The sequence below is a fragment of the Pseudomonas sp. ML2-2023-3 genome (genome assembly GCF_037055275.1).
Lineage (GTDB): Bacteria > Pseudomonadota > Gammaproteobacteria > Pseudomonadales > Pseudomonadaceae > Aquipseudomonas.
This window is the reverse complement of sequence record NZ_CP146343.1, coordinates 5115001-5172671: the sequence shown is the minus strand read 5'-3', so window position 1 is coordinate 5172671 and position 57671 is coordinate 5115001. Positions and strand designations below refer to the sequence as shown.

The following is a 57671-nucleotide window of genomic DNA, read 5'->3' as shown; positions in this document are numbered from 1 at the left end:
GCCCGGACACCGGCCGTATGGTTGTGATCGAGATGAACCCGCGTGTATCGCGTTCCTCGGCCCTGGCATCGAAAGCGACCGGTTTCCCGATTGCACGTATCGCTGCCAAGTTGGCGATCGGCTACACCCTGGACGAACTGCAAAACGAAATCACCGGCGGCGCTACTCCTGCGTCCTTCGAGCCGTCCATCGACTACGTTGTGACCAAGCTGCCGCGCTTTGCTTTCGAGAAGTTCGCCAAGGCTGACGCTCGTTTGACCACGCAGATGAAATCTGTGGGTGAAGTCATGGCTATCGGCCGGACTTTCCAGGAATCCCTGCAAAAGGCCCTTCGCGGTCTGGAAGTGGGTGTAAGCGGTCTTGATCCAAAGCTGGACCTGAGCAACCCGGAAAGCATGGCCGTGCTCAAGCGCGAACTGACCGTGCCGGGCGCCGAGCGTATCTGGTACGTGGCTGACGCGTTCCGCGCAGGCATGACCGTCGAAGATATCTTCGGCATGAACATGATTGACCCTTGGTTCCTGGTGCAGATCGAAGATCTGATCAAGGACGAAGAAAAGATCAAGACCATGGCGCTGTCCTCGATTGACCGTGATGCCATGTATCGCCTCAAGCGCAAGGGCTTCTCCGATGCGCGCCTGGCCGTACTGCTGGGTGTCACCGAGAAAAACCTGCGTCGTCACCGTCACAAGCTGGAAGTGTTCCCGGTCTACAAGCGCGTTGACACCTGCGCCGCCGAGTTCGCCACCGACACCGCTTACATGTACTCCACCTACGAGGAAGAGTGCGAAGCCAACCCTTCGGATCGTGACAAGATCATGATCCTGGGCGGTGGCCCGAACCGTATCGGCCAAGGTATCGAGTTCGACTATTGCTGCGTTCACGCCGCTCTGGCGCTGCGTGCAGACGGTTACGAGACCATCATGGTCAACTGCAACCCGGAAACCGTTTCCACCGACTACGACACTTCGGATCGTCTGTACTTTGAATCCGTAACCCTCGAAGACGTCCTGGAAATCGTGCGGGTCGAGAAGCCAAAAGGCGTGATCGTCCAGTACGGCGGCCAAACCCCGCTGAAACTGGCCCGCGCCCTGGAAGAAGCCGGCGTACCGATCATCGGTACCAGCCCTGACGCCATCGACCGTGCTGAAGACCGCGAGCGTTTCCAGCAGATGGTTGAGCGCCTGAACCTGCGTCAGCCGCCAAACGCCACTGTGCGCAGCGAAGACGAAGCGATTCGCGCCGCTGGCAAGATCGGTTACCCGCTGGTTGTTCGTCCGTCCTACGTTTTGGGCGGCCGTGCGATGGAAATCGTTTACGAAGAAGAAGAGCTCAAGCGCTACCTGCGCGACGCGGTGAAAGTGTCCAACGACAGCCCTGTGCTGCTGGATCACTTCCTCAACTGTGCCATCGAAATGGACGTGGATGCTGTCTGCGACGGTACTGATGTAGTGATCGGCGCGATCATGCAGCACATCGAGCAGGCGGGTGTTCACTCTGGTGACTCTGCATGTTCGCTGCCGCCGTACTCGCTGCCGCTGCACATCCAGGACGAGATGCGCGAGCAGGTCAAGAAGATGGCTCTGGAATTGGGCGTTGTCGGCCTGATGAACGTGCAGTTGGCTCTGCAGGGCGAAGATATCTACGTGATCGAAGTGAACCCGCGTGCTTCGCGTACCGTTCCTTTCGTGTCCAAGTGCATCGGTGTTTCCCTGGCGATGATCGCAGCTCGCGTGATGGCCGGTAAAACCCTGAAAGAAATCGGCTTCACCAAAGAAATCATTCCTAACTTCTACAGCGTGAAAGAGGCGGTCTTCCCGTTCGCCAAATTCCCGGGTGTTGACCCGATTCTCGGCCCTGAGATGAAGTCCACCGGTGAAGTGATGGGTGTGGGCGATACCTTCGGCGAAGCTTTTGCCAAGGCCCAGATGGGTGCAAGCGAAGTGCTGCCGACTGGCGGTACTGCCTTCATCAGCGTTCGTGACGACGACAAGCCCCTGGTGGCTGGCGTTGCTCGCGACCTGATCAGCCTGGGCTTCGAGATCGTTTCAACGGCGGGCACAGCCAAGTTCATCGAAGCTGCCAGCTTGAAAGTACGTCGCGTGAACAAGGTGACCGAAGGTCGTCCGCACGTTGTCGACATGATCAAGAATGACGAAGTTACCTTGATCATCAACACTACCGAGGGTCGTCAGTCGATTGCTGACTCCTACTCCATTCGCCGCAACGCGCTGCAGCACAAGATCTACTGCACCACGACCATTGCTGCTGGCGAAGCGATCTGCGAAGCGCTCAAGTTCGGTCCTGAAAAAACCGTGCGCCGCTTGCAGGATCTACACGCAGGATTGAAGTCATGATCAAGTATCCAATGACCGTCCAGGGCCACAAGGCCCTGGAGGAAGAACTCGCACACCTGACCAAGGTTGTTCGGCCGAAGCTGAGCAAGGAAATCGGTACGGCGCGTGAGTTGGGCGATTTGAAAGAAAATGCTGAATACCATGCAGCTCGTGAGCTCCAGGGTATGTCTGAGGCTCGTATCCGTGACATCGAAGGCCGTCTGCAAAACGCAGTGGTTATTGATGTGGCAGCGATTCCTCACACCGGCAAGGTGATTTTCGGCACCACGGTTGAGATCGCGAACGTTGAAACTGACGAGCGCGTTGTCTATCAGATCGTTGGTGAAGATGAAGCTGACTTCAAGCTCGGAAAAATCTCCGTGGGTTCGCCACTTGCTCGTGCCTTGATTGCCAAGGAAGAGGGTGACGTAGTCGCGGTGAAAACACCTGGCGGTGTTATTGAATACGAGATCATTGAGGTGCGTCACATCTAAGAATGGCGCCCGCCTTGTGCGGGCGCACTTCTTTGGCGGCTGGCCCGGGTGTTCCGGGTCGGCAGCTTGTGGTTGTTGCACACAGAATTTTTAGCGGTGCTGGCCTGAACCCGGTTGGCAGCGTTGCAAGTTGAAAGGCGAGTAGCAGGTGCGGGAAGGGTTGCGTTGGGCGTCTCTGGCTGCCTGATGCGTTGCGCGGGCAGTTCTTGCATGGCTCTCGGGTTTATCCCTGGAAGAGTTTCAGGGCGCGCCAGGCGCACCCTTGACCCTTGTCGACATCACTTGAAGCGATGGATGTTCGACAGTTGCTTGTTTACATTGACGTTCTTGCGGTACAGAAGCGCCATTTTGCCGATAACCTGTACCAGTTCCGCTTTGCCGGCCTTGCACATTTGTGCGACGGCTTCCAGGCGGGATTCACGATCCAGAATGTTGACTTTGATTTTAATCAGCTCGTGATCGCCCAATGCGCGTTCGAGTTCGGCTAAAACACCTTCAGTCAAACCATTATCAGCCACAGTCAAAACTGGTTTCAGATGGTGGCCAATGGATTTGTACTGTTTCTTCTGCTCTTGAGTGAGCGGCATAATCTGACCCCTGTGTCTGATCTTGTAAAAAGCGGCGGCCAGTTTACCCGAGCGAGTCCCAGACCGCCCAGTTAATCACGACCCGTTTAAAATTTTTGAGGTGGCCCGTGGCCCGTTCCAAGACTAGCCTTAACTGGCTGAAAGAGCATTTCAACGACCCGTACGTCAAAATGGCGCAAAAAGACGGGTATCGCTCGCGCGCCAGCTACAAATTGCTGGAGATTCAAGAGCGCGATCGACTCATTCGTCCCGGCATGACAGTGATTGACCTGGGTGCTGCCCCGGGTGGCTGGTCACAGGTGACCAGTCGTCTGATCGGTGGTCAGGGGCGTTTGATTGCTTCCGACATCCTGGACATGGACAGCATTCCTGATGTGACCTTCATCAAGGGCGACTTTACCGAGGACGCCGTACTGGCACAGATCCTCGAAGCAGTAGGAAATACGCAAGTAGACCTTGTGATTTCTGATATGGCCCCCAATATGAGTGGATTGGCCGCTGTGGATATGCCCCGGGCGATGTTCCTGTGCGAATTGGCACTGGACCTTGCTGGTCGCGTCCTACGTCCTGGTGGTGATTTTCTGATTAAAGTTTTCCAAGGCGAAGGCTTCGATCAGTACCACAAAGACATTCGCAAGCTGTTCGACAAGGTGCAGATGCGCAAGCCGTCGTCGTCTCGAGACAGGTCCCGCGAGCAGTATTTGCTGGGGCGCGGCTTCCGCGGTATCGATGGTTCCGCCAGTGATGAGCGTCTCTGACAAGGGCGATAGTTTTTTTTGAATCGCTTTACAGATCTGGCATAACGAATATTGTGTAGTCAAAGTTTCACAAAGGGTTACAGACGGAGCCTGCAAGGGTTGTAGGCAATGTAGTAAGTTATGCCGGTGAATATCATGCGAAGCACGCTTCAGTAGCGGGGCTTGCTTCAGAGGGTAGCTAATTGAACGATATGGCAAAGAATCTGATCCTGTGGTTGATCATCGCCGCTGTCCTGGTGACAGTGATGAACAACTTCTCCAGTCCAAACGAGCCACAAACCCTCAACTATTCCGACTTCATCCAGCAAGTTAAGGATGGCAAGGTCGAGCGCGTTGCCGTGGATGGCTACGTGATTACCGGCAAACGCAGCGATGGCGATTCCTTCAAAACCATCCGTCCGGCTATTCAGGACAACGGTTTGATCGGTGACCTGGTGGATAACCATGTGACCGTTGAGGGCAAACTGCCAGAGCAACAAAGCATCTGGACTCAGCTGCTGGTTGCAAGCTTCCCGATTCTGGTGATCATCGCTGTCTTCATGTTCATGATGCGCCAGATGCAGGGCGGTGCCGGCGGCAAAGGCGGCCCGATGAGCTTTGGCAAGAGCAAGGCGCGGCTGCTGTCGGAAGACCAGGTCAAAACGACTCTGGCTGACGTAGCGGGTTGTGATGAGGCGAAGGAAGAAGTCGGCGAACTGGTCGAATTCCTGCGAGATCCGGGCAAGTTCCAGCGCCTGGGTGGTCGTATTCCTCGTGGTGTGCTGATGGTTGGCCCACCGGGTACCGGTAAAACCCTGATTGCCAAGGCAATCGCGGGCGAAGCCAAGGTGCCGTTCTTCACGATTTCCGGTTCCGACTTTGTTGAAATGTTCGTGGGCGTCGGCGCAAGCCGTGTTCGTGACATGTTTGAACAAGCCAAGAAACACGCACCCTGCATCATCTTTATCGATGAAATCGATGCGGTCGGCCGTCACCGTGGTAACGGCATGGGCGGCGGTCATGATGAGCGCGAGCAGACGCTTAACCAGTTGCTGGTTGAGATGGACGGCTTTGAGATGAATGACGGCATCATTGTGATTGCTGCCACCAACCGTCCTGATGTGCTCGATCCTGCGCTGTTGCGTCCAGGTCGTTTTGACCGTCAGGTTGTGGTTGGCTTGCCGGACATTCGTGGTCGCGAGCAGATCCTCAAGGTGCACATGCGTAAAGTGCCGATGGGCGATGATGTCCAGCCGGGCGTGATTGCACGTGGTACTCCGGGCTTCTCGGGTGCCGATCTGGCAAACCTGGTGAACGAAGCTTCCCTGTTCGCAGCGCGCACCGGTAAGCGTGTTGTTGAAATGAAAGAGTTTGAGCTGGCTAAAGACAAGATCATGATGGGCGCCGAGCGCAAATCGATGGTCATGTCGGACAAAGAAAAGCGCAACACGGCTTATCACGAGGCGGGTCACGCTATCGTCGGTCGCGTAGTGCCTGAGCATGATCCGGTCTACAAGGTTTCGATCATCCCTCGTGGTCGCGCCTTGGGCGTAACCATGTTCCTGCCGGAAGAAGATCGTTACAGCCTGTCCAAGCGTGCGCTGATCAGCCAGATCTGCTCGCTATATGGTGGCCGTATCGCTGAAGAGATGACCCTGGGTTTCGACGGTGTTACCACCGGCGCTTCCAACGACATCATGCGTGCCAGCCAGATTGCGCGGAACATGGTGACCAAGTGGGGCTTGTCCGAGAAGCTTGGCCCTCTGATGTATGCCGAGGACGAAGAGTCTTATCTGGGTCGTGGTGGTGGTCAGTCTGCAAGCGTGTCGGGCGAAACAGCCAAGCTGATCGACTCCGAAGTACGCAGCATCATTGATCAGTGCTACAACACGGCCAAGCAGATCCTGACCGAAAACCGTGACAAGCTCGATGCTATGGCTGACGCGTTGATGAAGTACGAAACGATCGATGCCGATCAGATCGACGACATCATGGCGGGTCGTCCGCCGCGCGAGCCGCGTGACTGGGAAGACGGTAGTTCGGGTACCCCGACTGCCCCGACGCTGGATAAAACCGAGCGCCCGGAAACACCTATCGGCGGCCCTGCTGCTGATCAATAAGGCTTGAAATGACTTCTGTTCAGTCCTCGACCCGGTTGCCTTGCGGCAACCGGGTTCTTGATTTGGCCCATACGCATATTATGGGCATTCTCAATGTCACCCCTGATTCCTTTTCCGACGGCGGCCGCTTTGCTGCTGTGGATGCTGCTCTGCGCCATGCGCAGGCGATGGTTGAGGCGGGTGCAACTCTGATTGATGTTGGCGGTGAGTCAACTCGCCCCGGAGCGCCTGCCGTTTCGTCTCAGGAAGAGCTCGATCGGGTTGCTCCTGTTGTCGAGCGTATAAGCCGGGAACTGGATGTCATTATTTCGGTCGATACCTCCGCGCCAATCGTCATGACTGAGGTTGCGCGTCTCGGGGCGGGGCTTATCAATGATGTGCGTTCGCTGCGTCGTGAGGGTGCCTTGCAGGCCGCTGCGGCCACCGGTTTGCCGGTGTGTCTGATGCATATGCTCGGTGAGCCCGGCGACATGCAGGACAATCCGCACTACGAAGATCTGGTGGGCGAGGTGTCGGCGTTTCTGGCTGACAGCATGGCGCGCTGTGCGGCGGCAGGTATCGGGCCTGAGAGCATCGTGCTGGACCCGGGTTTTGGTTTTGCCAAAACCTTGCAGCACAATTTGAGCCTGTTCAAGCATATGGAGGCCCTGCATGCGCTGGGTCGACCTTTGCTGGTGGGCGTGTCACGTAAAAGTATGGTCGGGCAAACACTGAACCGGCCGGTTGCAGAGAGGCTCTATGGCAGCCTGGCTCTTGCGGCATTGGCGATGACCAAGGGCGCGCGCATTCTGCGTGTCCATGACGTTGCCGAAACAGTTGATGTGGTACGGATGATCGCAGCGGTAGATTCCGCCGACTAAGAATGATGGAGCGCTTATGACAAAGAAGTATTTTGGCACCGACGGTATTCGTGGTCGGGTCGGCGTTTACCCGATTACCCCTGACTTTATGCTCAAGTTGGGCTGGGCGGCGGGCATGGCGTTTCGTAGCAAGGGTGCTTGCCGGATCCTGGTAGGCAAGGACACTCGCATATCGGGTTATATGTTCGAATCCGCGCTGGAGGCAGGCCTGTCTGCTGCCGGGGCTGATGTGATGCTGCTGGGCCCTATGCCCACGCCGGCTATTGCCTACCTGACGCGCACCTTCCATGCCGAAGCAGGCATCGTGATCAGCGCTTCGCACAATCCTCATGATGATAACGGCATCAAGTTCTTTTCCGGGGACGGCACCAAGCTCCCTGATGATGTTGAATTGATGATTGAAGAGTTGTTGGACGCACCCATGACGGTTGTCGAGTCTGACAAGCTGGGGAAAGTGTCGCGTATCAATGATGCTCCGGGTCGCTATATCGAGTTCTGCAAAAGCAGTGTGCCAAGCAGTACCAACTTCAGCGGCCTCAAGATTGTTCTCGATTGCGCCCACGGTGCCACCTACAAGGTTGCGCCTAGTGTTTTCAAAGAGCTGGGAGCCCAGGTCGTCGTGCTGTCGGCCCAGCCTGATGGACTGAACATCAACGAAAACTGCGGTTCGACCCATATGGGGCAGTTGCAGGCTGCCGTTGTGGCTGAAGGTGCAGACCTGGGCATCGCTTTTGATGGCGATGGTGATCGGGTTCTCATGGTCGATCATACGGGTGCCGTAGTTGATGGCGATGAATTGCTGTTCATCATCGCCCGTGATTTGCACGAGCGTGGCAAGTTGCAAGGTGGCGTCGTCGGCACGCTGATGAGCAACCTTGGGCTTGAACTGGCGCTGGCTGACCTGGGTATCCCGTTTGTGCGCGCCAATGTGGGAGACCGTTACGTCATCGCTGGCCTGCAAGAGCGCGATTGGCTGGTGGGTGGCGAGAACTCCGGGCACATCGTCTGCTTCCAGCACACCACGACGGGTGACGCGATCATCGCAGCGCTTCAGGTGTTGCTGTCATTGCGTCGTCGCGATGAAAGTCTTGCCCAGTCGCGTCAGGCTTTGCGCAAGTGCCCGCAGATTCTGGTGAACGTGCGTTTTGCTGGCGGCGTGAATCCTGTTGAGCACCCGGCGGTCAAGGAAGCGTGCGCGCGTGTGACTGAGGCCATGAAGGGTCGTGGTCGCGTGCTGCTGCGCAAGTCGGGAACAGAGCCTTTGGTGCGTGTAATGGTCGAAGGCGATGACGAAAACATGGTTCGCGGCTACGCCGACGAGCTGGCAAAGCTGGTAAGTGAAGTTTGTGCCTGAATTCGGCTTGCCAGCGCGGATTTGGTTGGGTAACATCTGCGCCCACTTTGACCGACGAGGTAAAGCATGCGTCGCACTATGGTAGCTGGTAACTGGAAGATGCACGGTACCCGCGCCAGCGTCGCTGAGCTGATCGACGGTCTGCGTGGTCTGGTCTTGCCAAACGATGTTGATGTTGCAGTATTCCCGCCTCAGCTGTTTATTGATCGAGTGATCAATGGCTTGCAAGGCGCACCGATTTCGGTCGGTGCACAGGATGCTGCGGTGGAGTCGGGGCAGGGCGCACTGACTGGCGAGATTTCATCGAGCCAGTTAGTGGACGCAGGTTGCAAGCTGGTGCTTGTGGGTCACTCGGAGCGCCGCCTGATTTTGGGTGAGCAGGACGAGACGCTCAATCGCAAGTTTGCAGCGGCTCAAGCCTCTGGTTTGACGCCTGTGTTGTGCATAGGGGAAACCCTGGAGCAGCGCGAAGCGGGGCAAACGCTTGAAGTGGTAGCGCGTCAGCTGAATGTCGTGATTGACGAGTTTGGTATTGATGCATTTGTAAATGCTGTGATTGCATACGAGCCAGTTTGGGCCATTGGCACCGGACTGACCGCATCACCGCAGCAGGCGCAAGATGTGCATGCGGCCATTCGCGCACAGCTGGCGCAAAAGAATTCTGAAGTGGCACAAGGTGTGCGGCTTCTATACGGCGGCAGCGTGAAGGCGGCCAATGCGGTCGAACTGTTCAGCATGCCGGATATCGATGGGGGACTCATTGGCGGGGCTTCCCTGAATGCAGATGAGTTCGGTGCGATCATTCGTGCCGCAGGAAACTGAAAATGCTGGATAACGTCGTAACTGTGTTTCATCTGCTGACAGCATTGGGTGTAATTGCCCTGGTTTTGCTGCAACAGGGTAAGGGAGCGGATGCTGGAGCATCTTTTGGCGCAGGTGCATCAAATACTGTGTTCGGAAGCCAAGGTTCCTCTACCTTTCTTAGTAAGTTTACTGCTATACTTGCCGCAGGTTTTTTCATAACCAGCTTAGGGTTAGGTTACTTTGCTAAAGAGAAAGCTGAACAGCTGACTCAAGTAGGTTTGCCAAATCCAGCGGTGTTGGAAGTTCCAGTGCAAAAGCCGGCTTCAGATGATGTTCCGGTGCTTCAAGAGCAAAAGTCGGCAACTCCTGCGACTGACGTACCTCCAGCTCAAGAGCAAAAGTAAAACGGGTTTCATGATGTAACGTAGTATTGCCGAGGTGGTGGAATTGGTAGACACGCAACCTTGAGGTGGTTGTGCCCATAGGGTGTAGGGGTTCGAGTCCCCTTCTCGGTACCAATTATCAAGAATGCCCGCAGTAGCGGGCTTTCTTGTATGTGGAAGGTTAGATTGACCCTGAAAAGGATCAACCGTATACTTCCGCTCCAGCTTTGTCGCGGGATGGAGCAGTCTGGTAGCTCGTCGGGCTCATAACCCGAAGGTCGTCGGTTCAAATCCGGCTCCCGCAACCAGTTTTAGCGGAGCCCCTTATTAGGGGCTTTTTGTTAACTGGACACTTTATAGCGTCGGTATTCAACGACGTTTCAGAGATGGGCGCTTCGCCCATTTTTTCATTTTGCACAGCATGCACAAACATGCACTAGGGGGTTCAGGTGTCGAGCAAGCTAGAACAGTTGCAGGACTTGTTGGCCCCGGTGATCGTGGCCCTTGGCTATGAATGCTGGGGTATTGAATTTTCGGCTCAAGGCCGCCATTCAATGTTGCGTGTGTATATCGACAAGGAAGGCGGCGTACTGGTGGATGACTGCGCAATCGTGAGTCGTCAGATCAGCGGCGTTTTGGATGTCGAAGATCCTATCGCTGTTGAATACACCCTTGAAGTTTCTTCTCCTGGCATGGAACGCCCACTGTTCACCATTGAGCAGTTTGCGAAATTTGCCGGTGAGCAAGTGAGGATCAAGCTGCGCTCGCCTTTCGAAGGGCGACGTAACTTTCAGGGCCTTCTGCGCGGCGTAGAAGAGCAGGACATTGTGGTGCAAGTTGAAGACCATGAATTCCTGTTGCCGATCGATATGATCGACAAGGCCAACATTATTCCCAGTTTTGACTGAGACGCGGATCCCGCGGATCCAATGGCTTGCGAAAGGCGAGGCGTACGATGAGCAAAGAAGTACTGCTGGTTGTTGAGTCGGTGTCCAATGAAAAGGGCGTACCGGCAAACGTTATTTTTGAAGCGCTGGAGCTGGCTCTGGCCACCGCGACCAAAAAGCGTTTTGAGGACGAAGTCGAACTGCGTGTGGAAATCAATCGCCACACCGGTAACTACGAGACTTTCCGTCGCTGGACTGTGGTCGAAGACGAAGATCTGGATGATCCAGCATACGAGTTGGCGGTTGACCAGGCCCAGGCGAAACAGCCAGGCGCTGTAGCCGGCGATATTATCGAAGAGAAAATCGATTCTATCGAATTCGGTCGGATTGCTGCACAAACGGCCAAACAGGTCATCGTGCAAAAAGTCCGCGAAGCCGAGCGTGCTCAAGTAGTCGATGCTTATCGCGAGCGTCTGGGCGAGATCATTTCGGGTACCGTTAAAAAAGTGACACGTGACAACGTGATCGTTGATCTGGGCAATAACGCTGAAGCGTTGCTGGCCCGTGAAGACATCATTTCCCGTGAAACTTTCCGTGTTGGCGTACGCCTTCGCGCGCTGCTCAAGGAAATCCGCACAGAGAACCGCGGCCCTCAGCTGATCCTGTCGCGTACCGCGCCAGAGATGCTGATCGAGCTGTTCCGCATTGAAGTGCCAGAGATCTCCGAAGGCCTGATCGAAGTGATGGCGGCCTCCCGCGATCCTGGATCGCGCGCTAAAATAGCCGTTCGCTCCAAAGACAAACGCATTGATCCGCAAGGTGCCTGCATTGGTATGCGCGGTTCGCGTGTCCAGGCAGTGTCCGGCGAATTGGGCGGAGAGCGAGTGGATATCGTCCTTTGGGATGACAACCCGGCGCAGTTCGTGATCAACGCAATGTCGCCAGCAGAAGTGGCGGCAATTATCGTCGACGAAGATGCCCATGCAATGGACATCGCCGTTGGCGCAGACAATCTGGCCCAGGCGATTGGTCGCGGCGGTCAGAACGTACGTTTGGCCAGCCAGTTGACCGGCTGGACCTTGAACGTGATGACCGAATCGGACATCCAGGCTAAGCAGCAAGCAGAAACCGGCGACATCCTGCGCAACTTCATCGAAGAGCTGGAAGTCGATGAAGACCTGGCGCAGGTACTGGTTGATGAAGGCTTTACTAGCCTGGAAGAGATTGCCTACGTACCGGTGGAGGAAATGCTCAACATCGATGGCTTTGACGAAGATACCGTCAACGAGCTTCGCGCTCGGGCCAAGGATCGACTGTTGACTAAAGCCATCGCTACTGAGGAAAAGCTGGCAGACGCCCATCCGGCCGAAGACCTGCTCTCACTTGAGGGTATGGACAAGGATTTGGCGATGGAACTGGCGGTGCGCGGCGTAATTACCCGCGAAGACCTGGCCGAGCAGTCTATTGACGACCTGCTCGACATCGACGGCATTGACGATGATCGTGCCGGCAAGTTGATCATGGCCGCCCGAGCCCATTGGTTCGAGTAATTAGGCGCGGCCTGAGGAGAGAAATGCATGACGCAAGTCACGGTGAAACAACTGGCCGATGAGGTCAAAACACCGGTTGAGCGCCTGTTGCAGCAGATGCGTGAGGCAGGTCTGCCGCACAACGCCGCCGAGCAGAATGTGACCGACAGTGAGAAGCAAGCTCTGCTGACTCACCTGAAAAGCAGCCACAAGGCTAAAGTGGAAGAACCGCGCAAGATCACTTTGCAGCGTAAAACCACCAGTACCCTGCGTGTTGCTGGCAGCAAAAGCATTAGCGTTGAAGTACGCAAGAAGAAAGTCTTCGTACAGCAAAGCCCGGAAGAAATCGAAGCCGAGCGCAAACGTGAGATGGATGAACGTCGTGCAGTAGAAAGTGCCGCACGTCAGAAGGCTGAAGAAGAGTCCAAGCGTCGCGCCGAAGAAGAAGCGCGCCGTCAGCCTGCATCTACTCCTGCGCCAGCTCCAGCCGTAGCGGCACCTGCACCTGTGCAAACCGCACCGGCAGCAGCGCCTGCTCCGGCTGCTGATGCACGCAAGCGTGACGAACAGCGTCGCCCGGACAAACCACGTGCAGACGATAACAATCGTCGCGGTAGTGGTGACGGCGATCGTAAAAACGCTCCGCATCGTGCCTCGGTCAAAGAAAAAGCACCGACTCCACGTGTTGCTCCACGCACTTCCGACGAAGAAAGCGACAGCTTCCGTCGCGGTGGTCGTGGCAAGGGCAAGCTGAAGAAGCGTAACGCTCACGGTTTCCAGAGCCCAACCGGCCCTGTAGTTCGTGACGTGCAGATTGGCGAGACCATCACTGTCGGCGATTTGGCTGCACAGATGTCGGTCAAGGCTGCCGAAGTCATCAAGTTCATGTTCAAGCTGGGTACTCCAGCGACCATCAACCAGGTACTTGATCAGGAAACTGCTCAACTGGTAGCTGAAGAACTGGGCCACAAAGTGACTCTGGTAAGCGACAACGCCCTGGAAGATTCCCTGGCCGAATCCCTGAAATTCGAAGGCGAGTCGTTCTCCCGTGCTCCGGTTGTGACCGTAATGGGCCACGTTGACCACGGTAAAACTTCCCTGCTCGACTATATCCGTCGTGCCAAGGTAGCTGCTGGCGAAGCCGGTGGTATTACTCAGCACATCGGTGCGTACCACGTTGAAACCGAACGCGGCATGGTCACTTTCCTCGATACCCCGGGTCACGCTGCGTTTACCGCAATGCGTGCACGTGGTGCCAAGGCGACTGACATCGTGATTCTGGTTGTTGCTGCAGACGACGGCGTAATGCCGCAAACCATCGAAGCTGTTCAGCATGCGAAAGCCGCTGGCGTGCCTCTGGTTGTTGCAGTGAACAAGATCGACAAGCCAGGTGCTGATCTCGATCGCATCCGCAGCGAATTGTCCGTTCACGGCGTGACCTCGGAAGAGTGGGGTGGTGACACTCCGTTTGTTTCGGTCTCGGCGAAAATGGGTACCGGCGTTGACGAATTGCTCGAAGCCGTATTGCTGCAAGCTGAAGTTCTGGAACTCAAGGCCACTCCATCGGCTCCTGGCCGTGGTGTAGTTGTTGAGTCCCGCCTGGACAAAGGCCGTGGGCCTGTTGCAACTGTTCTGGTTCAAGACGGTACCCTGCGCCAAGGCGACATGGTTCTGGTCGGCTCCAACTACGGTCGCATCCGTGCCATGCTCGATGAGAACGGCAAGCCTATCAAGGAAGCCGGTCCATCCATCCCTGTCGAGATCCTCGGCCTGGACGGAACGCCAGATGCTGGCGACGAGATGAGCGTAATGACTGACGAGAAGAAGGCGCGTGAAGTTGCCCTGTTCCGTCAAGGCAAGTTCCGCGAAGTGAAACTGGCGCGTGCTCACGCAGGCAAGCTGGAAAACATCTTCGAGAACATGGGCCAGGAAGAGAAGAAGACGCTTAACATCGTCCTCAAATCTGACGTCCGTGGTTCCTTGGAAGCTCTGCAGGGCGCGTTGAGCGGCCTGGGTAACGACGAAGTGCAAGTGCGCGTAGTTGGCGGCGGTGTTGGTGGTATCACCGAGAGCGACGCTAACCTGGCACTGGCCTCCAACGCTGTTCTGTTTGGCTTCAACGTGCGTGCCGATGCCGGCGCTCGCAAGATTGTCGAGCAGGAAGGTCTGGACATGCGTTACTACAACGTCATCTACGACATCATCGAAGACGTCAAGAAAGCCCTTACCGGCATGCTTGGCAGCGACGTTCGGGAGAACATCCTGGGTATCGCTGAAGTCCGTGACGTGTTCCGTTCGCCTAAGTTTGGCGCGGTTGCAGGTTGCATGGTGCTTGAAGGTGTTGTTCACCGTAACCGTCCAATCCGCGTACTGCGTGAAGACATCGTTATCTACGAAGGCGAGCTGGAATCCCTGCGCCGCTTTAAAGATGACATGTCCGAAGTGCGTGCCGGCATGGAATGCGGTATCGGCGTCAAGAGCTACAACGACGTTAAAGTCGGTGACAAGATCGAAGTGTTCGAGAAGGTCCAGGTTGCTCGCAGCCTCTAACTCGCGAGCCTCAAGAGCGAGGACGAGCCCGCGCATGCAAATGCGCAGTGCTCGGCCTGGACTCTAAACGCAACGCCCGGTCCGGCTTCTGTCGTGCCGGGCGTTTGCCGCTTTCAGACCGCATGGGTTTCCCATGGGTGAGTAACAGGTAACAATACATGGCAAAAGAATATAGCCGTACCCAACGTATTGGCGATCAGATGCAGCGCGAGCTGGCACAGCTGATCCGTCGTGAAGTCAAAGACCCGCGCGTGGGTCTGGTCACCATTACTGCTGTTGAAGTCAGCCGTGACGTCGGTCACGCGAAGATCTTCATCACCGTGATGGGCGAGGACAGCGCTGAAGAGATCGCTCAAAGCATCAAGGTGCTGAACTCGGCAGCGGGTTTCCTGCGCATGCAACTGGCGCGTGAAATGAAACTGCGCAGCGTTCCTCAGCTGCACTTCCACTACGATGAAAGTGTCGTGCGTGGCGCTCACCTGTCCGCTTTGATCGAGCGTGCAGTGGCTGAAGACAATCAGCACCCTGAAGCCACTGCTCCCGAAGACACCAAGGAGTAACCGGTGGCTCAGGTCAAGCGTATCCGTCGTAACGTCAGCGGCATCATCCTGCTCGACAAGCCGCTTGGATTCACTTCCAACGCGGCCCTGCAGAAAGTTCGCTGGCTGCTCAATGCCGAGAAGGCAGGGCACACCGGTAGCCTAGATCCATTGGCCAGCGGTGTCTTGCCGTTGTGCTTTGGCGAAGCCACCAAGTTTTCGCAATACCTGCTCGATTCCGACAAGGGTTATGAAACCCTGATGCAATTGGGCAAGACCACCACGACTGCAGATGCTGAAGGCGATGTTTTGCTGACACGTCCAGTGACCGTTGGTCGCGCCGATATCGAAGCTGTTTTGCCTAGTTTTCGTGGGAAAATCAGTCAGATACCGCCGATGTACTCTGCACTCAAGCGAGACGGACAGCCGCTTTACAAGTTGGCCCGTGCAGGCGAAGTGGTGGAGCGTGAACCACGTTCTGTTACTATTACCCGCCTCGAATTGCTGGCCAGCGAAGGTGACACTGCGCGCTTGGCCGTCGACTGCACCAAAGGCACCTATATCCGTACCCTCGTGGAAGATATCGGTGAGCAACTGGGTTGCGGTGCATACGTTGCAGAGCTGCGTCGTACACACGCTGGACCTTTCAGCCTGGCCCAAACGGTGACGCTGGAAGAGTTGGAAGCTGTGCATGCCGAAGGCGGCAACGAAGCGGTTGATCGCTTCCTTATGCCATCGGACAGTGGCTTGCTGGACTGGCCATTACTGCACTTCTCGGAACACAGTGCGTTCTATTGGCTCAATGGCCAACCGGTTCGTGCTCCTGATGCCCCGAAGTTCGGTATGGTACGAGTACAAGATCACAACGGTCGCTTTATCGGTATCGGTGAAGTGAGCGAAGACGGGCGCATCGCGCCGCGTCGACTGATTCGGTCGGAATGACCGAAACCAGGCTGCATCGGGATGTAATACTCTTGGGGCAGACTGGAATGAGGGTGGCTGTTATTAGGCACGGTCACATCTCACTTTTAAATACGAGGATTTGTCCTCGGCCTATTGGATCTGTCTTGTTCGCAAGCAGGCCCTAATTGAAAGGAAAGCCAAATGGCACTTACAGTTGAACACAAAGCAGAAATCGTAGCTGACTACCAGCAAGCTCCAGGTGATACAGGTTCTCCAGAAGTGCAGGTTGCACTGCTGACCTTTAACATCAACACGCTGCAAGGTCACTTCAAGGCAAACATCAAGGATCACCACTCCCGTCGTGGTCTGATCCGCATGGTAAACCAGCGTCGTAAGCTGCTGGACTACCTCAAAGGCAAAAACGTTGAGCGTTACAAAACGCTGATCGCTCGCCTGGGTCTGCGTCGCTAATAGCGATGTTGCTAGAGGCTGGTTGTCTGTCGTGCGTTTGCGGATTTTCCGCAGGCGTACGGCAGGCTTCCAGCCTCAAGTTTTATCTGGACTAGCCGGATTCTTACGAAAGCTTGCCGCGCGGGCTGTTTTCGTAAGCATCTTGAGTCGGGTCAATACCCGATGTTGCGCATGACTTTCGCAAGAAACCCGTTCCCCAAGAGCCACAAAGAAGGTAGGACACCGTGAACCCGGTTATCAAAAAATTTCAGTTCGGTCAGTCGACCGTTACTCTAGAGACTGGCCGTATCGCCCGTCAGGCCTCCGGCGCAGTATTGGTCACCGTTGACGACGACGTCAGCGTGTTGGTGACTGTTGTCGGCTCCAAGCAAGCTGATCCAGGCAAGGGCTTCTTCCCTCTGTCTGTTCACTACCAAGAAAAAACCTACGCCGCGGGTAAAATCCCAGGCGGTTTCTTCAAACGTGAAGGTCGCCCTTCCGAGAAAGAAACCCTGACGTCGCGTCTGATCGACCGTCCGATCCGTCCGCTGTTCCCAGAAGGTTTCATGAACGAAGTGCAGGTTGTCTGCACCGTTCTGTCCACCAGCAAGAAAACCGATCCGGACGTCGCTGCGATGATCGGTACTTCGGCAGCCCTGGCTATCTCCGGTATTCCTTTTGATGGTCCGATCGGCGCTGCCCGCGTTGCTTACCACGAAAGCACCGGCTACCTGCTGAACCCGACTTACGAGCAACTGGCTGCTTCGAGCCTGGACATGGTCGTTGCCGGTACTTCGGAAGCCGTATTGATGGTTGAATCGGAAGCCAAAGAGCTGACCGAAGACCAGATGCTGGGCGCAGTACTGTTTGCCCACGACGAATTCCAGGTAGTGATCCAGGCTGTCAAAGAGCTGGCTGCCGAAGCTGCAAAACCAACGTGGGACTGGGCTGCTGCCCCGGAAGCTACCGCACTGCTGGGCGCTATCCGTGCCGAGTTCGGCGAAGCGATCTCCCAGGCTTACACCATCACCGTCAAGGCAGACCGTTACGCACGTCTGGGCGAGTTGAAGGATCAGGTTGTAGCCAAGCTGTCCGGTGAAGAAGGCCAGCCTTCTGCCAGCGAAGTCAAAGCTGCTTTCGGCGAAATCGAATACCGCACCGTTCGCGAAAACATCGTAAACGGCAAGCCGCGTATCGATGGCCGTGACACCAAGACTGTTCGTCCTCTGAACATCGAAGTAGGTGTTCTGCCGAAGACCCACGGTTCTGCTCTGTTCACCCGTGGTGAAACTCAGGCTCTGGTTGTTGCAACGCTGGGTACTGCCCGTGACGCACAACTGCTGGACACCCTGGAAGGCGAGAAAAAAGACCCGTTCATGCTGCACTACAACTTCCCTCCGTTCTCGGTAGGTGAGTGTGGTCGTATGGGTGGCGCCGGTCGTCGCGAAATCGGTCACGGCCGTCTGGCCCGCCGTTCGGTTCAGGCCATGCTGCCTGCTGCCGACGTGTTCCCGTACACCATCCGTGTTGTATCGGAAATCACCGAATCCAACGGTTCCAGCTCGATGGCATCGGTGTGTGGTGCTTCCCTGGCACTGATGGACGCTGGTGTTCCGATGAAGGCACCGGTTGCCGGTATCGCCATGGGTCTGGTTAAAGAAGGCGAGAAATTCGCTGTCCTGACCGACATCCTGGGTGACGAAGATCACTTGGGCGACATGGACTTCAAAGTAGCCGGTACCGCCAAAGGTGTTACCGCGCTGCAGATGGACATCAAGATCAAGGGCATCACCGAAGAAATCATGGAGATCGCACTGGGCCAAGCTCTGGACGCTCGCCTGAACATCTTGGGTCAGATGAACCAGATCATTGCCGTATCGCGCAACGAACTGTCGGCCAACGCTCCGACCATGATTGCGATGAAGATCGACACCGACAAAATCCGTGATGTCATCGGTAAAGGCGGCGCGACCATCCGTGCAATCTGTGAAGAAACCAAAGCTTCGATCGATATCGAAGACGACGGTTCGATCAAGATCTTCGGCGAAACCAAAGAAGCTGCAGAAGCAGCGCGTCAGCGCGTTCTGGGCATCACCGCTGAAGCCGAGATCGGCAAGATCTACGTGGGCAAGGTTGAGCGTATCGTCGACTTCGGCGCATTCGTAAACATCCTGCCTGGCAAGGACGGCCTGGTTCACATCTCCATGCTGAGCGACGCTCGCGTTGAGAAAGTGACTGACATTCTTAAAGAAGGTCAGGAAGTTGAAGTACTGGTACTGGACGTGGATAACCGCGGCCGTATCAAGCTGTCCATCAAGGACGTAGCTGCTGCCAAGGCATCGGAAGCGTAATAGCCCCCGATACCCGCGTTACAAAAAAGGATCCTTCGGGATCCTTTTTTTATGGGCGACGAAAAGTCAGCGCCAATGGGCGATAGGCCATGAGTGGAAACCCGCAACTTGCATGCAAATTTGCAGGGCGTCATGCATTCTGCACGATCGCCATTGTGGAGATAAATCGTAAGCCATTGATTTATAAGGATTAATTTATCTTAAAAAGTTGGCACAGGCCCTGCAATAGTAGAGATAACCCTGCTGCCATAAGACGGCGCAGATTTTAAAGAAGACAGGAGTTACTCGTATGAAGAAGTTCGCTATCGCTGCTGCAACTGCCACCGCTCTGACCCTGACCATGGCCAACGCTGCATTTGCTGCTCAAGCGACTACACAGGCACCGATGGTCGTCGCTGCTGGCGAAGTAACTAAAGCCAAGGAAGCCACTTCTGACACCTGGATCACCACCAAAGTGAAAGCTGACCTGGTGACTGAAAAAGGCATTCCGGGCACCGATATCAAAGTTGAGACAAACAAAGGTGTTGTTTCCCTTTCCTCGATGGTCCCAGTGACCGAAGCTCAAAAAGACATCGCTGTTGCCATCACCAAAAAGATCAAAGGCGTTAAAGCTGTCTCGGCTGATGGCCTGAAAGCCGAATAAACACCCCTCATTTCGTAGAACCGGGGGAAACAAAGCCGCAGCGGGTGATTTGAGCAGTACGCCCGCAGGCTTTGAAACAAGGTTCATGCGACGGCCATATGGATGTGGCCATTACAGCCCTCGGCGCTTGCGTCGGGGGCTGTTCTATTTCTGCTGAATATGTAGTCGCTGACGAGGCACGAGGCTGCGATGGGGTGCGTAGCAGCCCCGACCTTGTGGTGGTGCCCTTAATCGCAGCCTCTTGCCTCGTCAGCGACTACAGGTTTTGCCGGCACGCTTACTCGCTATCCAGATGCAGAGGCGAAATCACCCGGCCATCACTCTCTGCTTCACCCAACGTGGCATCGATAAAGTACACGCGCTCATCAGCCAACTGGCCTTTGTCCACCAGGAAGTCCTTGATGCTGCTTGCGCGGTCCTGGCCGAGTTGACGCAACAGCACTTCGCTTTTGCTCCAGAAGTCGATCAATGCATCGGTCATTTTGGCCGCGCGCTCGTCACGGCTCAGGTCTTTCCATTCTGCAGGCGGCTGCTGTTTGAGACGGGTGCGGTAGATGCCTTCGAGCAACGGTCCTTTCTCATCATCCGGCACGGTCAGCAAACCCGCCTTGGCCGGGACTTTGTCACCACGGCGCTGGAGGATCTTGTAGTAGTTGTACTGGAACTCGCGCTCAAGACGTTCTTTCGCAATGAAAGGGCCATCACTGCTCTGTGCTGCAGTCCCTTCGATCTCCAGGCGCAAGGCGGGGCGTTCTTTCAACGCCTGGGCCAGGGTGGTCAGCGCTTTTTGCGCCTCAGGGCTCAGCTCGCTTGATCCTGGCGCGAATGAAACCGTGCCCAGGTCTTCGGCGCCGCCACCATTGATCAGGCCGCCAATGAACTTGAAGGGGGCTTGGGCGGCACGCAGCACCAGATTGCGCACGGTCTGCCAGATAATGGGCATCACACTGAATTGCGGGTTGTTAAGGTCGCCGCTGATCGGCAGCTCGATGGAGATCTTGCCGTCCGTGTCTTTGAGCAAAGCAATTGCCAGTTTGATCGGCAGATCAACCGCATCGGGGCTGTCGACTTTCTCCCCGAGCTGCAATTGCTCGACCACCAGTTTGTTCTCGGCCTTGAGCTGACCCTTGGTGATCATGTAGTGCAGATCAAGGTTCAGCCGACCCTTGCGGATACGGTAGCCGGCAAATTTGCCGGAGTAGGGCGTCAATGTCGTCAGTTCGACACGCTTGAAGCTGGTGGCGATATCCAGGCTTGCCATCGGGTCAAACGGGTTGACGCTGCCCTTGATGGTCACCGGGGCATAACGGTCGACCTTACCCGCTATATTCACCGGGGCGGGCTTGGCATTGCGGCTATCGATGGTGCCGATCTGTCCGTTGAGCTGTTGAACGGCTGTCTGGAAGTTGGGTGTCAGGCTGAAGTCGGCGAAGTTGGCCGAGCCGTCGTTGATCGCAATCGCGCCTATGTGAATGCCCAGCGGCTTGTCCTTGCTGGCGGTGCTCTTGGCGGTGCTGCCTGCGGGTTGGGGGATCAGCAGGTCATCAATATTGGTGGTGCGGTCGTCGTTGATCATGAAGCGCACGTACGGCTTCTCGAAGTTGACCCTGGTCACCGACAAGCTATCGCCGTGCTGGTATTTCACGTCCTCCAGCACCAGTTTTTGCCACTTGAGGAAGTCGCGGTCTTTGAGTGTGTCCAGCGTGTGCAGTTGATCGACCTGTGCACGGCCCTCTACGGTAAAGGCCAGTGGCTCGGTGCTTTTGAGATCGACCGCCAGGTCGCTGCCGAGCATGGCGCTGCGCAGTTCAAGTCGTATGAACGGATCGATGTAGGCCTGGGCGATACGCAGGTCGATGTCCTTGGTTGTAACCTTGAGCCTGGCACTCACCGGGCTCAGGTTGACGTCGCCACTGGCGTCAAGCTTGCCTTGCTTGCCCACACCGGTATCCAGTTTGAGGGTGAAGGGCGAGCGGTTCAGGCTGTCGAAGTTCTGCAGGTTCAAGTTAAGCGGACCGATATCCAGCGCTACCGGGGTTTTGGGCTCTTTATCGGCGAGGTGTACGCGATAGTCGCGTAATTCAACATCCTTAAGCAGCACTTCCCACGGCTTGCCCGGTGCTACGGGTGCTGATTTTGGTGCTTCAACCGTGACGACTTGTTCTTTTTTGGACGGTGCCTTTGTGGCTGGAGTGGCAAACAGTTTTTGCCAATCAAGCTGGCCATCCTTCTCGCGGGTGGCCCAGGTTTCGAGGTTGCGGCTGTTGATCTTGCCGACGACGACTTGCTGCTTGGCCAGATCCACGCGGGTGTCACTGACATCCAGGCGCTCCAGTCGTACCAGGGGGCGCCCGTCTGGAGCGTTGATCTTGAACGGAGCAATGCTGGCCGAGGCATTGGTCAGCACCATCTCGGTTTCTTTGGACAGGTTCAGGCTGTAATCGGTGCTGAAATTCAGCACGCCATCTTCCAGTACCAGTGGCAGGGCATCGCGTACATAAGGCCACCAGACCTTCATCTGGCCATCGGTAACTTTCAGTTTGCCGGTGGAGGCTATAGGCACCAGGCTTAACGTGCCGCTCCAGTCAATACGCCCGCCCGCCGGGCCGACAGCCACCAGGGTCATGTCGGCGTTGTCATCGGGCAGGGTGCTGAGGTTTTTCAGCTCCAGGTCCATTGAGTCGTACAAAAATTCAATGGGTTCGCCGGGACGCATATCGGTGAAGTGCAGGTAGCCGTCAGCCAGCTTGATGCTGTCGAGGCGCACAGGGAACGGTTTGCTGTCGGGTTCGCTCGGGGCAGGTTCGCTGGCCGGCAACTTGAACAGTTGGGTCAGATTGAGTGAGCCATCCTTGTTGAACAGCACCTCGGTCTTGGGCTTGTCCAGTTGGACTTCAGCCAGGTGCAACGCTTTTGTCCACAGGCTATCGAGCTGAAGATTGACGTACAGCCGTTCAAAACCGATCTGTTCCTTGCCTGGTTCGCCGGTCCTGAACCCCCACAGTGTCAGCTCCAGGCTGAAAGGGTTGAATTCCAGCCGGTCGAGTTTGGCGGGCACCGTGGCGTAGTTGGCAAGCTGCTGGTTGATGATGCGCAGGCCAATGCCCGGCAAAATCAGGAAGCCAAGCACGCTGTACAGCGCGATAGCAATCAGCACGGTGCCGATGGCGCGGATCAATCCTTTGAGCATGTAGGGCGTCGTCTATAGCAGTCGGAGTGCCTTTGAGTATGGCACGCGTTTCTGGTTCCGAGACGAACGCTGTACTCAGAGGATGTTTTAAAACTGAAGGATCAAGGTTTTCAACGGTGGCTGCTGATCCTGGGACGGGAAGTCACTGGCCGGGGTCAATACTTGCCAGTCGCGAACCGGGCGGCCTGCCTTCTCGGCACAGCGCAAAACCTGTTCGCGCCAGTCGTCCATGCTGACCTTCGCCAGGTTGTTGCAACAAATCAGCACGCCGTCCGGGGCGGTAGTCAACACCGCAGGCTTGAGCAGGCTTTGGTAATCGCGCAGCAGATCGACTGTGCCGAATGCGCTTTTGGCCCATGCAGGGGGGTCAAGCAACACCAGATCATATTCACGTTGATCCAGTCGCGGGTAGGCGGGCAGCTTGTGGCGGCGTTGAATAATCGGCAAGCCGGCCAGTTGGCGGATGGCTGCAAAATAGTCGGACTGCACGAACTTCATCTTGGGCAATTGAGGGTTCAGCAGGCCGTTTTCCCGGCCCACCGCGAGGTTACCCTCGGCGAAATCGAGATTGCAGACTTCACGGGCGCCACCCGCAGCCGCACTCAGGCCCACGCCGCAAGTGTAGGAGAAGAGGTTGAGTACGCTTTTGCCGGCACTGTGTTGTTTGACCCAGCCGCGAGCGTTGCGCAGGTCGAGAAACAACAGAGGGTCTTGCCCGGCATGGCGCCCGCGCACGCGGTACTTCAGCCCCCATTCGTGGCCGACGGTGTCTTCGAGTGCGGCATCTTCAGCGCGGTACACGGTATCTTCGCGATCAATGCGTGAATTGCCCTGGGAGCGGTCGTTGTAAACCAGCAACAGGTCGAGGCCCAAGTGACGATTGATCGCGTCATGCAGTTGCAGCAAATCATCGCGCTCAAGACGCTGATGAAAGCTTTGCACCAGCAGTTGCGGGCCGTAGCGGTCGATGGTCAGTCCGCCAGCGCCTTCCTGGCTGCCGTGGAACAGGCGATAGCAGTCAGTGCCCTGAGCATGCAGCTCGGCCAACAGGTCGTGACGGTTATCGAGGGCGGCGCGCAGCGCCTGATTCAAGGAAGACATGCCATGCGCCTTGGGGGATAGATAAGGCGCGGCAGTTTAGCAGAATAGGGTGTACGAAACTTCAGTGTGGAAGCGGGCTTGCTCACGATCGTATCCGCGCGGCTTGACCGACAGACCGAGTAGTCTGCATCGCGAGCAAGCCCGCTCCCACAGGGTGTGCGGTTACTCCCGCTCGATCGCCAGCGCCACGCCCTGGCCACCGCCAATGCACAGGGTTGCCAGGCCTTTTTTCCCGTCGCGCTTGATCATTTCGTGGAGCAGGGTGACGAGGATACGGCAGCCCGACGCTCCAATCGGGTGGCCAATGGCAATAGCCCCTCCGTTGACGTTGACCTTGCTCGCGTCCCAGTTCAACTCTTTGCCCACTGCCAGCGCTTGTGCCGCGAACGCTTCGTTGGCTTCGATCAGGTCCAGTTGCTCAAGGCTCCAGCCTGCCTTGCTCAGGCAGCGCTGAGTGGCGCTCACAGGACCGATACCCATGATGGCCGGGTCTACGCCAGCGTTGGCGTAGGCGGCAATCCTGGCCAGCACCGGCAAGCCAAGGGCTTTGGCCTTGGTGGCACTCATCAGCATCACTGCGGCTGCGCCGTCATTGAGTGAGGATGCATTACCCGCGGTCACGGAGCCGTCCTTCTTGAAGGCTGGACGAAGCTTGGCCAACGACTCGGCAGTGGTGCCTGCGCGAGGCTGTTCGTCGGTGGCGAAAGCGATCGGATCGCCTTTGCGCTGCGGGATCAGGATGGGGGTGATCTCATCGACAAAGCGCCCGGCTTCAATAGCTGCCGTGGCTTTTTGTTGCGAGGCGGCGGCAAAGGCGTCTTGCGCTTCACGGCTGATGTCGTACTTATCCACAAGGTTCTCTGCAGTGATACCCATGTGGTAGTCGTTGAACGCATCCCACAGGCCATCGCTGATCATGGTGTCGACGATCTGGCCGTGGCCCATGCGCAGGCCGGTGCGGGCACCGGGCATGATGTAGTTGGACAGGCTCATGTTTTCCTGTCCGCCGGCAATGATCACCTCTGCATCGCCGCAACGAATCGCCTGGGCGGCCAGGTGCAGGGCCTTGAGCCCCGAGCCGCAGACTTTGTTGAGGGTCAAGGCAGGAACCGCGAAGGGTAGCCCGGCCTTGATTGCAGCCTGGCGAGCAGGGTTTTGCCCGGCCCCGGCGGTCAGTACCTGGCCCATGATCACTTCGTCGACCTGAGTGCCATCCAGCCCGGTTTGCACCAGTAACTGGCGGATGACCGCAGCGCCCAGTTCCACGGCGGGTACATGGGCCAGGGAGCCTTGAAAACTGCCAACGGCAGTGCGGGTAGCGGCAACGATTACGACATCTTGCATTGCTAGAGTCCTCTTTATTCTTGGAGTGTTGTGCTCGGAGTCAGGCGGGCATGGTGGCATGAAATTCACCCATGGGTGTAGTCGCTGCCGCAGGCTACGATTGCATCGGTACAGTCCGTCAGATTGGTCGTTGCAGTTGTATCGCAGCCTGCGTTCCTCGGCAGCGACTACAGGCTTTTGTTGCTCAGCCCCATGCGCCGCCGTGCTCGTTGCACGGAGCCATTGCGCACGGCCCAGCGAAGGATCGGCGCCGTACTGTTCACTTCGGCCCGCACCAGCTTGCGAATCAGAGGACGCTGGTGCAGTCCCAGTTGATCGCTGGCCCAGTCAGGCAGCAAATCAATCCCGGCCTTCATCATCAGCGCGCCAAAGGGTTTGGCCAGCAGGCTGGGGGAGGGAGCATTGAGCAGCAGGCGAATCACCTCGTGGCTACGCTCATCACACAGCAATTGTGGACGGATTGCCTCGAGGTAGTCGGTCACTTGCTGGCGTGAGCGCGGAACGTTTGTAGCGCCCAGGCGTTCAGCGATCATGGCTATTTCGTCGTAGTAACGATCCTGATCTGCACCGGATAAATGGGGGTTGCGATAGCGCAAGTGGGCGGCGAGGAAATTGCTGACCTCTGCCACATGCACCCAAGTCAACAATTCGGGGTCGCTGGCGGCATAGGGGCGACCATCGAGGCCGGTGCCGGTGACTTGCAGGTGGATGGTACGCACCTTGTCGATCAGCCAGTTGGCATCACCGGTGGCACCGAAAGTGGTTCCAGAAATGAACTGCCCGGTGCGGCGTAACCGACCCAGCATGTCCTGACGAAAATTGGAGTGGTCCCACACCCCGGCCAGGGCCAGTGGGTGCAAGGCTTGCAGCATCAAGGCGCTGATGCCGCCAATCAGCATGCTGGTGAAATCACCATGTACCTGCCAACTGATGGAGTCCGGGCCAAACAGGCCGGGATCGCCCTTGGGGTTTTCGAGGTCGAGCTGGCCGAGGGAGAGCCCGGTCAGGCTCATGATCTGGCGTTCGATGGGGCGGCGGATAAGTTCCATGATGCCTTTCTCGATGGTGCCAGCCAGTCGGTGAAGACTGGCTGGCTATCAATCAACCGCGATGGCGACCGCGGAAGTAGTTGATCAGACCTTGGGTCGAAGCATCGTCGGCCGGCTCTTCCTGGCTGCCGACCAGGCGGTTGTAAACGCCCTTGCCCAGTTCCTTGCCCAGCTCGACACCCCATTGGTCGAAGGCGTTGATGCCCCAGATCACGCTTTGCACAAAGACCTTGTGCTCGTACAGCGCAACCAGCGCGCCCAGACGACGCGGGCTGATGCGTTCAACCACCAGGGTATTGCTCGGACGGTTGCCTGGAATCACCTTGTGCGGTGCGAGTTTTTGCACCTCTTCTTCGGCCATGCCTTTGTCGCGCAATTCAGTTTCGGCTTCTTCGCGGGTTTTACCCAGCATCAGAGCCTGGCTTTGCGACAGGCAGTTGGCATACAGCCACTGATGGTGATCGGCCACAGGGTTGAAACTGACGATCGGCACGATGAAATCGGCCGGGATCAGCTGGGTGCCCTGATGCAGTAACTGGTGATACGCATGCTGACCGTTGCAGCCTACGCCGCCCCAGATGACAGGACCCGTGTCGGTGGACACCGGAGTGCCGTCCTGGCGCACGCTTTTGCCGTTGGACTCCATGTCCAGCTGTTGCAAGTGTTTGGTGATGTTGCGCAGGTAGTGGTCGTACGGCAGGATCGCGTGGCTTTGTGCGCCCCAGAAATTGCCATACCAGACACCCAGTGCGGCCATCAGCACAGGCATGTTCTGTTCAAACGGAGCGGTCTGGAAGTGCTGGTCCATGGTGTAGGCACCGGACAGAAGCTCCTTGAAGTTGGACATGCCGATTGCCAGGGCAATTGGCAAGCCGATGGCCGACCACAGCGAGTAACGCCCGCCGACCCAGTCCCACATCGGGAAGATGTTCTCTTCGCGAATACCGAAGGCCACAGCGGCCGCGTTGTTGCTCGATACGGCGATAAAGTGGCGATGCAGCTCTGCTTCCGAACCGCCCTGGGCCAGGTACCAGGCCCGGGCAGCCTGAGCGTTTTTCAGGGTTTCGAGGGTGTTGAAGGATTTGGACGAAACGATAAACAGCGTGGTTTCGGCGCGCAATTTGGCGGTCAGTTCATGGAATTCACTGCCGTCGATATTTGCCAGGTAGTGGCAACGCACCCCTTTTTGGGCGTAGGACAACAGCGCTTCAGAGACCAGCTCGGGGCCCAGGAAAGAGCCACCAATGCCAATGTTGACGATATCGGTGATCGGTTTTTCGGTGTAACCACGCCACAGACCGTCGTGAATCCTGCCGACCAGCTCGGTCATCTGGTTCAGGACTTTATGCACCTCGGGCATGATGTTCACGCCGTTCACCGACAGTTTGTCGGCAACCGGGCGGCGCAGCGCGGTGTGCAAGGCTGGACGGCCTTCAGAGGCGTTGACGATTTCGCCACCAAACAGCGACTTGATCGCGCCTTTGAGATCGACCTCGTTGGCGAGATTGACCAACAGGTCGCGGGTCTCGTTGGTGATCAGGTTTTTCGAGTAGTCCAGAAACAGCCCGCAGCTGCTCAGGGTGAATTCTTCAAAACGTTTGGGGTTGCTGTTAAACGCGTCGCGCATGCTGAAATTTTGCATGTCAGCGCGGTGGAGTTTCAACGCTTGCCAAGCGGGCAGAGCGGTAACGTCATGAGGGGTGCGGTAGTACGCCATCGCTGCGGATATCCTTTTTGCTTGAACTGCCTTTGGACACTGAAAACGCCTGCACCTTTTTATTATCGAGGTGCCCGGTCGGTCTGATTCTGCACGTCAGCTAGAAGCAGGGCGATTACAGTACCTCTCTCGCCTGCTTCTGTCTTGGCTTTGTCTGACAACAAACGGTAACTTTTGTCACCGCTGTGTCACACGAGCTGAATCGTTTCAGTGTTTCTTTATGGAGTGCGGGTCATTCCGCGGGTCCGCGCAGTCGGCTCTGTCAGAGCGCGCTGTCGAGGTTTAAGTGCACGTTGTCGATTAAACGGGTGGCACCCATAAAAGCCGCGACCAAAATCACCAGGTCACGATCAGTGGCCGTGGCCGGGAGCAAAGTCTGGCCGTGACGCACTTCCAGGTAGTCGGGGCGAAAGCCGATGGCTTCGATCTGCGCCAGATGCTGGCTGACCAATGCCGGGTAATCGCGCTCACCAGCTTCAATGGCGTGAGCCATCTCGCTCAAATGACGGTACAGCGCAGGTGCCAGGGCACGCTGCTCTTCGCTCAGGTAACCATTTCGCGAAGACAGGGCCAGGCCATCTTCGGCGCGTACGGTCGGTTCACTGATGATCTGGATCGGAAAGTTGAGGTCGTTGACCATTGCACGAATGACTGCCAGCTGCTGGTAGTCCTTTTGGCCAAAGATCGCCAGATCAGGCTGAACCATATTGAACAGTTTGCTGACCACCGTGGTCACGCCATCGAAATGCCCCGGGCGACGGCTGCCGCACAGTTCATTGCTCAACTTGGCGGCAGTAACACGGGTCAGGCCCTCCATGCCGTTGGGGTACATTTCCTCGACGGTTGGGGCAAACAGCAAATGGCAACCTGCCTGCAGGAGTCTTTCCTGATCGGCCGCCAGAGTGCGCGGATAGGTGGCGAGGTCTTCGTTGGCACCAAACTGCAGCGGGTTTACAAAAATGCTGGCCACTACAAAGTCAGCCTGTTGCGCGGCGGTGGTAACCAGGGCGCCATGACCGCTGTGCAGATTGCCCATGGTCGGAACCAGGGCTATTTGTTTGCCTTCGCGGCGTGCACGGGCGATAACGGCGCGCAATTCGCGAACGGTTTTAACTGTGTTCATGCAGAGAACCCGTGTTCGGTAGCAGGAAAGCTGACGGCTTTGACTTCAGTGACGTAGGCACTCAGGGCGGACTGGATGTCAGGCTGGCCGGTCATGAAATTCTTCACAAACTTGGGCACACGACCCGTCAGCGACAGGCCGAGCATGTCGTGCAGCACCAGGACCTGTCCGTCTGTGTCACTGCCGGCACCAATGCCGATCACCGGGATTTTCACTGCGTGGGTGATTTCTGCCGCCAGTTCGCTCGGTACGCACTCAAGCAGCAGCATGGCTGCGCCTGCTTGCTCCAGGGCAATGGCGTCGGCACGCATCTGGCGCGCCTGGTTTTCGTTGCGTCCCTGAACTTTGTAACCGCCCAGTACGTTCACCGTCTGCGGGGTCAGACCCATGTGCGCGCACACAGGGATACCTCGTTCGGTCATGGCGCGAATCGATTCGGCGAGCCACACGGCGCCTTCGACTTTGACCATGTGCGCGCCGGCTTTCATCAGCAGCGCGCTGTTGTTCAGGCTTTGTTCCAGGGTCGCATTCGCCATGAAGGCCATGTCTGCGAGAATCAGGGCGTCCTGGTTACCGCGTTTGACGCAAGCCACGTGGTAAGCCATGTCGGCGGTCGTCACAGGCAATGTGCTGTCATGCCCTTGTAGAACCATGCCCAGGGAGTCGCCTACCAGTAACACTTCAACACCGGCCTGATTGCAGGCATGGGCAAAGGTGGCGTCATAGCACGTCAGCATGGTGATTTTTTCACCTTTTTGCTTAAGGCTTTGCAGGGTGGTCAGGGTAATAGCTGGCATGAAAAGGATCCTCGTCAGGCAGTGTGATAACCACTGCGAGTAACGCGTGTGATTCATCGTTATGAACAGGCACACCTTTATAGAGGGCGCTTATAAAGCCTGCTTTTCACATTGCGCCATCCAGCGGATGGCAGCGGGATGCCTATAGTCGTGACGAGCTCACAGGAAGTCAATTCCGGGTGTTACCGCAAAGGTGTTACCCGGTTATTGATTCGTTTCAGCTTAAGCGGTGATGCGCTCAAGCCCGATGAATGGGCAGTCGGCCAGCAATTGCGACAGGCTACGGCCATCGGCGAGTTTCAGGGATGCTGGCGCCACTTCAGCCAGGGGGTAGAGCACAAAAGGTCGGGCGTGCATGTGGTAGTGGGGGACTTTGAGGCGGGGTTCGTCGATCAGGCGATCGCCAAACAGCAAAATGTCGAGATCCAGGGTGCGTGGGCCCCAGCGTTCGTGGCGTTCGCGACCTTGATCTAGCTCGATGGCTTGCAGTGCGTCGAGCAGGTCCAGAGGTGGCAGCGTGCTGTCGATGGCGGCCACGGCATTGGTGTAGCGCGGCTGACCGGGTAGCAATGAATCGCTTTGATAGAACGCCGACACCCCGACGAGTCGGGAGTCAGGCAATTGCGCCAGTGCCTGGACGGCACTGCGCAATTGCTCTTCAGGGGCGGCCAAGTTGCTGCCCATTCCAATGTAGACGCGCTCCATCGCTTACTCGTCCGCTGCGGCGCTGCGTTTGCGCTTGGCACCGCTGGTGCGGCGACGTTTACGCGGTGCAGGCCCGGTGCCGTCATCCTTGGCGTTGCTCAGGTCACGAATCATGTCGCGGCGACCGCTGTCATTGGCGTCCTGATAGTCCGTCCACCACTCGCCCAGGCCATTGGTCTGCTCGCCTGCGCTTTCACGCAGCAGCAAGAAGTCGTAGCCGGCACGGAAGCGCGGGTTGTCGAGCAACATGTCGGCACGTTTGCCGCTGCGCCGTGGCAGGCGCTCCTGCATGTCCCAGATCTCGCGAATCGGCATGGTGAAACGCTTGGGAATGGCAATGCGCTGGCACTGTTCGGCGATCAGTTCGTGCGCGGCTTCCTGCATGGCAGGAATGGGCGGCATGCCTTGATCTTGCAGACGCAGTACACGGGCCGGCAGGGCAGGCCAGAGCAGGGCAGCAAACAGGAAGGCCGGAGTTACCGGTTTGCCCTGTTTGATCCGCAGATCGGTGTTGCGCAAGGCTTCGCTGATCAGGGTGTGGGTGTATGTCGGATTGTGTTCCAGTGCTTCGGCGCTGGCCGGGAACAGTGGGTCGAACAACTCGAGGTCAACCAGCATTTCGAAGGTGTCTGAAGCGTTACCCGAGAGGAACAGCTTGAGGACTTCTTCGAACAACCGTGCCGAGGGGATTTCGCGCAGCATGGGGGCCAGTTCGCGAATCGGCTCGGCGGTGTGTTTTTCGATGCCAAAGTTGAGCTTGGCGGCAAAACGCACTGCGCGCAGCATGCGCACCGGATCCTCCTGGTAGCGCTGTTGCGGGTCACCAATCAGGCGCAGCAAGCGGTTACGTATGTCGTGTACGCCATTGGCGTAGTCGAGGATGCGTTCGCTGACCGGGTCGTAGTACAGGGCGTTGATCGTGAAGTCACGACGCTGGGCGTCTTCTTCAAGGGTGCCGTAAACGTTGTCGCGCAAGATGCGCCCGCTCTCGTTACGTGAGGACTGGTTGCTGTCTTCCTCTTCGTCGTTTTGCGGGTGATTGGCACGGAAGGTTGCGACTTCAATGATTTCGCGACCAAAGTGGATATGCACCAGTTTGAAACGTCGACCGATGATTCGCGCATTGCGAAACTCGGCGCGCACTTGTTCAGGCGTGGCGCTGGTAGCGACGTCAAAGTCTTTTGGCGTGATGTTGAGCAGCATGTCGCGTACGCAACCGCCTACCAGATAGGCCTGGTAACCGGCGTTCTGCAGGCGCTCGACGATGTTGACCGCGTAGCGGCTGAACTGGGCACGTTGCAGCGAGTGTTGGCTGCTGTTGAGCACTTCAGGGGTGCTGCGCAGTTGTTGCGTACGACGCTTGGGGGAACGGAATGACTGGAACAGCTTCTTCAGCATGGGATGCACTGTTTGAAGGAATGTTCGGCCAAAACGAAGAATGACCGCATGATGGGCGGGGATTCTAGCATTTAGTCAGGGGATGGTGTAGGACGCTGAGTCGCTCTTGTGAGCGAAGCTGCAGGTAACAGGCAAAAATAGCTGCGAGAACGTTGAGGTAGAGCCGTGGGAGTTTTTTCTGAATCGCAGCAAGCACAAGGGGAGCCAAAGCTCCCCCAGAATGAATTGCATGCTCTATTTTTATTATTGATTGCGGGCTTTTTGTTTTTGTTAATCGCCCTGGTTACAGAGGTCTTGCCTGAGTAACCCTCCCAATCGGGAGATAAGAGCAAACGGATTGCTTTGGTCGCTGTGTTGATGTGATCCATGATCCAACTAGTTCAGGCTCTGCTTTAAGTGCAGTTTTTGTTGTTCTCTGCCTAGTCGTGGGGCAAGCCCCATTTACAACGCCTCTCCAAAACAATCAGTTAGCTGCGCCTCCGCCGTGTTGTTCTTGTTATGCGTGAGCCGATACGTCTTATTTTTATTGTGTGTTGCTGTGATTCTTATTGTTCTTGTACGAATACATATAGCAGGGGTCGTGCCAACTTTTGCACGGGCCAGCAAAATAAGGGTTTTTAAGTGTTTTTGCTTTTTTCAGGGCAAAAAAAAGCCGGGTCATCGTTACCTTAAGACCCGGCTTTTGTTACGTGATTTGACTGAGGTAACAGTTTTTTTACATTTAAACGTGTTACCTAGCCCTCGCTTGGCACGCCGGTTTTGCGCCGAGGAATGCCCAGGCGTTGGCGCCGCTCCCACAAGCACTTGCGGCTGACCCCCAGTTTGCGGGCCAGTTCTGTCTCGGTCATGTGGTCCTGATGCTCAAGCACGAAGTGCTGGAAGTAGTCTTCCAGTGACAGATCTTCGGTCGGATCAAGGCTGGTGTTACCGTTGACGATGCTCTGCTGCGGGGCCAGGCCGATAAAATCATCGTCTTGCAGATCGCTCAGCTCAATATCGATACCCAGCAGTTCAGCCGAAATTTCCGGGCTTTCACACAGGATCACCGCTCGCTCTACTGCGTTTTCCAGTTCACGCACGTTACCCGGCCAGGAGTAATGACTGATTGCCCGCTCGGCATCGGGGGCGAATTTCAGGTCAGTGCGGCCAATGCGGGCACTTTGGCGTGCAAGAAAAGCGTTGGCGATTTCGTTCACGTCAGCGCCACGCTCGCGCAATGCGGGCAGCTTGAGTGCGATGACGTGCAGGCGGTAGTACAAGTCTTCGCGGAACTGACCGACCTTGGCCAGGCTTTTCAGGTCGCGGTGCGTCGCGGCAATCAGGCGTACATCGACCTTTTGCGACTGCACGGAACCTACGCGGCGAATCTCGCCCTCTTGCAGCACGCGAAGCAGACGGGCTTGGGCCTCAAGCGGCAGTTCGCCGATTTCATCAAGGAACAGTGTTCCGCCGTCGGCCGCTTCAACCAGGCCTGCACGGCCAGCGCTGGCGCCGGTAAACGCGCCTTTTTCGTGGCCGAACAGTTCGGACTCGATCAGAGATTCAGGAATGGCTGCGCAGTTCACCGAAATCATCGGTGCCTTGGCACGCCGGGAAAGATTGTGCAGGGCGCGTGCAACCAGCTCTTTGCCGGTACCGGATTCACCCTGGATCAAGACATTGGAATCGGTTGGCGCGACTTTGCGGATCTTGCTGTACATGTCCAGCATGGGTGGGCAGGAGCCGATGATGCCGATTTCACCGTTGCTGTTATCCACAGCACTTTTGTCGCTGACACCCGGTTTGGCAGGGCGCTCGACAGGTGCGCTCTGGACGTTTTGCCGGTCACGCAGAATACGCGCCACCGCTTGCAGCATTTCATCGTGATCAAAGGGTTTGGCGATGTAGTCGACAGCGCCCATTTTCATCGAGTCAACAGCCGAGCGCAGGCTGGCATAGCTGGTCATGATCAGCACCGGCTTGCCTTGGCCGAGCTTGATCAGCTCGGTGCCCGGAGCGCCTGGCAGGCGCAGGTCGCTGACAATCAAGTCGAACGAGGGGATGCTGAAACGCTCCTGTGCTTCTTGCACCGAGCCGGCCTCGCTGACCTGGTACTGGTTACGCTCCAGTAAACGGCGTAACGCGGAGCGGATGATGGTTTCATCTTCGACGATCAAAATATGCGGCATTGATTCGGTTCTCTCGACGGTCTCAGTTCACAGCGGACGTCGCTTCGACATGACGCGGTAGTGTCACCCGGATACGGGTTCCGCGTTGGCTGTGAATGTCAGCCGGGCTGTCGATGGTGATTTGTCCATAATGCTCTTCAACGATGGAATAGACCAGTGCAAGGCCCAGACCGGTGCCTTCGCCAGGGTCCTTGGTGGTGAAAAACGGTTCGAACAATCGATCCATGATGTTCTTGGGGATGCCTGTGCCTTCGTCTTCCACGATGAGGTCGACGGTGTGCTCGCTGGCTTCGCTCTTGACCCTCACTGCACTCCCGGCCGGTGAGGCGTCACGGGCGTTGGAGAGCAGGTTGATCAATACTTGGGCGAGTCGTTGCGGGTCTCCGTCGACCCAATGATCAGGGTCGCAGAGGTTATAGAACTGCACCTCGAAATTGCGTCGGTTCAGGGCCAGCAGGCCAATGGCATCCTGTGCCACTTCGGCCAGACAGACGGGCTCGTCATTGTGCTGGTGGCTGCCGGCATGGGCGAAGCTCATCAAGGACTGGACGATGCGCGAGATACGTTTGGTCTGTTCAAGAATCTGGCTGCTGATTTCAGTCAGCTCGCTGTCGTCTTCGCGTTCCTCGCGCAGGTTTTGCGCCAGGCAGGCGATCCCGGTGACAGGGTTGCCGATTTCGTGAGCGACACCCGCCGCCAGGCGTCCGATGCTGGCCAGTCGCTCGGAATGCACCAGCTTGTCTTCGAGCATCTGGGTTTCTGTAAGGTCTTCGACCAGTAACACCAGGCCGCTGTTTCCTGGGGCCAGAGGTTCATCGATCGCGGCTTTGTGCAGGTTGAGCCAGCGAGTCTGGCCATCCAGGGCCAGGTGCTGCTTGTGCAAGTGTTCGTCAGGCAGGTCGATAAAGCCTTGCAACAACTCTCGCCACGGATCTCCCAGGGTGCTAAGGCGCGAACCCACCACACGCTGGGCCGGGATACCGGTCAACTCTTCCATGGCCTTGTTCCACATCAGGATCTCTTGATCCTTGGCCAGCGAACAAACGCCCATGGGCAGCTCTTGCAAGGTTTGGCGGTGATAACGGCGCAAGGCGTCGAGTTCGGCTGCCAGCCCCGTCAGGCGTGAGTGGTAGTCCTCAAGCCGGCTTTCAATGAAGTGGATGTCTTCGGTGACGTAGTTTTCGCCGCCCGACTTGTAGGGCAAAAAGGTTTCGACCATGTCCTGGGCAACGCTGGGGCCCATCAAGCCTGAAAGGTTGGCTTCGATACGGTCGCGCAAACGGCGCAAGGCGTAGGGGCGGCGCTCGTCGAACGGTAAGAACAGGTCACGCAGTGCTTGCTCGACTTCTTTTTGTGCCGCCTTGGCGCCCAACGGTTTGGCCAGCTGGGTGGCGAATTCTTGCGGTGAGGCGGCGTGCAGCTCGCGCCGTTGTGGACGGCGTACGTTGTCGACGGCGCAAGCTTCGGCGGCACTGGCCTCTTCGGGGCTGGCATTGGTGAACAGCGAAATCAGGGTGAACATCAGGACGTTGGCTGCCAGTGAGGCGATTGCCGCCATGTGCCAGCTGGTGTCGTCCAGCACATAGATCATGTTCAGCCACGGGATGTAGAACCCCTGGAAGTTGCCGATCAGCGGGAACAGCATGCTCGCCATCCACACCAGAATCCCTGCCAGCAATCCGGCAATAAAGCCGCGTCGGTTGGCGGTCGGCCAGTACAGTACCGAGAGCACGCCCGGCAGGAACTGCAAGGTCGCGACGAATGCGACGATACCGAGGTTGGCCAGATCCTGTTCGGCGCCCAGCAGCAGGTAAAAGCCATAGCCAGCCATGATGATGGCTACGATCAGTGCCCGGCGGGTCCACTTCAGCCAGCGGTAGATGTTGCCCTCGGCGGGTGGCTGATAAAGCGGCAGCACCAGATGGTTCAGGGCCATGCCGGACAGTGCCAGGGTGGTGACGATAATCAGCCCGCTAGAGGCAGACAATCCGCCGACATAGGCCAGCAACGCAAGGGGTTTGCTGTTGGCGGCGATGCCGATACCGAGGGTGAAGTACTCGGGATTGGTGGTGGCGCCCAGCTTGAGGCCAGCCCATAGAATCAGCGGCACGGCCAGGCTCATCAGCAGCAGGAACAGCGGCAGGCCCCAGCTGGCGCTGACCAGTCCGCGCGGGTTGAGGTTCTCGGTGAAGGTCATGTGATACATGTGCGGCATCACGATGGCCGAGGCGAAAAACACCAGTAGCAAGGTACGCCACGGGCCTTCTTGCAATGGCGTGTGCAGAGCGGCGAGGGCGGTCTGGTTTTGCAGCAGCCAGACTTCAAGCTGTTGCGGGCCGTCGAACACACCATAAAGCGCGTAGAGGCCCACCCCGCCAATGGCGATCAGTTTGATTACCGACTCAAAGGCGATCGCGAAGACCAAACCTTCGTGTTTTTCACGGGTGGCGATGTGCCGCGAGCCGAAGAAGATCGTAAACAGGGTAATCAGCGCACAGAAGCTCAGGGCGACGCGGTGTTGCACGGGTTCGCGTGTGAGGATGCTGATGGAGTCGGCCACGGCCTGGATCTGCAGGGCCAGCAGCGGTAACACGCCTATGAGCATGAAAATCGTGGTCAGCGCACCGGCCCATGTGCTGCGAAAACGGAAAGCGAACAAGTCAGCCAGGGATGAAAGCTGATAAGTGCGGGTAATTTTCAGGATGGGGTAGAGCAGCACGGGCGCCAGCAAAAAGGCCCCGGAAACCCCCAGGTAGCTGGATAGAAATCCATAGCCGTATTCGTAGGCCAGGCCCACGGTGCCGTAAAACGCCCAGGCACTGGCATAGACGCCCAGCGACAGTGTGTAGGTCAGCGGGTGGCGAATGATTGCGCGCGGGATCATGCCGCGTTCACTGATCCAGGCCACACCAAACAGTACCCCCAGGTAGGCGGCGCTGATCAGGATCATCTGGGTCAGGCTAAAGCTCATCGGCATCTTTTTGGCTCTGAAGAATAAAGGTCACAACGATCAGAATCAGCCAGAGCAGATAGGGCCTGTACCAGGCACCTGTTGCATCGATCCACCAATCCATGATGGCGGGAGAAAACAGGTAGATCCCGACAACCAGCAACAGGACCAATCGATAGATATACATCCCGCCCTCACTTTTACAGGCCGCATGCCCAAAAACGTGCGGCGATGGTAACGGATGGCTGGCAACCTGCAAGGGTTGTCAGCGTAATTGCGCTTCGGGGAGGGTCAGTGTGCGCGGGATTTTGGCTGCGCTCCAGTGAACGATGCCCCAATCCAGGACTTCACGCGGGGTGGCGTCGTTCAAGCATTCGTCAGGCGTCTGACCCAGGGCGCGCAAGGCGCGAAGCAGCAATGGTGTTGCCTGCTCGGGTGTCAGGGGCGGCGAGCGGTACGATTTGCCGAGCTTGTGGCCATCGGGCTGCACGATCAGCGGCACATGCAGGTAGCGCGGTTGTGACAAGCCCAGCAGCTCCTGCAGGTAGAGCTGGCGCGGTGTGGAGTCCAGCAGGTCGGCGCCACGCACGATATCAGTCACACCCTGGGCGGCGTCATCGAGCACCACGGCCAGTTGGTAGGCATACAGGCCGTCCCGGCGCCGAATCACAAAGTCCCCCACATCCCGTCCCAGATGCTGACCAAACAAGCCCTGAACCCGATCCTCAAAACGGTATTCGAGCTCGGGGACGCGTATGCGGATAGCGGCGTTTTCCATCGAGTGGCCCGCATTGCGGCACAGCCCCGGATAAATGCCGTTATAGCCTTCAAGCTGTTTGCGCGAACAGGTGCAGGCGTAAGCCAGGCCCATGCTGAACAGTCGGTTCAGCACTTGGGCGTATGCCTCGTGACGGTCGCTTTGGCGAACCAGCTCGCCGTCCCATTCAAAACCGTAGCGTTCAAGGGCATCCAGAATGGCGGCTTGTGCACCGGGCATTTCGCGGGGAGGGTCGAGGTCTTCCATGCGCAGCAGCCAGCGGCCACCCACAGAGCGGGCATCCAGATAAGAAGCGAGGGCGGCGACCAGCGAGCCAAAGTGCAGGTGGCCACTGGGCGTTGGGGCGAAGCGCCCGATGTAGGAGGGAGCAGTCATGGACGTGGGCCGGTTTTGTGTGGGAGCGGGCGTGCTCGCGATGGGGCTACCCGGTTTAGAGCGATTGGCGCGGTGATGCTATCGCGAGCAAGCCCGCTCCCACGCAGGACACAGAAAGTCCAAAAACAAAAATGGGGCGTTCGCACGCCCCATTCAGTCAAGCCAGCGATTACTTGCCGACTTGTTTTTCCTTGATTTCAGCCAAGGTCTTGCAGTCTACGCACATGTCGGCAGTAGGACGGGCCTCGAGTCGACGAATACCGATCTCGACACCACAGGATTCGCACCAGCCGTATTCCTCGTCTTCGATCAGTTGGAGAGTCTTGTCGATTTTCTTGATCAGCTTGCGCTCGCGATCGCGGGCGCGCAGTTCCAGGCTGAACTCTTCTTCCTGGCTAGCGCGGTCGGATGGGTCAGGAAAGTTTGCCGCTTCGTCTTTCATGTGATCAACGGTGCGGTCGACTTCCTGCATCAAGTCCTGTTTCCACTTTTGCAGAATCTTGGTGAAGTGCTTGCGCATGGGCTCGCCCATGTACTCTTCGCCCTTCTTTTCAACGTAGGGTTCGAAGCCGCTAAGTTGAGTATTCTGTTGCTTGGTTTGTGTGGGCATGAAATGGACCGCCTCTCATTCTTCTAATCCATTGCGCAGGATTGCAACATCACCGACACCTGCCGGCCCTGCGGCTGCAAGCGGGCGAACTTACCAGATCAAATCGGGCTGCGCTACTCCCGCATGTCTAGCCCGTTGTCAGTGGTTGTGTACAGAGCCTGTGGTGCTTGAGATTAGTACCTGAATATTAATTTTAGTCGAGCTATGACCAAAGGCTGGGTTGTTTGGTTCTATAGGCCGCTTGCCTAAGACAGTAATTAGCTCTCCCTTGTGGCACTGCTTGGGTAGAATCAGGCTTTTGCTTACCCAGGAAGGCAGGCTCATGGCTCAGTCTTACAGTGCGCGCAGCCGCGCAATCGAACCGTTCCACGTGATGGCGTTGTTGGCGCGTGCCAACGAGCTTCAGGCTGCGGGGCACGATGTGATTCACCTGGAAATCGGGGAGCCGGATTTCACCACGGCTGAGCCGATCATTGCCGCGGGGCAGGCCGCCCTGGCTGCCGGAAAAACCCGCTACACCGCAGCACGTGGTCTGCCGGAGCTGCGCGAGGCGATCTCCGGGTTCTATCAGCAGCGTTATGGATTGAACATCGATCCTTCACGGATACTTGTCACTCCAGGTGGTTCTGGCGCCTTGTTGCTTGCATCCAGCCTGCTGGTCGATCCCGGAAAACACTGGCTGCTTGCAGATCCTGGCTACCCCTGTAATCGACATTTCCTACGTCTGGTAGAGGGAGCCGCGCAATTGGTGCCGGTTGGCCCGGAGGTGCGCTACCAACTGACGGCGGATCTGGTCGAGCGCTACTGGAATCAAGACAGTGTAGGTGCGCTGGTGGCATCCCCGGCCAACCCTACCGGTACGATCTTGAACCGTGATGAGCTGGCGGCACTGTCTACGGCGATCAAGGCCCGCAACGGGCATCTGGTGGTGGATGAGATTTACCATGGCCTGACCTATGGCTGCGATGCGACGAGCGTGCTTGAAGTCGATGACAGCGCGTTTGTGCTCAATAGCTTTTCCAAGTATTTCGGCATGACCGGGTGGCGTTTGGGCTGGCTGGTGGCACCGCCTGAAGCCGTGGCTGATCTGGAGAAGCTCGCGCAGAACCTCTATATCAGCGCGCCAAGCATGGCTCAATACGCAGCCCTGGCCTGTTTTGAACCGCAGACACTGGCCATTCTGGAAGAGCGTCGGGCCGAATTCGGGCGGCGTCGTGACTTTCTGTTGCCGGCCTTGCGTGAGCTTGGCTTTGGTATTGCGGTAGAGCCAGAGGGTGCGTTTTACCTGTACGCCGATATCAGCGCGTTTGGCGGCGATGCGTTTGCATTTTGCCAGCACTTTCTTGAAACCCAGCACATAGCCTTTACGCCGGGCCTGGATTTTGGGCGCTTCAAGTCAGGGCACCACGTACGGTTTGCCTACACTCAAAGTTTGCCGCGCCTGCAGGAGGCCGTTGAGCGGATCGCCCTTGGTCTCAAGAGCTGGAAAGGCTGATGCGTTTTTCACCTGAACTGGAAGAAGGGCGGCTGATCAAGCGCTACAAGCGCTTCCTGGCGGATATCGAAACCACCACTGGCGAGTTGATGACCATCCACTGCCCGAATACGGGCTCCATGCTCAATTGCATGGTCGAAGGTGGTCAGGTCTGGTTCAGCCGCTCCAATGATCCCAAGCGCAAATTGCCGGGCACTTGGGAAATCAGCCAAACCCCGCAAGGGCGGTTGGCGTGCGTGAATACCGCGCGAGCCAATCACTTGATCGAGGAGGCGTTGTTGGCAGGGGTGATTACTGAGCTTGATGGCTTCACTGCACTCAAGCGTGAAGTCCCTTACGGCCAGGAAAAAAGCCGGATTGATTTCCGTCTGGAATACCCCCAAGGCTTTGCCTTTGTAGAGGTCAAGAGTGTGACCCTGGGTTTTGACGACTCTCGTGTCGCTGCATTTCCGGATGCTGTTACGCAGCGTGGTGCCAAGCATCTGCGCGAGCTTGCCACCCTGGCGCGTGAAGGGGTGCGTGCCGTTCAGCTGTATTGCGTCAACCTTACGGGTATCGACGCGGTGCGTCCGGCCCAGGAGATCGACCCCGGTTACGCGGCAGCGTTGCGCGAGGCGGTCGCAGCCGGAGTGCAAGTGCTGGCGTATGGCGTAAGCCTGACGCCTGATGGAGTGGTGGTTGATCGCCGACTAGACGTCATCCTCTGACACTTGTGGCGTAATCCAGATCCCTTGACTGTCTTCACGGCAGTCAAGGGCTGTCAGAAACTGCCCGGCGCAAGGCCCGGCAACGCATTCACCGCTTTCGATCAGAAACAGTGCCGAGTGAGTCGCGCACTGGATCAGGCTGGCGCTTGAGTCGAGAAACTGATCCGGTTGCCATTCCAGTGTTACCCCGCGATGGGGGCAGCGGTTTTTGTAGGCATATACCTGGCCTTCACGACGAATGACGAGCAGGCTCAGCTCATCCAGCTCGAAGCCACGGCTGGCGCCTTCGCTTAGTGCCTGTGAGGGGCATAAAAACTTCATGGCAATCCTTAATAGCAGCCAAACGGCTGTGTGGTTGACGTGTTTCAGCGTGGGTTAAGAGGTTGACGTGCAAATGCAAACAATTATCAAATGGCGGCTTGCTCTGCGATGTGCTGTTTTCACGGCGTGACAATCCCCTTGTCCCGTTGAGCCCTCTTTTTCAAGGAATGCCCCTGTATGCGCCTGAGTACCCGCCTGATTTCGCTCTGTGCAGGCCTTATGATCAGTCATGCCAGCCTGGCTGGCGAGTTGCCACAACGCTGGGTCAGCGCGGGTGGAGCGCTTTCGGAGTGGGTAAGCGCGCTGGGCGCGGAGTCTAAATTGGTTGGGGTCGATACCACCAGCCAACATCCTGAATCACTCAAGTCGCTGCCCAGCATCGGTTATCAGCGCCAGCTTTCGGCAGAAGGGATCCTGAGCCTGAAACCGGATGTCCTGATCGGCACTGACGAGATGGGACCGCCGCCGGTTTTGGCGCAGATTCGCGGTGCAGGTGTCCCGGTAGAGATGTTTTCGGCCAAGGCCGATCTTGCAAGCCTTGAAGCCACCTTGAAGCATTTGGGGCGACTGCTGGGTAACGAGGCGCAAGCGGGGCAACTGTTCAATGACTACCAGCAACAACTTGTTCGTCATCAGCAGCAGGTAAAGGCGGCACAAGCCGATCACAAGAAGCCTGGGGTGCTGTTGTTATTGGGGCACGCGGGGGGCAAGCCGCTGATTGCCGGCAAGGATACGGCGGCAGACTGGCTGCTGACTCAAGCTGGCGGACATAACCTGGCCACCCACACCGGCTACAAGCCGTTTTCTGTGGAGGCGCTGGCAGGGCTCAATCCTGAAGTTTTGGTGTTTGCGGATCGCAGTTTGACAGGTGAGGCGGCTCGCACGGCACTGTTCAAGGAAAACCCGGTATTGGCGTCTATCCGTGCGGCTAAAAATGGCCGCGTGTACGAGCTGGACCCAACACTGCTGGTGGGTGGACTGGGGCCACGATTGCCAGCCAGCTTGAAGCAACTGACAGCAGACTTTTATCCCGCGGCCCCGGCTAACCCATGAGGACCCTGGTTAAACCCCGATCATTGTTTATTGGCCTGAGTGCCCTGTGCCTGTTGGCGACGTGGTTGTCGCTGGCGCTGGGGCCTGTGAGCTTGCCGTTGTTTGACACCCTGCGCGCGGCTCTGAGGTTGCTGGGCATACCGATACCGGGCGAAGGTCTGGAGCAGGCCGAGCTGATCCTGGGGCAGATTCGTTTGCCTCGGACATTGCTGGGGTTGGCAGTTGGCGGTGTGCTGGCGTTGTCAGGTGTAGCCATGCAGGGGTTGTTCCGTAACCCGTTGGCCGACCCCGGGTTGGTCGGTGTGTCCAGCGGCGCAGCCTTGGGTGCGGCGATTGCGATTGTGGGCGGATCTGCGTTTGGCGGGCTGCCAGATTTTATCGGACCCTATTTGCTGTCGCTGTGCGCGTTTCTCGGGGGGTTGGGTGTAACGGCACTGGTGTATCGGCTGGGGCGGCGCAACGGTCAGACCAATGTCGCCGTCATGTTGCTTGCGGGGATCGCGCTGACAGCTTTGGCCGGTTCGGCGGTCGGATTGTTTACCTATCTGGCAGATGACGCGACATTGCGTACCCTGACTTTCTGGAATCTGGGCAGTCTTAATGGCGCCAGTTACGCGCGGTTGTGGCCCTTGTTGATTGTTACTGTGGGTGTTGCCTTGTGGTTGCCTCGGCGAGCAAGTGCGCTCAATGCGCTGTTGTTGGGAGAGTCGGAGGCCAATCATCTGGGGATCGACGTCGAAGGCCTTAAGCGCGAGCTGGTGTTTTGCACTGCCTTGGGTGTGGGCGCTGCTGTGGCGGCGGCAGGCATGATTGGTTTTGTCGGGCTGGTGGTGCCGCATCTGGTACGGCTGCTGGCAGGGCCTGATCACCGCGTGCTGTTACCTGCTTCCGTGCTGGCAGGTGCCGCGTTACTGCTGTTTGCCGACTTGATTGCACGACTGGCCCTGGCACCTGCAGAGCTGCCCATCGGGATTGTTACCGCATTCCTTGGGGCGCCGTTCTTCCTCTACTTACTGTTGCGAGGTCGCCACTGATGCTGCGTGCGGAGAATCTGCAGATCCGTCGTGACCGGAAAATCGTGTTGGCGGATGTCACTCTTGATGTACGTCCGGGTGAAGTGCTGGGCGTGCTGGGTCCCAATGGCGCGGGTAAAAGCACACTGCTGGCCGCGTTGTGCGGGGACTTGGCTCCGAGTGGGGGGCAGGTCTGGCTGGACCAGCAAGTCCTGGGCAACTTCAAGGGCGCGCAACGGGCCCAGCGTCTTGCGGTCTTGCCGCAGACCTCTACCCTGGATTTCGCCTTTCGTGTTGAAGAAGTAGTGGGTATGGGGCGACTGCCACATCAGACAGGTCGGACCCGCGATTCAGAAATCATTCACGCCGCGTTGCAGGCGGCTGACGTTGAGCACTTGGCGGGGCGCAGCTATCTGGCGTTGTCGGGTGGTGAGCGGCAACGGGTGCATCTGGCGAGGGTGCTGGCGCAATTATGGCCAGGGCAAAGCGGGCAAACCCTGTTGCTTGATGAGCCGACCTCCATGCTCGACCCTTTGCATCAGCACACGACGCTCAAGGCCATTCGTGCGTTCGCGGACCGCGGAGCGGCGGTACTGATCATCCTCCATGACCTGAATCTTGCCGCGCGTTACTGCGATCGTCTGTTGTTGCTTGAGGAGGGACGTCCCCGTGCCCTGGATTGTCCGCAAAAGGTGCTGCAGCCGGACGCGCTAAAAGCCGTTTTTGGTCTGGACGTTTTAGTGCAGCCTCACCCGGAGCTGGGCTGCCCGATGGTGATTGCCCGCTGAGCAGGTAGCGTGAGTCATTTGGCTGGCGCTTTTCGGCAGGCAAAAAAAGACCCGGCAAGAGCCGGGTCAAATAACCGTGATTAGCCTGATGAGGAGATTTTCTGAGAGTCCGAACCAAGGGCCTTTCAGAAGATCGACTGGTCTCGCGACCAGATGGCGTAATCATAACAATTCTCATTACCATGTCAACAACTGTTTTTTACCGTTCATCGTGCGTGTTTGAAATGAGTCACTTCAGGCTTTTTTCAACGTGGCCAGGTGATCCACCTGCTGGTTCAGCTCTTCTTTGCGCTGCGCGGGGATATCGTTCCAGTGAACATCCAGCAAGGCTCCTTCAATCGCATACAGCAATACTTTAGAAGCCCTGAAGCCCCGGGCCTTTACTGCTCGATATGCATCAACAGCCCCCAGACGTCTCAAGTCCGAGGCGCTGTGAATACCAACAGCGTGAAGCCATTGCGCTGAGGTCTTCCCAAGATTTTTCAAATGCTGGAGTTCATCATTCATCAGCTCTCCTTGCGACGGCGTGAGCTCAGCGTTTATGGGGCATTTTGATTCTACGAAGTGTAGCGCTCAGTAGGAAAACCGCAGTCCGTTAGTCGGTTTTGGAACAAAGGATTGGCTCTAAACAACAAGGATTTTGTCAGAAGATGGCGGGGGCGTAGGGGATAGAGCGTCTGAGGCGGTGCAACCCTGCATGATCCATTGCACTGCATGTGTGCTGGATCGGGTGTCGTAATTGTATTACCGGCAGTGCTGGCGAGTACGAACACTAAAGGCCGCTCAATTTCACCGGTGCTCAATTGAGCCGTGAAACCATTGCGGTTTCACGGCTAGCGCGAATCCTTACAGGCCTGGCAAGCGCTGGCGAATATCAGCGATCAGAGTGTCGAGGCTTTTGCTGTTGTGGGTTTCAACACATTTGCTGCGCAGGATTTCATCGGCGCCCAGGGCTTCGCGACTGGCTTGCTGTGCCTTGACTACTTCCAGAGTGGCGTCAGAAGGGTCGGTGCCAATGGACTTGCGATGGGCCAGCCAGCCTTCGATCACGGCGTCTGGCGCTGTGCAGTCAAGGATCAGGCAAGGCACGCCGGTGGCTTCTGCTACTTGAGCGGCGGCATCGCGCTGTTCACGCTTGAGGTAGGTAGCGTCGATCACCACGGGGAAACCCGCACGCAGCACGATGCCAGCCAGTTCATGCAGCTTGTTGTAGGTAGCAGTACTGGAGTCGGCATTGTAAATGCCATCGCCTACCGCGTTTTCAGTGGTCTGCTGTCCGAACAACTGCTTGCGGATAACGTCTGAGCGCAGACGAATCGCCCCCAGTGCCTCGACAAGTCGCATGGCGACTGAGCTTTTGCCTACAGCCGAAACACCGTGGGTGATCGTCAGGAAGCGTGAAGGGATAGTGCTGTAGCTTTCCGCCAGATTGGCGTAATTGCGGTATTGGCGCAGTGTGGCCGCGCGCTGAACAGGGCTGGCTTCTGCAGGCATGCTGAACAGGCTGATTTTGGCGCGAACCAGTGCACGGTAGGCTTTGTAGAAGTTCAGCAGCTCCAGGCCCTGATAATCGCCTGTCAGTTCCAGGTACTGGCTGACAAACCGTCGAGCCAGCGACTTAAGGCCACGGTCTTCAAGGTCCATCGCCAGAAAAGCGGTGTCGGCATACACATCGGTAAAGCGGAAAGGCTCGTTGAATTCAATGCAGTCGAAAATCACTACCTTGCCATCAATGATGGTGGCGTTGCCCAAGTGAATGTCACCGTGGCATTCGCGGATGAATCCCTGTGCCTTGCGCTGCTCGAACAACGGCTTGAGGCGGGTAAAGCTTGCTTCTGCCCAGGCCTGGAGCGCGTCCAGTTGCAGCAGGTCAGCTTTGTCCGAAAGAAATGGGCGAATCTGATCGAAGTTCTGACGGACAGGATCCATCACGGCTTCTGGAGTACCTTGGTAGTGTTCAGCAGGAACGTGGGGCGCCTGAGTGTGGAACAGGGCGATCTGCTGGGCCATTTCGTCGACATGGGCGGCATTGAGTTCGCCGTTGGCTTGCAAGGTGCTCAGCAGCTGGCTTTGCGGGAACTGACGCATTTTCAGCACATATTCGATGGCCGGGCCTTCGCCGCCCAGTGCTGGCGCTTCGGCAGTACCGGTGATCGGCAATACGTCGAGGTACAGCCCTTCGGTCAGGCGCTGGTTCAGGCGCAGCTCTTCATTGCAGAAGTGCTCGCGACCGCTGAGCTCGGTGAAGTCCAGAAAGCCAAAGTTGACGGGCTTCTTAAGTTTGTAGGCGTACGGCCCCGTAAGGATGACCCAGGAGATGTGCGTCTCGATAACCTGAAACCCATCGACTTCATGGGGGTAGAGGTCCGGGTTTTGCAGGGCGGCAATCAGGTTCTGGCTCACGGTTGATCCTTCAAGGTCTGGAAAATTCGATGCGCCATTATGGCGGCTGACAGCGGGAGTGCAAACCGCCGGGCTGCGCATGATGAACATGAATAAAGTGCGTATAATCTCGCGCCATGACTCGTACCCGATCTCCTCGTTCTCGTTCCAAACGTCCTTCTGGCGGCCTTCGGCCCTGGCTGGGCTGGGCAATCAAGCTCAGTCTGGTCGGTCTGGTGGTGCTGGCAGGTTTTGCCGTCTATCTGGATGCCATCGTGCAGGAGAAGTTCTCCGGCAAGCGCTGGACCATCCCGGCCAAGGTTTATGCCCGGCCGCTGGAGCTGTTCGTCGGCCAGAAGCTGAGCAAGAATGACTTCCTCACGGAGCTCGATGCGCTGGGCTACCGCCGTGAAAGCGTGGCCAATGGCCCTGGTGCCGCAGCAGTCAATGGCAACACGGTCGACCTCAATACCCGTGGCTTCCAGTTTTATGAAGGTGCTGAACAGGCACAGCCGGTACGTGTACGTTTTTCTGGTGACTATGTAGCAGAGCTGTCATCGACCAATGGTTCCAAGCTGCCTGTGGTGCGCCTTGAGCCGTTGCTGATCGGTGGCCTCTATCCGAAAAACCTCGAAGACCGGATCCTGATCAATATCGATCAAGTGCCGCCGTTTCTGCTTGAAACGCTGGTAACGGTAGAGGATCGCGATTTTTATCATCACTTTGGCGTGTCGCCAAAGTCGATCGCACGTGCCATGTGGGTCAATACCTCGGCCGGGCAAATGCGTCAGGGCGGCAGCACATTGACTCAGCAGTTGGTCAAGAACTTCTACCTGACCAACGAGCGCAGTCTGAGCCGCAAGTTGACTGAAGCGATGATGGCCTTGTTGCTTGAGATGCATTACGACAAGCGCGAAATCCTTGAGGCATATCTCAACGAAGTGTTTGTAGGTCAAGACGGTCAACGGGCTGTTCATGGCTTTGGCCTGGCCAGTCAGTTCTTCTTCAGCCAGCCGCTGGCCGAGCTCAAGTTGCATCAAGTGGCGCTGCTGGTAGGCATGGTCAAAGGGCCATCTGCCTACAATCCGCGACGCTACCCTGAGCGAGCGCTTGTTCGCCGTAATCTGGTACTCGACTTGCTTGAGCAGCAAGGTGTTGCAACGTCTGAGCAAGTGGCTGCTGCCAAGAAAATGCCACTGGGCGTGACCACGCGTGGCAGTCTGGCAGACAGCTCGTTCCCGGGTTTTCTGGATCTGGTAAAGCGTCAGTTACGTGAAGATTATCGAGATGAAGACTTGACCGAAGAGGGGTTGAGGATTTTTACCAGCTTCGACCCGATCCTGCAGATGAAGTCTGAAGCCGCAATGGGTGAGACCTTCAAGCGTCTGACCGGGCGTAAGGGTTCGGATGAAGTGGAAGCCGCAATGGTGGTCACGAATCCCGAAACCGGTGAGGTTCAGGCCCTGATCGGCAGCCGTGCACCGCGCTTTGCAGGTTTTAACCGTGCCCTGGATGCGGTACGGCCCATCGGTTCGTTGATCAAGCCTGCGGTGTATCTCACGGCGCTTGAGCGGCCGAGTCAGTACACGCTGACCAGTTGGCTGTCAGATGATCCGTTGTCGATCAAAGGCGCGGACGGTCAGGTCTGGAAGCCTCAGAACTATGACCGGCGTTCTCATGGCACGGTTTTCCTCTACCAGTCGATGATGAACTCCTACAACCTGGGTACTGTAAGACTGGGGCAGGAAGTCGGCGTGCCTAATGTGCTCAAGACCTTGGCGCGACTGGGGGTTGAGCGTCAGTTCCCGGCGTTCCCGTCCATGTTGCTGGGTGCCGGTGCATTGAGCCCGATGGAAGTGGCGACCATGTATCAGACCTTGGCCAACGGCGGCTTTAATACGCCGATGCGCGGGATTCGCAGTGTACTGACAGCAGAAGGCGAGCCACTCAAGCGCTATCCGTTCCAGATCCAGCAACGCTTCGATCCGGGTTCTATCTTCCTGATCCAGAATGCGATGCAGCATGTAATGCGCGAAGGTACGGGGCGTTCGGTTTATAACGTACTGCCCAGGAATCTTGCGTTGGCAGGCAAGACCGGTACCAGTAACGATTCGCGTGACAGCTGGTTCGCAGGTTTTAGTCAGGACTTGCTGGCAGTGGTCTGGCTGGGTCGCGACGACAACGGCAAAACGCCGTTTACCGGCGCAACCGGTGCTCTGCAAGTGTGGACCAGCTTTATGAAGAAAGCTGACCCGCTGCCGCTCGATATGCCTCAGCCCGATAACATTGTTCAGGCCTGGATTGATCCGCATACGGGTCAAGGATCTGACGCCAGCTGCCCTGGCGCGGTACAGATGCCGTATATTCGCGGCAGTGAGCCGCCAGCGGGGACCAGTTGTGGCGGGCAGGCGCCTGCTTCAGGTGAGGCCGTGATGGATTGGGTCAAGGGCTGGTTGAATTAAGCAAAGAGGGTTTTACGTGAATAAGTTGTGGATTGCGGCTGTTTCAGCCCTGGCTTTGCTCAATGGTTGTGCCAGCGTGCCTCAGGGTTCGATCCCTGTGGTCGATTCTGGTGTGGCGGTGTCGAATAACGAACGAGTTTCGGCCCAGCGTACGACTGGAAACTACCCACAGGCCACTGCGCCGCGTGCTACTCAGGCGCGCACGATTACCGAGGACTCGGGCGTTGTCGTGATGATCCCGGGTGGCGCTGCAAGCGTATCTACGCCGATCAGCACCCAGCCGTTCACGCCCGGACCGATTACGCCTGGCCCGGCGGCAGCGCCCATCAGCACGGGCAGCTATACACCGGGTAATACGTACAGCGCCCCGGCGCCGATTACGCCAAGCGGAATTCCATCGAGCAGTAGCGGCGTTCTGGCTGCCGACGAGCAGCTGGATGGTCCAGTGCTGGCGTTGCTTACCACTGCTCAGCAGCAACAGTCGAGCGGTGACTTGAATGGCGCTTCGTCGAGTCTTGAGCGTGCTCAGCGCGTGGCGCCTCGGGAGCCGCAAGTACTCTATCGCTTGGCGCAAGTGCGGATGGCACAAGGTGACGCCGCTCAGGCGGAGCAGTTTGCCCGTCGCGGTTTGACGTTCGCCAATGGTCGTCCGGACCTGCAGGCCAGTCTGTGGGGCTTGATTGCCCAGGCGCGTGAGAAACAGGGCGATGCTGCAGGCGCTGCACTGGCCCGTCAAAAAGCCAAGGTCAGCCTCTGATGGTCATGGATTCCCGTACTCCTGAAGTCGCCGGGTTCTTGTTGCTCATCGAGCAGGAAATGCGCACGCAGGGGTTGTGGAGCGACAAGGTTCCTACGGAGCACGACTTGTCCAGCCAGGAGCCGTTCAGCGTCGACCGGCTCGATTTTGAACTGTGGGTGCAGTGGATCTTCCTGCCGAAGATGAAAGTCATTGTTGAGCAGGGCCTGCCACTGCCAAATGTTTCGGGTATTCGGCATATGGCTGATCAGGTTTTTGCTCAGCGTCGCGGAAACTGGAAGCCACTGCTCAAGCACTTCGAAGGTTTTGATCTGCTGATTAGCCCCTCCGCCTGAGGTCATGGCTGCCAGCTTTTACTGTCAGTCATCCATTTTCTTGTCAGTTTCTGGCGTTTCACGCGTTTTTTTGTGCGTTCCTGTCAATTTATGAAAATAAATCTCATAGATGGCTTGACTTGGGCAGGCCTAATGACAAGAATCGAAGTCCCGCTGTAGAGGGACTGCCAGAAGCAGACCCTCTCAGCAGATCATGAGGCGCACACCCGCGCCGACCTGCTACACCCGCAACGCGTTACCTCGCGCTGGGTGGGAAACCCCCGCAACACTTGGGGAGCTCCCAATACTTGCTCAGTCAGTGCTGACGTAGTCGGCGACCACCGTCGCTCATGCTCTGCTGAAAAGTAAACCTATTAAGACCCGTTCGTATTTTTGTGAACGGTATTCTGGCGTTTTAGAGGTGAACAACGTGGAGCTTTTATCTGGCGGTGAGATGCTCGTGCGCTTTTTGCGCGACGAAGGTGTCAAATATATCTACGGGTACCCTGGTGGTGCTCTGCTGCATGTCTACGACGCTTTGTTCAAAGAACCGGAAGTTACCCACATCCTGGTTCGCCACGAACAAGCGGCTACCCACATGGCTGACGGCTATGCCCGTGCAACGGGTAAGGCCGGTGTAGTTCTGGTCACTTCCGGACCGGGAGCAACCAATGCCATTACCGGGATTGCCACTGCCTACATGGACTCCATTCCGATGGTGATCATTTCTGGTCAGGTGCCTAGCACCATGGTCGGGACTGATGCTTTCCAGGAAACCGACATGATCGGTATCTCCCGGCCCATCGTGAAGCACAGCTTTATGATCAAGCATGCTTCGGAAATCCCGGAGGTCATGAAAAAGGCGTTCTACCTCGCTCAATCCGGCCGTCCTGGTCCGGTTGTGGTCGATATCCCGAAAGACATGACCAACCCGGCCGAGAAGTTCGAATACGTTTTCCCGAAAAAAGCCAAGCTGCGTTCTTACAGCCCGGCCTTGCGTGGTCACTCAGGCCAGATTCGCAAGGCGGCAGAGATGCTTCTGGCAGCCAAGCGCCCTGTGCTTTATGCAGGCGGCGGCGTAATTTTGGGCGGCGGTTCGGCTCCGCTGACCGAGCTGGCAAAAATGCTCAACGTGCCTGTAACCAATACGCTGATGGGCTTGGGTGCCTACCCTGGCACAGACCGTCAGTTCGTCGGCATGCTCGGCATGCACGGCAGCTTCACTGCCAACATGACCATGCACAATGCTGATGTGATTCTGGCTGTAGGCGCACGCTTTGATGACCGCGTAATCAACGGTCCGTCCAAGTTCTGCCCGAACGCCAAGATCATCCATATCGATATCGACCCGGCGTCCATTTCCAAAACCATCAAGGCCGATGTACCGATCGTGGGTCCGGTGGAGAGTGTGCTCACCGAGATGGTCGCAATCCTCAAGGACATTGGCGAGAAGCCAAATCCAGAGGCAGTTTCCAGTTGGTGGAAGCAGATCGACGAATGGCGTGGCGATCGCGGCCTGTTCCCTTATGACAAGGGTGACGGCAGCAAGATCAAGCCTCAGGCTGTTATCGAGATGCTTTGCGAAGTGACCAAGGGTGATGCGTACGTAACATCCGATGTGGGTCAGCATCAAATGTTTGCGGCCCAGTATTACCGCTTCAACAAGCCTAATCGCTGGATCAACTCTGGCGGCCTGGGCACGATGGGGTTCGGCTTCCCGGCGGCGATGGGCGTAAAACTGAGTTTCCCTGAGGCTGACGTTGCCTGTGTAACAGGCGAGGGCAGTATTCAGATGAACATTCAGGAGCTGTCGACGTGTTTGCAGTATGGCTTGCCAGTAAAAATCATCAGCCTCAACAACGGCGTGCTGGGAATGGTGCGTCAGTGGCAGGACATGAACTACGGCAGTCGTCATTCGCATTCGTACATGGAGTCGCTGCCTGATTTCGTCAAGCTGGCTGAGGCTTATGGGCATGTAGGTATCCGGATCACTGATCTGAAAGACCTGAAGCCAAAGATGGAAGAAGCTTTTGCCATGAAGGATCGCCTGGTGTTCCTGGATATTCAGGTTGATACCAGTGAGCACGTTTATCCGATGCAGATCAAAGATGGCTCCATGCGCGACATGTGGCTGAGCAAGACGGAGCGCACTTAATCATGCGGCACATTATTTCCTTGCTTCTTGAAAACGAACCGGGCGCCTTGTCTCGCGTTGTTGGGCTTTTCTCGCAACGTAACTACAACATCGAAAGCCTGACTGTAGCGCCAACCGAAGACCCGACTTTGTCGCGTCTGACGCTGACCACGGTGGGCCATGATGAAGTGATCGAGCAGATCACTAAAAACCTGAACAAGCTGATCGAAGTGGTCAAGCTGGTTGACCTGTCGGAAAGTGCTCATATCGAGCGTGAACTGATGTTGGTCAAGGTCAAGGCAACGGGTGCACAGCGCGCAGAAATCAAACGCACCACGGACATATTTCGTGGGCAGATCGTTGATGTCAGCGCCAGTGTGTACACCGTGCAGTTGACAGGAACCAGTGAGAAGCTCGACAGTTTCATTCAGTCGATTGGTACCGCCTCGATCCTGGAAACAGTTCGCAGTGGCGTCACCGGGATTGCCCGTGGCGACAAAGTACTCAGCATCTAAAACTAACAAATGCTAATTGGCCTGAATGGCCTGGATATAAGGGAAAATCATGAAAGTTTATTACGACAAAGACTGCGACCTTTCGATCATCCAGGGCAAAAAAGTAGCCATTATCGGTTACGGCTCCCAGGGTCACGCCCAAGCCTGCAACCTGAAAGACTCCGGCGTTGACGTTACTGTTGGTCTGCGCAAAGGTTCGGCCACTGTCGCCAAGGCTGAGGCTCACGGCCTGAAAGTGACTGACGTTGCCAGCGCTGTTGCCGCTGCAGATCTGGTCATGATTCTGACCCCGGACGAATTCCAGTCGGCGCTGTACAAGGACGAAATCGAGCCGAACATCAAGAAGGGAGCCACACTGGCTTTCTCCCACGGCTTCGCTATCCACTACAACCAGGTTGTACCGCGCGCCGACCTTGACGTGATCATGATCGCGCCAAAAGCACCGGGTCACACCGTGCGCTCCGAGTTCGTAAAAGGCGGTGGCATTCCTGACCTGATCGCGATCTATCAGGATGCGTCGGGCAACGCCAAAAACGTAGCCTTGTCATACGCGGCTGGCGTTGGTGGCGGTCGTACCGGCATCATCGAAACCACGTTCAAGGACGAAACCGAAACCGACCTGTTCGGCGAACAGGCTGTTCTGTGTGGCGGTACTGTCGAGCTGGTTAAAGCCGGTTTCGAGACCCTGGTTGAAGCAGGTTATGCGCCAGAAATGGCTTACTTCGAGTGCTTGCACGAGTTGAAGTTGATCGTTGACCTCATGTATGAAGGCGGTATCGCCAACATGAACTACTCGATCTCCAACAACGCCGAGTACGGTGAGTATGTAACCGGTCCGGAAGTGATCAACGCAGAGTCCCGTCAGGCAATGCGTAATGCTCTGAAGCGCATTCAGGATGGTGAATACGCGAAGATGTTCATCACCGAAGGTGCTACTGGCTACCCATCGATGACCGCCAAGCGTCGTAACAACGCCGCTCACGGTATCGAAGTCATCGGCGGGCAACTGCGCTCGATGATGCCTTGGATCGGCGCGAATAAAATCGTCGATCAAACAAAGAACTAAGTTTTAGCCTGTAGAGAAAACGCGGCCTAGGCCGCGTTTTTTCGTTTAAGCGACAGCTTCTGGTATAAAGCAGGATCGTTTGCGGGTGTGTGCTGGCCCCAAGCTTCCACCGAAACTTTCCATATCGTTGCAAGGTAATGTCCATGAGCGAACGTCCCGAAGAGCCAAAAGCGGCTTCAGACGCCGATAGCCTGCTGCCTATCGATGAGCATGTCGAAGAAGGGCATGACGCCGAAGGCCGTAAAGTCCGGCATCGTGGTATCTATCTGCTGCCGAACCTGTTCACCACCGCGAACCTGTTCGCCGGTTTTTATTCGATCATCAGCTCCATGAGTGCGCAAAGCGCGATGAGTGCGGGTGATGCTGCAGGAGCAAGCAAGTATTTTGCGTTTGCTGCTATCGCGATCTTTGTCGCAATGGTGCTGGACGGTCTCGATGGCCGCGTAGCCCGTATGACCAATACTGAAAGTGCTTTTGGCGCCGAGTACGATTCCTTGTCGGACATGGTTGCCTTTGGCGTTGCACCTGCATTGCTGGCCTTTGGCTGGGCCCTGGGTGATATGGGCAAGGTGGGCTGGATGGTGGCTTTCATCTATGTCGCGGGGGCTGCATTGCGTCTGGCGCGTTTTAACACCCAGGTAGGTAAAGCGGATAAGCGTTACTTCATAGGTCTGGCCAGTCCGGCTGCTGCTGGTGTAGTGGCGGGTATCGTTTGGGCGTTCAGTGATTACGGAATCCAGGGTTCGAAAATGTCGTTCCTGGTTGCGCTGCTGGTGGCTGCAGCCGGTATGCTGATGGTCAGCAATATCAAGTACAACAGCTTTAAAGAGCTGGATTTGAAAGGGCGCGTTCCTTTCGTGGCCATCCTGGCGGTAGTGTTGGTGTTTGCTGTTGTGTTCAGCGACCCGCCGCGCATCCTGTTGTTGGCATTCCTGGCGTATGCGGCATCGGGACCTATCCAGTACTTGTTGCGTTTGCGCCGTAACAAAAACGCCGAGTGATGTAATTTCTCCCATACTCCGTAGTCTATTGGTGCATCAGTCCTCCAATACTGCGGAGTTGTCATGCTTATCAAGCTTCCTAAGGCGTCCGACTGCAAAGAGTCGGACGTTACGCCTGAATCCTTCTATTTATCCCGTCGTGCATTACTTGGCAGCTCGCTTGCCGGATTGGCTGTAGGCGCGCTACCGCGTTGGGCCAGCGCCGAAGATGCGGTGCGTTACGCGGATGTCGAGCCGGGCAGGGCGCCGGCATGGTTTGCCGATAAGCTCCCGCAGACCAAATGGCAGGCTGTCACGGTTAGCGGGGAGGCGATCACGCCTTTCAAGGACGCAACGCACTACAACAACTTCTATGAGTTCGGGACCGACAAGGGGGATCCGGCGCAGAATGCTGGTGCCTTGAAAACCGAGCCTTGGACGGTGGTCGTGGATGGGGAAGTGGGCAAGCCGGGTCGCTATGCCCTTGAAGACTTCATGAAGCCTTATCAGTTGGAAGAGCGGATCTATCGTTTGCGTTGCGTAGAGGCCTGGTCAATGGTTATTCCATGGATGGGCTTTCCCATATCGGCATTGCTCAAGCAGGTGGAGCCGACGTCGAAAGCCAAATTTATACGCTTTGAAACCTTACAGGATCCGAAGGTCATGCCGGGGCAGCGCTCGGGTTTCGCCTTGATTGACTGGCCCTATGTTGAGGGGTTGCGTCTGGATGAAGCGATGAACCCGCTGGCGATTTTGGCAGTGGGCATGTATGGGCGCGAATTGCCGAATCAGAATGGAGCGCCGCTACGTTTGGTCGTGCCTTGGAAGTACGGGTTTAAAAGTGTGAAATCCATTGTGAGAATCAGCCTGGTGGAGGAGCAGCCGAAAACCACTTGGCAGAGCATCGCTGCGGATGAGTACGGCTTCTACGCAAATGTGAATCCGCAGGTCGATCATCCGCGATGGACGCAGGCGCGTGAGCGGCGTCTGCCGAGCGGCCTGTTCAGTCCTAATGTGCGTGATACCCAGATGTTTAACGGGTACGCGGATGAAGTGGCTTCTTTATATGCGGGTCTCGATTTACGGAAGAACTACTGATGAAGTTCCTTTCTTGGCGTATTGGGGTCTTTGCAGCAGCGGCTGTGTGGCCTTTGTACTGGCTTTATGAGGCCTGGATCTTTGCCTTGGGCCCGGATCCGGGAAAGGTGCTGGTTGATAGGCTGGGGTTGGGGGCGCTTATTCTGCTGCTGGTAACACTGAGCATGACGCCGATGCAAAAGCTTACGGGGTGGCCTGGATGGATTGCAGTGCGTCGCCAGATAGGCTTGTGGTGTTTTGCCTATGTGGTGCTGCATGTGTGTTCATACCTGACTTTCGTGCTGGGGTTTGACTGGTCGCAGCTGGGTGTGGAGTTGCGCAAGCGGCCCTACATTATTGTAGGTGCTCTGGGTTTTCTGTGTTTGCTGGCCTTGGCAGTGACTTCAAATCGATACAGTCAGCGGCGGCTGGGTGCGCGCTGGAAGAAACTCCATCGTCTGGTGTATGTGGTTGTAGGATTGGGGTTGCTGCATATGCTTTGGATTGTGCGGGCGGACCTCAAGGAATGGTCGGTTTATGCCTTTATAGGTGTGTGCCTGCTGATGCTGCGAATACCCGTGGTCATGAGTCGAATTCCGCGTCTATATAAGAAGAAACCGATATCGGTATCAAGAGTGAAAATTAACCCTTGACTCAGATCTGTAACGGCCTATAATTCGCCCACTTCCGGCGCAGTCGAAACGAAAAACTCCTTGAGTTTCAATGAGTTGGATTAGTTTTCGGCGGTGTCAGCTTCAAGTCATCGAAGTAGGAAATGAGGTGTTGACAGCAGCGTGCAACGCTGTAGAATTCACCTCCCGCTAACGAGAGATCGAAAGCGCAAGTGGTTGATGTTGCAGAGGAAACTTTGAAAACATCTTAAAATAACCGCTTGACAGTAACAGAGGCTGCTGTAGAATGCGCGCCTCGGTTCAGCGAAAGCTAAACCAACCGCTCTTTAACAACTGAATCAAGCAATTCGTGTGGGTGCTTGTGGAGTCAGACTGATAGTCAACAAGATTATCAGCATCACAAGTTACTCCGCGAGAAATCAAAGATGTAACCAACGATTGCTGAGCCAAGTTTAGGGTTTCTTAAAAACCCAAAGATGTTTGAACTGAAGAGTTTGATCATGGCTCAGATTGAACGCTGGCGGCAGGCCTAACACATGCAAGTCGAGCGGTAGAGAGAAGCTTGCTTCTCTTGAGAGCGGCGGACGGGTGAGTAATACCTAGGAATCTGCCTGATAGTGGGGGATAACGTTCGGAAACGGACGCTAATACCGCATACGTCCTACGGGAGAAAGCAGGGGACCTTCGGGCCTTGCGCTATCAGATGAGCCTAGGTCGGATTAGCTAGTTGGTGAGGTAATGGCTCACCAAGGCTACGATCCGTAACTGGTCTGAGAGGATGATCAGTCACACTGGAACTGAGACACGGTCCAGACTCCTACGGGAGGCAGCAGTGGGGAATATTGGACAATGGGCGAAAGCCTGATCCAGCCATGCCGCGTGTGTGAAGAAGGTCTTCGGATTGTAAAGCACTTTAAGTTGGGAGGAAGGGCATTAACCTAATACGTTAGTGTTTTGACGTTACCGACAGAATAAGCACCGGCTAACTCTGTGCCAGCAGCCGCGGTAATACAGAGGGTGCAAGCGTTAATCGGAATTACTGGGCGTAAAGCGCGCGTAGGTGGTTTGTTAAGTTGAATGTGAAATCCCCGGGCTCAACCTGGGAACTGCATCCAAAACTGGCAAGCTAGAGTATGGTAGAGG

General features: G+C 56.7%; 47 protein-coding genes, 2 tRNA genes, 1 rRNA gene and 1 pseudogene (2 of these 51 only partly in view). 33 read left to right on the top strand and 18 right to left on the bottom strand.

The features are described 5' to 3' along the window. On the top strand, positions 1-2357 hold the 3' portion of the coding sequence (gene carB, locus V6P94_RS23925) for a carbamoyl-phosphate synthase large subunit (protein WP_338648821.1). It extends 865 nt beyond the left edge of the window; 2357 of the gene's 3222 nt are visible here — the last part of the coding sequence; its start codon lies beyond the left edge, outside the window; the stop codon is at positions 2355-2357. Then, the gene (gene greA / locus V6P94_RS23920) at positions 2354-2830 is read left to right on the top strand and encodes a transcription elongation factor GreA (RefSeq protein ID WP_019825904.1); all 477 of its coding nucleotides are present in this window, start codon (positions 2354-2356) and stop codon (positions 2828-2830) included. The genes carB and greA overlap by 4 nt, the downstream gene beginning before the upstream one ends. 278 nt (positions 2831-3108) lie before the next feature. Here greA and yhbY read toward each other — a convergent pair whose 3' ends face one another. Further along, positions 3109-3417: a ribosome assembly RNA-binding protein YhbY gene (gene yhbY, locus V6P94_RS23915; protein ID WP_019825905.1), complete on the bottom strand. Its 309-nt coding sequence runs from the start codon at positions 3415-3417 to the stop codon at positions 3109-3111. 107 nt (positions 3418-3524) lie between these two features. Between yhbY and rlmE the strand changes: the two genes are divergently transcribed. The 16 genes from rlmE to V6P94_RS23835 all read left to right on the top strand — a co-directional run bounded on the left by rlmE (position 3525) and on the right by V6P94_RS23835 (position 19527). Continuing rightward, positions 3525-4175 (top strand): 23S rRNA (uridine(2552)-2'-O)-methyltransferase RlmE, encoded by a 651-nt coding sequence (gene rlmE / locus V6P94_RS23910; RefSeq protein ID WP_019825907.1) that lies wholly within the window; start codon positions 3525-3527, stop codon positions 4173-4175. A 191-nt stretch (positions 4176-4366) separates the two neighbouring features. Then, positions 4367-6274, top strand: coding sequence for an ATP-dependent zinc metalloprotease FtsH (gene ftsH, locus V6P94_RS23905; RefSeq protein WP_133078305.1), 1908 nt, complete (start codon positions 4367-4369; stop codon positions 6272-6274). An 8-nt stretch (positions 6275-6282) separates the two neighbouring features. Continuing rightward, positions 6283-7134: a dihydropteroate synthase gene (folP, locus tag V6P94_RS23900; protein WP_326397334.1), complete on the top strand. Its 852-nt coding sequence runs from the start codon at positions 6283-6285 to the stop codon at positions 7132-7134. A gap of 16 nt (positions 7135-7150) precedes the next feature. Further along, positions 7151-8488 (top strand): phosphoglucosamine mutase, encoded by a 1338-nt coding sequence (glmM, locus tag V6P94_RS23895; protein ID WP_133078303.1) that lies wholly within the window; start codon positions 7151-7153, stop codon positions 8486-8488. Positions 8489-8554: 66 nt separating this feature from the next. Next, complete coding sequence (gene tpiA / locus V6P94_RS23890; RefSeq protein WP_133078302.1) at positions 8555-9310, top strand: triose-phosphate isomerase; 756 nt, start codon at positions 8555-8557, stop codon at positions 9308-9310. 2 nt (positions 9311-9312) lie between these two features. After that, complete coding sequence (gene secG, locus V6P94_RS23885) at positions 9313-9696, top strand: preprotein translocase subunit SecG (protein WP_003439612.1); 384 nt, start codon at positions 9313-9315, stop codon at positions 9694-9696. A gap of 28 nt (positions 9697-9724) precedes the next feature. Continuing rightward, a tRNA-Leu gene (locus V6P94_RS23880) sits at positions 9725-9810 on the top strand. Positions 9811-9906: 96 nt separating this feature from the next. Continuing rightward, a tRNA-Met gene (locus tag V6P94_RS23875) sits at positions 9907-9983 on the top strand. 141 nt (positions 9984-10124) lie between these two features. Beyond that, positions 10125-10583, top strand: coding sequence for a ribosome maturation factor RimP (gene rimP, locus V6P94_RS23870; RefSeq protein ID WP_019825918.1), 459 nt, complete (start codon positions 10125-10127; stop codon positions 10581-10583). A gap of 47 nt (positions 10584-10630) precedes the next feature. After that, complete coding sequence (gene nusA / locus V6P94_RS23865) at positions 10631-12112, top strand: transcription termination factor NusA (RefSeq protein ID WP_019825920.1); 1482 nt, start codon at positions 10631-10633, stop codon at positions 12110-12112. A gap of 27 nt (positions 12113-12139) precedes the next feature. Further along, on the top strand, positions 12140-14641 hold the full coding sequence (infB, locus tag V6P94_RS23860; RefSeq protein WP_133078301.1) for a translation initiation factor IF-2: 2502 nt from the start codon (positions 12140-12142) through the stop codon (positions 14639-14641). A 158-nt stretch (positions 14642-14799) separates the two neighbouring features. Then, positions 14800-15201, top strand: coding sequence for a 30S ribosome-binding factor RbfA (gene rbfA, locus V6P94_RS23855; protein WP_019825923.1), 402 nt, complete (start codon positions 14800-14802; stop codon positions 15199-15201). A 3-nt stretch (positions 15202-15204) separates the two neighbouring features. Continuing rightward, positions 15205-16122 (top strand): tRNA pseudouridine(55) synthase TruB, encoded by a 918-nt coding sequence (gene truB / locus V6P94_RS23850; RefSeq protein ID WP_133078300.1) that lies wholly within the window; start codon positions 15205-15207, stop codon positions 16120-16122. A gap of 162 nt (positions 16123-16284) precedes the next feature. Next, positions 16285-16554 (top strand): 30S ribosomal protein S15, encoded by a 270-nt coding sequence (rpsO, locus tag V6P94_RS23845; RefSeq protein ID WP_019825926.1) that lies wholly within the window; start codon positions 16285-16287, stop codon positions 16552-16554. 224 nt (positions 16555-16778) lie between these two features. Further along, complete coding sequence (pnp, locus tag V6P94_RS23840; RefSeq protein WP_133078299.1) at positions 16779-18884, top strand: polyribonucleotide nucleotidyltransferase; 2106 nt, start codon at positions 16779-16781, stop codon at positions 18882-18884. A 289-nt stretch (positions 18885-19173) separates the two neighbouring features. Then, positions 19174-19527 carry a BON domain-containing protein gene (locus tag V6P94_RS23835; protein WP_219262441.1) on the top strand — a complete coding sequence of 118 codons (354 nt, stop codon included), beginning with the start codon at positions 19174-19176 and terminating at the stop codon, positions 19525-19527. A 277-nt stretch (positions 19528-19804) separates the two neighbouring features. Here the strand turns inward: V6P94_RS23835 and V6P94_RS23830 are convergent, their stop codons facing one another. From V6P94_RS23830 to dksA, 14 genes are all read right to left on the bottom strand, one after another. Further along, positions 19805-22717, bottom strand: coding sequence for a DUF748 domain-containing protein (locus V6P94_RS23830; protein WP_338648820.1), 2913 nt, complete (start codon positions 22715-22717; stop codon positions 19805-19807). Positions 22718-22804: 87 nt separating this feature from the next. After that, a complete protein-coding gene (locus tag V6P94_RS23825) occupies positions 22805-23818 on the bottom strand; it encodes a class I SAM-dependent rRNA methyltransferase (protein ID WP_133078297.1) in 1014 nt (337 codons plus the stop codon). A 162-nt stretch (positions 23819-23980) separates the two neighbouring features. Continuing rightward, positions 23981-25162: an acetyl-CoA C-acetyltransferase gene (locus tag V6P94_RS23820; RefSeq protein ID WP_219262443.1), complete on the bottom strand. Its 1182-nt coding sequence runs from the start codon at positions 25160-25162 to the stop codon at positions 23981-23983. Positions 25163-25329: 167 nt separating this feature from the next. Next, positions 25330-26211: an oxygenase MpaB family protein gene (locus V6P94_RS23815; protein WP_219262444.1), complete on the bottom strand. Its 882-nt coding sequence runs from the start codon at positions 26209-26211 to the stop codon at positions 25330-25332. Between the two features lie 52 nt (positions 26212-26263). Beyond that, on the bottom strand, positions 26264-27928 hold the full coding sequence (gene pgi / locus V6P94_RS23810; protein WP_133078294.1) for a glucose-6-phosphate isomerase: 1665 nt from the start codon (positions 27926-27928) through the stop codon (positions 26264-26266). A 262-nt stretch (positions 27929-28190) separates the two neighbouring features. Further along, positions 28191-29051 carry a pantoate--beta-alanine ligase gene (panC, locus tag V6P94_RS23805; RefSeq protein WP_133078293.1) on the bottom strand — a complete coding sequence of 287 codons (861 nt, stop codon included), beginning with the start codon at positions 29049-29051 and terminating at the stop codon, positions 28191-28193. Continuing rightward, positions 29048-29848: a 3-methyl-2-oxobutanoate hydroxymethyltransferase gene (panB, locus tag V6P94_RS23800; RefSeq protein WP_133078292.1), complete on the bottom strand. Its 801-nt coding sequence runs from the start codon at positions 29846-29848 to the stop codon at positions 29048-29050. Before panB ends, panC begins: the two co-directional genes overlap by 4 nt. 222 nt (positions 29849-30070) lie before the next feature. Continuing rightward, on the bottom strand, positions 30071-30553 hold the full coding sequence (gene folK / locus V6P94_RS23795) for a 2-amino-4-hydroxy-6-hydroxymethyldihydropteridine diphosphokinase (protein WP_133078291.1): 483 nt from the start codon (positions 30551-30553) through the stop codon (positions 30071-30073). Between the two features lie 3 nt (positions 30554-30556). Further along, positions 30557-31951 (bottom strand): polynucleotide adenylyltransferase PcnB, encoded by a 1395-nt coding sequence (locus V6P94_RS23790; protein ID WP_133078290.1) that lies wholly within the window; start codon positions 31949-31951, stop codon positions 30557-30559. 734 nt (positions 31952-32685) lie between these two features. Next, positions 32686-34119: a sigma-54 dependent transcriptional regulator gene (locus tag V6P94_RS23785; protein WP_133078288.1), complete on the bottom strand. Its 1434-nt coding sequence runs from the start codon at positions 34117-34119 to the stop codon at positions 32686-32688. Positions 34120-34141: 22 nt separating this feature from the next. Next, positions 34142-37096 carry a sensor histidine kinase gene (locus V6P94_RS23780; RefSeq protein ID WP_219262445.1) on the bottom strand — a complete coding sequence of 985 codons (2955 nt, stop codon included), beginning with the start codon at positions 37094-37096 and terminating at the stop codon, positions 34142-34144. Further along, positions 37080-37256, bottom strand: a complete 177-nt coding sequence (locus V6P94_RS23775) for a hypothetical protein (protein WP_003176118.1) — start codon at positions 37254-37256, stop codon at positions 37080-37082. Before V6P94_RS23775 ends, V6P94_RS23780 begins: the two co-directional genes overlap by 17 nt. Before the next feature lie 78 nt (positions 37257-37334). Beyond that, positions 37335-38222, bottom strand: a complete 888-nt coding sequence (gene gluQRS, locus V6P94_RS23770; protein ID WP_326397337.1) for a tRNA glutamyl-Q(34) synthetase GluQRS — start codon at positions 38220-38222, stop codon at positions 37335-37337. 169 nt (positions 38223-38391) lie between these two features. After that, positions 38392-38832: an RNA polymerase-binding protein DksA gene (dksA, locus tag V6P94_RS23765; protein ID WP_133078285.1), complete on the bottom strand. Its 441-nt coding sequence runs from the start codon at positions 38830-38832 to the stop codon at positions 38392-38394. Positions 38833-39154: 322 nt separating this feature from the next. Here dksA and V6P94_RS23760 point away from each other — a divergent pair, with 322 nt between their 5' ends. Beyond that, positions 39155-40327, top strand: coding sequence for a pyridoxal phosphate-dependent aminotransferase (locus V6P94_RS23760; protein ID WP_133078284.1), 1173 nt, complete (start codon positions 39155-39157; stop codon positions 40325-40327). Continuing rightward, a complete protein-coding gene (gene sfsA / locus V6P94_RS23755; protein ID WP_133078283.1) occupies positions 40327-41034 on the top strand; it encodes a DNA/RNA nuclease SfsA in 708 nt (235 codons plus the stop codon). The genes V6P94_RS23760 and sfsA overlap by 1 nt, the downstream gene beginning before the upstream one ends. Here sfsA and V6P94_RS23750 read toward each other — a convergent pair. Then, complete coding sequence (locus V6P94_RS23750) at positions 41017-41355, bottom strand: Rieske (2Fe-2S) protein (protein WP_133078282.1); 339 nt, start codon at positions 41353-41355, stop codon at positions 41017-41019. The genes sfsA and V6P94_RS23750 overlap by 18 nt on opposite strands. Positions 41356-41532: 177 nt before the next feature. Between V6P94_RS23750 and V6P94_RS23745 the strand changes: the two genes are divergently transcribed. The 3 genes and pseudogenes from V6P94_RS23745 to V6P94_RS23735 form a co-directional block, all read left to right on the top strand. Continuing rightward, on the top strand, positions 41533-42408 hold the full coding sequence (locus V6P94_RS23745; protein WP_133078281.1) for a hemin ABC transporter substrate-binding protein: 876 nt from the start codon (positions 41533-41535) through the stop codon (positions 42406-42408). Between the two features lie 50 nt (positions 42409-42458). Further along, a complete protein-coding gene (locus tag V6P94_RS23740; RefSeq protein WP_326398982.1) occupies positions 42459-43442 on the top strand; it encodes an iron ABC transporter permease in 984 nt (327 codons plus the stop codon). 47 nt (positions 43443-43489) lie between these two features. Beyond that, a pseudogene (locus V6P94_RS23735) lies at positions 43490-44209 on the top strand (heme ABC transporter ATP-binding protein); the annotation flags it as partial. 234 nt (positions 44210-44443) lie between these two features. Here V6P94_RS23735 and V6P94_RS23730 read toward each other — a convergent pair. Then, positions 44444-44716 (bottom strand): TfoX/Sxy family protein, encoded by a 273-nt coding sequence (locus V6P94_RS23730; RefSeq protein WP_133078278.1) that lies wholly within the window; start codon positions 44714-44716, stop codon positions 44444-44446. A gap of 339 nt (positions 44717-45055) precedes the next feature. Then, positions 45056-46612 carry an AAA family ATPase gene (locus tag V6P94_RS23725; RefSeq protein WP_133078277.1) on the bottom strand — a complete coding sequence of 519 codons (1557 nt, stop codon included), beginning with the start codon at positions 46610-46612 and terminating at the stop codon, positions 45056-45058. Positions 46613-46728: 116 nt separating this feature from the next. Here V6P94_RS23725 and mrcB point away from each other — a divergent pair, with 116 nt between their 5' ends. The 10 genes from mrcB to V6P94_RS23675 all read left to right on the top strand — a co-directional run. Beyond that, a complete protein-coding gene (mrcB, locus tag V6P94_RS23720) occupies positions 46729-49053 on the top strand; it encodes a penicillin-binding protein 1B (RefSeq protein WP_133078276.1) in 2325 nt (774 codons plus the stop codon). Between the two features lie 16 nt (positions 49054-49069). Beyond that, positions 49070-49810 (top strand): M48 family metallopeptidase, encoded by a 741-nt coding sequence (locus V6P94_RS23715; RefSeq protein WP_133078275.1) that lies wholly within the window; start codon positions 49070-49072, stop codon positions 49808-49810. Positions 49811-49815: 5 nt separating this feature from the next. Beyond that, positions 49816-50145 (top strand): YqcC family protein, encoded by a 330-nt coding sequence (locus V6P94_RS23710; protein ID WP_326398984.1) that lies wholly within the window; start codon positions 49816-49818, stop codon positions 50143-50145. A gap of 409 nt (positions 50146-50554) precedes the next feature. Continuing rightward, on the top strand, positions 50555-52279 hold the full coding sequence (locus tag V6P94_RS23705) for an acetolactate synthase 3 large subunit (RefSeq protein ID WP_133078274.1): 1725 nt from the start codon (positions 50555-50557) through the stop codon (positions 52277-52279). Between the two features lie 2 nt (positions 52280-52281). Beyond that, a complete protein-coding gene (gene ilvN / locus V6P94_RS23700; protein ID WP_016783407.1) occupies positions 52282-52773 on the top strand; it encodes an acetolactate synthase small subunit in 492 nt (163 codons plus the stop codon). Between the two features lie 49 nt (positions 52774-52822). Further along, complete coding sequence (gene ilvC, locus V6P94_RS23695; RefSeq protein ID WP_133078273.1) at positions 52823-53839, top strand: ketol-acid reductoisomerase; 1017 nt, start codon at positions 52823-52825, stop codon at positions 53837-53839. A gap of 143 nt (positions 53840-53982) precedes the next feature. Continuing rightward, complete coding sequence (pssA, locus tag V6P94_RS23690) at positions 53983-54840, top strand: CDP-diacylglycerol--serine O-phosphatidyltransferase (RefSeq protein ID WP_019825985.1); 858 nt, start codon at positions 53983-53985, stop codon at positions 54838-54840. A gap of 63 nt (positions 54841-54903) precedes the next feature. Beyond that, positions 54904-55917 carry a protein-methionine-sulfoxide reductase catalytic subunit MsrP gene (gene msrP / locus V6P94_RS23685; protein ID WP_133078272.1) on the top strand — a complete coding sequence of 338 codons (1014 nt, stop codon included), beginning with the start codon at positions 54904-54906 and terminating at the stop codon, positions 55915-55917. Then, complete coding sequence (msrQ, locus tag V6P94_RS23680) at positions 55917-56549, top strand: protein-methionine-sulfoxide reductase heme-binding subunit MsrQ (protein ID WP_133078271.1); 633 nt, start codon at positions 55917-55919, stop codon at positions 56547-56549. Before msrP ends, msrQ begins: the two co-directional genes overlap by 1 nt. A 461-nt stretch (positions 56550-57010) precedes the next feature. Beyond that, positions 57011-57671: ribosomal RNA gene (locus V6P94_RS23675) — 16S ribosomal RNA — on the top strand (it continues 876 nt past the right edge of the window).

Bases quoted from the DNA above. Each gene is read 5' to 3' on its own strand.
- greA (WP_019825904.1), top strand. From the start codon at position 2,354: ATGATCAAGTATCCAATGACCGTCCAGGGCCACAAGGCCCTGGAGGAA.
- yhbY (WP_019825905.1), bottom strand. From the start codon at position 3,417: ATGCCGCTCACTCAAGAGCAGAAGAAACAGTACAAATCCATTGGCCAC.
- ftsH (WP_133078305.1), top strand. From the start codon at position 4,367: ATGGCAAAGAATCTGATCCTGTGGTTGATCATCGCCGCTGTCCTGGTG.
- folP (WP_326397334.1), top strand. From the start codon at position 6,283: ATGACTTCTGTTCAGTCCTCGACCCGGTTGCCTTGCGGCAACCGGGTT.
- glmM (WP_133078303.1), top strand. From the start codon at position 7,151: ATGACAAAGAAGTATTTTGGCACCGACGGTATTCGTGGTCGGGTCGGC.
- tpiA (WP_133078302.1), top strand. From the start codon at position 8,555: ATGCGTCGCACTATGGTAGCTGGTAACTGGAAGATGCACGGTACCCGC.
- secG (WP_003439612.1), top strand. From the start codon at position 9,313: ATGCTGGATAACGTCGTAACTGTGTTTCATCTGCTGACAGCATTGGGT.
- nusA (WP_019825920.1), top strand. From the start codon at position 10,631: ATGAGCAAAGAAGTACTGCTGGTTGTTGAGTCGGTGTCCAATGAAAAG.
- infB (WP_133078301.1), top strand. From the start codon at position 12,140: ATGACGCAAGTCACGGTGAAACAACTGGCCGATGAGGTCAAAACACCG.
- rbfA (WP_019825923.1), top strand. From the start codon at position 14,800: ATGGCAAAAGAATATAGCCGTACCCAACGTATTGGCGATCAGATGCAG.
- rpsO (WP_019825926.1), top strand. From the start codon at position 16,285: ATGGCACTTACAGTTGAACACAAAGCAGAAATCGTAGCTGACTACCAG.
- V6P94_RS23835 (WP_219262441.1), top strand. From the start codon at position 19,174: ATGAAGAAGTTCGCTATCGCTGCTGCAACTGCCACCGCTCTGACCCTG.
- V6P94_RS23830 (WP_338648820.1), bottom strand. From the start codon at position 22,717: ATGCTCAAAGGATTGATCCGCGCCATCGGCACCGTGCTGATTGCTATC.
- V6P94_RS23825 (WP_133078297.1), bottom strand. From the start codon at position 23,818: ATGTCTTCCTTGAATCAGGCGCTGCGCGCCGCCCTCGATAACCGTCAC.
- V6P94_RS23820 (WP_219262443.1), bottom strand. From the start codon at position 25,162: ATGCAAGATGTCGTAATCGTTGCCGCTACCCGCACTGCCGTTGGCAGT.
- V6P94_RS23815 (WP_219262444.1), bottom strand. From the start codon at position 26,211: ATGGAACTTATCCGCCGCCCCATCGAACGCCAGATCATGAGCCTGACC.
- pgi (WP_133078294.1), bottom strand. From the start codon at position 27,928: ATGGCGTACTACCGCACCCCTCATGACGTTACCGCTCTGCCCGCTTGG.
- panC (WP_133078293.1), bottom strand. From the start codon at position 29,051: ATGAACACAGTTAAAACCGTTCGCGAATTGCGCGCCGTTATCGCCCGT.
- panB (WP_133078292.1), bottom strand. From the start codon at position 29,848: ATGCCAGCTATTACCCTGACCACCCTGCAAAGCCTTAAGCAAAAAGGT.
- folK (WP_133078291.1), bottom strand. From the start codon at position 30,553: ATGGAGCGCGTCTACATTGGAATGGGCAGCAACTTGGCCGCCCCTGAA.
- V6P94_RS23790 (WP_133078290.1), bottom strand. From the start codon at position 31,951: ATGCTGAAGAAGCTGTTCCAGTCATTCCGTTCCCCCAAGCGTCGTACG.
- V6P94_RS23785 (WP_133078288.1), bottom strand. From the start codon at position 34,119: ATGCCGCATATTTTGATCGTCGAAGATGAAACCATCATCCGCTCCGCG.
- V6P94_RS23780 (WP_219262445.1), bottom strand. From the start codon at position 37,096: ATGCCGATGAGCTTTAGCCTGACCCAGATGATCCTGATCAGCGCCGCC.
- V6P94_RS23775 (WP_003176118.1), bottom strand. From the start codon at position 37,256: ATGTATATCTATCGATTGGTCCTGTTGCTGGTTGTCGGGATCTACCTG.
- gluQRS (WP_326397337.1), bottom strand. From the start codon at position 38,222: ATGACTGCTCCCTCCTACATCGGGCGCTTCGCCCCAACGCCCAGTGGC.
- dksA (WP_133078285.1), bottom strand. From the start codon at position 38,832: ATGCCCACACAAACCAAGCAACAGAATACTCAACTTAGCGGCTTCGAA.
- V6P94_RS23760 (WP_133078284.1), top strand. From the start codon at position 39,155: ATGGCTCAGTCTTACAGTGCGCGCAGCCGCGCAATCGAACCGTTCCAC.
- sfsA (WP_133078283.1), top strand. From the start codon at position 40,327: ATGCGTTTTTCACCTGAACTGGAAGAAGGGCGGCTGATCAAGCGCTAC.
- V6P94_RS23750 (WP_133078282.1), bottom strand. From the start codon at position 41,355: ATGAAGTTTTTATGCCCCTCACAGGCACTAAGCGAAGGCGCCAGCCGT.
- V6P94_RS23745 (WP_133078281.1), top strand. From the start codon at position 41,533: ATGCGCCTGAGTACCCGCCTGATTTCGCTCTGTGCAGGCCTTATGATC.
- V6P94_RS23730 (WP_133078278.1), bottom strand. From the start codon at position 44,716: ATGAATGATGAACTCCAGCATTTGAAAAATCTTGGGAAGACCTCAGCG.
- mrcB (WP_133078276.1), top strand. From the start codon at position 46,729: ATGACTCGTACCCGATCTCCTCGTTCTCGTTCCAAACGTCCTTCTGGC.
- V6P94_RS23710 (WP_326398984.1), top strand. From the start codon at position 49,816: ATGGATTCCCGTACTCCTGAAGTCGCCGGGTTCTTGTTGCTCATCGAG.
- ilvN (WP_016783407.1), top strand. From the start codon at position 52,282: ATGCGGCACATTATTTCCTTGCTTCTTGAAAACGAACCGGGCGCCTTG.
- ilvC (WP_133078273.1), top strand. From the start codon at position 52,823: ATGAAAGTTTATTACGACAAAGACTGCGACCTTTCGATCATCCAGGGC.
- pssA (WP_019825985.1), top strand. From the start codon at position 53,983: ATGAGCGAACGTCCCGAAGAGCCAAAAGCGGCTTCAGACGCCGATAGC.
- msrP (WP_133078272.1), top strand. From the start codon at position 54,904: ATGCTTATCAAGCTTCCTAAGGCGTCCGACTGCAAAGAGTCGGACGTT.
- msrQ (WP_133078271.1), top strand. From the start codon at position 55,917: ATGAAGTTCCTTTCTTGGCGTATTGGGGTCTTTGCAGCAGCGGCTGTG.